The sequence below is a fragment of the Bradyrhizobium sp. SZCCT0231 genome (assembly GCF_018130245.1).
GTDB lineage: Bacteria > Pseudomonadota > Alphaproteobacteria > Rhizobiales > Xanthobacteraceae > Bradyrhizobium > Bradyrhizobium japonicum_F.
Genome location: NZ_JAFCKP010000002.1, coordinates 341,181 through 397,669 on the forward strand (window position 1 = coordinate 341,181; position 56,489 = coordinate 397,669).

Genomic DNA, 56,489 nt, shown 5'->3' on the forward strand with positions numbered 1-56,489 from the left:
AACCCACCCTACGAAGTCTTACTCCGCGGCTTCCGCGTAATCGCTCACCGGCGGGCAGGAGCACACCAAATTGCGGTCGCCATAGACGTTGTCGACACGGCCGACCGGGCTCCAGTATTTGTCGGTGCGCGAGACGCCGTCGGGGAAGCAGCCTTCGCTGCGGGTGTAGGCGCGCTTCCAATCGTCATCGGCGATGTCGTGCACGGTGTGCGGGGCGTGACGCAGCGGCGAGGCTTCGATCTTGAAGCGGCCGGCCTCGACCTCGCCGATCTCCTTGCGGATCGCGATCATGGCATCGCAAAAACGATCCAGCTCCGCCTTCGATTCGGACTCGGTCGGCTCGATCATCAGCGTGCCCGGCACCGGGAAGCTCATGGTCGGCGCGTGGAAGCCGTAATCGATCAGGCGTTTGGCGATGTCGTCGACGGTGACGCCGCTCGTCGTCTTCAGCGGACGGGGATCGACGATGCACTCATGCGCGACGCGGCCCCTGGCGTTCTTGTAGAGCACCGGGAAATGCGGATCGAGGCGCGCTGCGATGTAGTTGGCGTTGAGGATCGCGATCTCGGTGGCGCGCTTCAATCCTTCACCGCCCATCATCAAAATGTAGATGTAGGAGATGGTGAGGATCGAGGCCGAGCCGAAAGGCGCGGCGGAGACCGGTCCGACCGGTGCATCCGCTTGTGTTGCGGGATGACCCGGCAGGAACGGCGCCAAATGCGCCTTGACGCCGATCGGGCCCATGCCGGGGCCGCCGCCGCCATGCGGGATGCAGAAGGTCTTGTGCAGGTTGAGATGGCTGACGTCGGCGCCGTAATCGCCGGGCCTGCTAAGGCCGACCTGCGCATTGAGGTTGGCGCCGTCGAGATACACCTGGCCGCCATGGCCGTGCACGATGTCGCAGATCTCGCTGATGTGCTCCTCGAACACGCCGTGGGTCGAGGGATAGGTGATCATGACCGCGGCGAGATCGTTCGAATGCTTCTCCGCCTTGGCGCGGAGATCATTGACGTCGACGTCGCCGTTCTTCTCGCAGGCGACCACCACCACCTCCATGCCGACCATCGCAGCCGAGGCCGGGTTGGTGCCGTGGGCGGAGGAGGGGATCAGGCAGATCTTGCGATGGCTTTCCCCACGCGCCGCGTGATAGCCGCGGATCGCGAGCAGGCCGGCATATTCTCCTTGCGCGCCGGAGTTCGGCTGCAGCGAGATGGCGTCGTAGCCGGTGATGTCGCACAGCCATTTTTCCAGCCGTGCGAACAGCGCGTGATAGCCCTTGGCCTGCTCGCGCGGGACGAAGGGATGCAGCGAGGCGAATTCCGGCCAGGTCAGCGGCATCATCTCGGTGGTCGCGTTCAGCTTCATGGTGCAGGAGCCCAGCGGGATCATGGCGCGGTCGAGCGCGAGGTCGCGGTCACTGAGCTTGCGCATGTAGCGCAGCATCTCGGTCTCCGAGCGATGCGCGTGGAACACGGGATGCGTCAGGAACGCAGTCGTGCGCTTCAAGCTATCCGGCAGCGCCTCGCGCGTCGCTGCATCGATCTCGGCATAGGCGAGCGTGCCGCCGAAGGCGCGCCAGACCGCTTCCACGGTCGCGGGCGTCGTGGTCTCGTCGAGCGCGATGCGCAAGGTGCCATCGCCAAGGCCGAGATTGATCTTCTCGGCGGTCGCGCGCGCGACGATCTCGTCGCGCTTGGCGCCGGCATCGACTGTCACCGTATCGAAGAAGCTGTCGGATTGCGGCGCAAAGCCGAGCTTGCGCAGGCCGGCCGCGAGCACCGCGGTGCGGCGATGCACGTTGCGCGCGATTTGCGCCAGGCCCTCGGGGCCGTGATAGACCGCGTACATCGAAGCGATCACGGCGAGCAGCACCTGCGCGGTGCAGATGTTGGAGGTCGCCTTCTCGCGGCGGATATGCTGCTCGCGGGTCTGCAGCGCGAGGCGATAGGCCGGCATCCCGCGCGAATCGACGGAGAGGCCGACGATGCGGCCGGGCAGCGAGCGCTTCAGCGCATCGCGCACCGCCATATAGGCCGCATGCGGTCCGCCATAGCCCATCGGCACGCCAAAGCGCTGCGCCGAGCCGATGGCGATGTCGGCACCGAGCTCGCCGGGCGAGGCGAGCAGCGTCAGCGCCAGCAGGTCGGCGGCAACGATCGCGAGCGCGCCCTTGGCCTTCAGCGCCGCAATCGCGGGCCTGAGGTCGCGCAACGCGCCGGAGGTTCCAGGATATTGCAGCAGCGCGCCGAGCACGTCTGATTTGTCGAGATCGGTGAGGGGATCGCCGACGACCAGAGTCCACCCCAGCGGCTCGGCGCGGGTGCGCATCACCGCCAGCGTCTGCGGATGCACCTCCTTGTCGACGAAGAAGGCTTTTGCCTTCACCTGCGAGTGCCGCTCGGCGAGCGCCATGGCTTCGGCCGCCGCGGTCGCCTCATCCAGCAGCGAGGCGTTGGCGACGTCGAGCCCGGTGAGGTCGCAGATCATGGTCTGGAAGTTGAACAGCGCTTCCAGCCGGCCCTGGCTGATCTCGGGCTGATAGGGCGTGTACGCCGTGTACCAGGCCGGGTTCTCCAAAATGTTGCGCTGGATCACCGCGGGCAGGATGGTGCCGGAATAGCCCTGTCCGATCAGCGACGTGAAGACCTGGTTCTGGGCTGCGAGCTCGGCCATATGCGCGATCGCCTCGGTCTCGCTGAGCGGCTTGCCGAGATCGGGCGGGGCGGCCTGCCGGATCGAAGCCGGCAGCGTCTCCGCCATCAGCGCGTCGACGCTTTTCGCGCCGACGGTCTCCAGCATTGCGGTGACGTCGCGCGCCGAGGGGCCGATGTGGCGGCGGAGGAAAGAGCTGGCGGTGTCGCTGTTGGACTTGCGGTGCGCGGTCATCATGGGTCCTCGCTTTAGATTTCGCTGTCATGCCCCGCGAAGGCGGGGCATCCAGTAAACGCAGGCGTTTCGGCTAGGGCCGATGGGCCGCGGCGTACTGGATCACCCGCCTTCGCGGGTGATGACACCGAGTATGGGGCGGCCGTTCTCGTCATCTCACGCCGTATGCGCCTTGTAGGCGGCTTCATCCATGAGGCCGCCGAGCTCGCTTCTGTCGGCCACCTTGATCTTGAAGAACCACGCCTTGCCCTGCGCATCCGAATTGACCAGCGCCGGCTCGGCGGTGAGCGCATCGTTCGCCTCGAGCACCTCGCCTGAAATTGGTGCGTAGACGTCGGAAGCGGCTTTCACCGATTCCACGACCGCTGCGGCTTCCGCCTTTTTCAAGCTGCGGCCGACCTTGGGCAATTCGACGAACACGACGTCGCCGAGCTGCTGCTGTGCGTAGTCGGTGATGCCGACCGTGGCGGTATCGCCGTCGATGGCGAGCCATTCATGGTCGGAAGTGTACAGCGTGGTGGTCATTGTCTTGTCCTCAGCGTTTGTAGGTGTTTTTCACGAAGGGCATGGCGGCGACCTGCACGGCTAAGCGCTGGCCGCGCACCTCTGCGAAGAGCTTTGTGCCGAGCGCGGCGAGGCTCACGGGTACGTAGCCCATCGCGACCGGCGCGCTCAGGCTCGGGCCGAAACCGCCCGAGGTGACCTTTCCGATCGGCTCGCCGCCCGCACTATCGGCAAACAGCAGTGCGCCCTCGCGCACCGGCGCGCGGCCTTCGGCGCGCAGGCCGACGCGGCGGCGGGATGCGCCGTTATCGAAATGAGCAAGGATCTTCCCGGCGCCGGGGAAACCGCCGGCACGGGCGCCGCCAGTACGGCGGCTTTTCTGCACCGACCATTCCAGCGCGGCCTCGACCGGCGTGGTGGCGGTGTCGATGTCGTGGCCGTACAGGCAAAGCCCGGCTTCCAGCCGCAGGCTGTCGCGGGCCCCTAAGCCGATCGGCAGCACGTCCGGATTGTCCAGCAGCATCCTGGCGAGGCGCTCGGCATCGCCAACCGGAACCGAGATCTCAAAGCCGTCCTCGCCGGTGTAGCCGGAGCGCGAGACGAAGCACTTGATGCCGGCGACCTCATGCGGGCCGGCGTCCATGAATGTCATGGCCGGCGCCTCTGCACAGAATTTCGCCAGCACCGCTTCGGCCTTCGGGCCCTGCAGCGCGATCAGCGCGCGGTCGGCGAGCTGCTCGATGATGCAGTCGTCGGATAGGTTCGCGCGCAGATGCGCCTCGTCCTGTTCCTTGCAGGCGGCGTTGACGACCAGGAACAGATGATCGCCGAAATTGGCGACCATCAGGTCGTCGAGAATGCCGCCGTCCGAATTGGTGAATTGGGCATAGCGCTGTCGCCCCTGGGCGATCGCCACGATATCCTGCGGCACCAGCCGTTCCAGCGCGCGGGCGGCGTCCTCGAGCTTGCCGGATTTCGGCCGAAGCGCGATCTGGCCCATATGGGAGACGTCGAACAGGCCGGCGGCGGCCCGGGTATGGAGGTGCTCCTTCAGGACGCCCGCGGGGTACTGCACGGGCATGTCATAGCCCGCGAACGGCACCATCTTGCCGCCCAGGGAGACATGGAGGCTGTGGAGGGGCGTGCGTTTCAGGGAGTCTTGGTCGTGCGCTAGCATCACAGGGGCCCTCGGCGGTTCCCCGGGGAGGATTCCCCGATGGACACCAGTCGAAGCCCCATCTGTCGCTGTGCCTGAGAGTATTATCCCGTCGGCGGACGCAGTCCGGGCCTTAAGCCCGTCGGCGCCTCTTTCCAGATGCTGTCAAAGCCACGCGGTCCTTTTGCCTGAGAGTTTCCGGGGCGGTTGCTCCTTCGGCGCCGGCTGCCTAAAGCCGGTCTCTCCCGACGTGGCCGTACGATACAGATGGGTAGAGACCACAGGGCGGCCAAGCCTGTCAACGCGACTTCTGTCGCTTTCAACGGGATTGCGCGCCTGCGGCAACCCTCTGATCTCTCTGCACAGTTTCTGGACAGCGAAGCTGGCCTTGTCTAAAAGCGCTTTGGCCCGCAGATATCAGCCTTAACGTCCGGTTTGGACGGCGAGAAGCGGGCCCAAGCATACCCGATTGGATGAACATGAGCGGCGTCAACGAGATCAGGTCGACCTTTCTGAACTTCTTTGCCGAGAACGGCCACGAGATCGTGCCGTCCTCGCCACTCGTGCCGCGCAACGATCCGACGTTGATGTTCACCAATGCCGGCATGGTGCAGTTCAAGAACGTCTTCACCGGGGTCGAGAAGCGGCCCTATCAGCGCGCCACCACCTCGCAGAAATGCGTGCGCGCCGGCGGCAAGCACAACGACCTCGACAATGTCGGCTACACCGCGCGCCATCTCACCTTCTTCGAGATGCTCGGCAATTTCTCGTTCGGCGATTACTTCAAGGAGCGCGCGATCGAGCTCGCCTGGAAGCTGATCACCAAAGAGTTCGGGCTGAAGAAGGACAAGCTGCTCGTCACCGTCTATCACACCGACGACGAGGCGGCGGGCCTGTGGAAGAAGATCGCGGGCTTCTCCGAGGACCGCATCATCCGCATCCCGACCTCGGACAATTTCTGGGCGATGGGCGACACCGGCCCGTGCGGCCCGTGCTCGGAGATCTTCATCGACCGCGGCGAGCACATCTGGGGCGGGCCTCCGGGCTCGCCGGAAGAGGACGGCGACCGCTTCCTCGAATTCTGGAATCTCGTGTTCATGCAATACGAGCAGGTGACGAAGGAGGAGCGCGTGGATCTGCCGCGTCCCTCGATCGACACCGGCATGGGCCTGGAGCGCATGGCCTGCATCCTCCAGGGCGTCGAGAGCGTGTTCGAGACCGACCTGTTCCGCAACCTGATCGACGCGACCGCCTCTGCACTCGGCACCGGGCCGAACGAGCAGACCGTGGCCTCGTTCCGCGTCATCGCCGACCATTTGCGTTCCTCGGCGTTCCTCGTCTCTGACGGCGTGCTGCCCTCGAACGAGGGCCGCGGCTACGTGCTGCGCCGGATCATGCGCCGCGCGATGCGCCACGCGCAGCTGCTCGGCGCCAAGGAGCCCTTGATGCACCGCCTGGTCTGGGCGCTGGTGCGCGAGATGGGCCAGGCCTACCCCGAGCTGATGCGCGCGGAGAAGCTGATCGAGGAGACGCTGCGGCTGGAAGAGACCCGCTTCCGCAAGACGCTGTCGCGCGGCTTGGCCATCCTCGACGAGAAGAGCGCGTCCTTGCAGAAGGGCGACATGTTCGACGGCGACGTCGCCTTCACGCTCTACGACACCTACGGCTTCCCGCTCGACCTGACGCAGGACGCGCTGAAGTCGCGCGGCATCGGCGTCGACCAGGCGGCGTTCACCGACGCGATGGAGCGCCAGAAGGCCAAGGCGCGCGAGTCCTGGAAGGGCTCTGGTGAGGCTGCTTCCGAGGCGATCTGGTTCCCGCTGCGTGAGAAGCTCGGGGCCACCGAATTCCTGGGCTACGAGACCGAGAGCGCCGAGGGCGTTGTCTCCGCGCTGGTGAGGGATGGCCAGGAAGTCGCCAGCCTCAAGGCCGGCGAGACGGGCGCGCTTCTGCTGAACCAGACGCCGTTCTATGCGGAGTCCGGCGGCCAGGTCGGCGACACCGGCGTGCTGACGGGTGAGGGCGGCATCAAGGTCCGCGTCACCGATACGCAGAAGAAGCTCGGCGATCTCTTCGTCCACATCGGCACGGTGGAGAGCGGGGAGCTGAAGCTCGGCGCTGCGCTGCAGCTCGAGGTCGATCATTCGCGCCGCTCCTCGATCCGCGCGCATCACTCGGCGACGCATCTGATCCACGAGGCGCTACGCCAGGTGCTCGGCGACCACATCGCCCAGCGCGGCTCGCTGGTCGCGCCCGACCGCCTGCGCTTCGACTTCGTGCATCCGAAGCCGATCACGGCCGAGGAACTCGCCCGCGTCGAGGACATCGCCAACGACGTGGTGCTGGAGAACGACGAGGTCACGACGCGTATCATGGGCGTCGACGAGGCCCGTGAGGCGGGGGCGCGCGCGCTGTTCGGCGAGAAATATGGCGACGAGGTCCGCGTCGTCTCGATGGGCAGGACCGCGCGCGAGCGCGGCGCCAACACGCTCGGCTGGTCGGTCGAGCTCTGCGGCGGCACCCATGTGAGGCGCACCGGCGATATCGGCCTGATCACGTTGACGAGCGAGAGCGCGGTCGCCTCCGGCGTGCGCCGCATCGAGGCGCTGACCGGCAACTATGCGCGCAAGCACGCCAACGAGACCATGGCGCTGGCGAAGACCGCGGCGAACGAGCTGCGCACCTCGATCGACGACGTCCCGGCGCGGATCGCCGCGCTGATGGAGGAGCGCAAGAAGCTCGAGCGCGAAGTCTCCGACGCGCGCAAGAAGCTGGCGATGGGCGGCGGCGCGGCTGCCGGCAGCAATGGTGCAGCGAGCGCGGTGCGCGAGGTCGGCGACGTCAAGCTGATGGCGCGTGCCGTGGAAGGTATCGAGATGAAGGATCTCAAGAGCCTCGCCGACGACGGCAAGAAGCAGATCGGCTCGGGCGTCGTCGCCATCGTCGGCGTCACCGAGGACGGCAAGGCGGGTGTCGTGGTCGGCGTGACGCAGGACCTCACCGCGCGCTTCAACGCCGTGAACCTCGTGCGCATCGCCTCCGAGGCGCTCGGCGGCAAGGGCGGCGGCGGCCGGCCCGACATGGCCCAGGCCGGCGGCCCTGACGGCGCCAAGGCGGCGGCGGCGCTGTCGGCGATCGAAAAAGCGATGGCAGGCGCTTAGCGATCATGTGCCCCGTTCGGCGAGGACGTGGGCTTCGCGATCCCGAGCTGAGGGATCGCCTGTACGAATTGCTGGAGCACGATCCGCTGGCCTATTCGGCCGGGTCGCGCTTCATCCAGATCATCATCGGCGTCATCGTGCTCAACGTGGCCGCGATGATCCTCGCCTCGGTGCCGGAGCTCGACGCGCAGTTCGGCACGCTGTTCGCAGGCATCTCCATCCTGTCCGTGATCGTATTCGCGCTGGAATATGCCGCGCGGCTATGGACCGTGGCGGGGCACACCCAGCGCAAAGGATCGGCGCTGTCCGACCGGCTGGGCTATGCCTTCTCGGCGCTCGGCATCATCGATCTCATGGCGTTCCTGCCCGCGGCCATAGTGCTCGCCACCGGCCGGCACGCGACGCTGGCAGCGCTCGGCGTGCTGCCGTTCTTCAAGCTGATCCGCTATTCGCCGGCGATGCGCTCGCTGCTCGCCGCCGTGCATGCCGAGCGGCGCGCCCTGATCGGCTGCATCGTCATCCTGATCGGCGTGGTCCTCACCTTCGCCTCGCTGCTCTATGCCATCGAGCGCGACGTGCAGCCGGACAAGCTCGGCACCATTCCACAGGCGATGTGGTGGGCGATCGTCACGCTCGGCACCGTGGGCTATGGCGACGTCGTGCCGGTGACGCCGCTCGGCAAGTTCGTCTCCACCTTCGCCATTGTCGCCGGCTTTGCCATGATCGCGCTGCCGGTCGCGATCATCTCGACCGCGTTTGCGGAAGAGGTGAGGCGGCGCGATTTCGTCGTCACCTGGGGCATGCTGGCGCGGGTGCCGCTGTTCTCGCATCTGTCCGCGTCCGAGATCGCCGACATCATGCGCCTCCTGCGGGCCCGCACCGTCGAGCAGGGCGAGATCCTGGTGCGACGGGGCGATGCCGCCTCGTCGATGTATTTCATCACTGCCGGTGAGGTCGAGATCGCGCTACCGAGCCAGCATGTGCGCCTTGCCGACGGCACCTTCTTCGGCGAGATCGCGCTGCTGCACAAGACCAAGCGCAGCGGCACGGTGACGGCGACCCGAAAAACGCGGCTGCTCGTGCTCGACGCCCAGGATTTCCACGCCCTGATCGCGCGCATGCCGACACTCGCCGAGCACGTCCATACGACAGCGAAGGCGCGGCTCGCCGACAGCGGCGATCTCGCGCTCGCCGAGCTGGCGCAGGCGGAGAAGGAAGGCGGAGCGGGCTGAGTGGCCTGAAAAGTAAACGGGCCGCGCTTTGAGCACGGCCCGTGATGATGTCTGGCCCAGTCGGGGCGAGATATCGGAGGCTTACGCCGCCAGTTCCTTGGTCAGGTTCTCGGCGACCTTGTCGAGGAATCCGGTGGTCGAGAGCCAGCGCTGGTCGGCGCCGACCAGGAGCGCGAGGTCCTTGGTCATGTAGCCGGCCTCGACGGTGTCGACGCAGACCTTCTCCAGCGTATTCGCGAACTTGGCGAGCTCGGCATTGTTGTCGAGCTTGGCGCGGTGGGCGAGGCCACGGGTCCAGGCGAAGATCGACGCGATCGAGTTGGTCGAGGTCTCCTTGCCCTTCTGGTGCTCGCGGTAGTGGCGGGTCACCGTGCCGTGGGCAGCTTCGGCCTCGACGGTCTTGCCGTCGGGGGTGAGCAGCACCGAGGTCATCAGGCCGAGCGAGCCGTAGCCCTGCGCGACCGTGTCGGACTGCACGTCGCCGTCGTAGTTCTTGCAGGCCCAGACATAGCCGCCGGACCATTTCAGCGCCGAGGCCACCATGTCGTCGATCAGGCGGTGCTCGTAGGTCAGGCCCTTGGCGTCGAATTCCTTCTTGAACTCCTTGTCGAAGATCTCCTGGAAGATGTCCTTGAAGCGGCCGTCATAGACCTTGAGGATGGTGTTCTTGGTCGACAGGTAGACCGGGTAGTTGCGCAGCAGACCGTAGTTGAAGGAGGCGCGGGCGAAATCGATGATGGAGTCGTCGAGATTGTACATCTCCATGGCGACGCCGGCGCCGGGGGCCTTGAACACTTCCTTCTCGATCACGGTGCCGTCCTCGCCGACGAACTTCAGCGAGAGGGTGCCCTTGCCCGGGAACTTGATGTCGGTGGCGCGGTACTGGTCGCCATAGGCGTGGCGGCCGATGATGATCGGCTTGGTCCAGCCGGGAACAAGGCGCGGCACGTTCTTGCAGATGATCGGCTCGCGGAAGATGCAGCCGCCGAGGATGTTGCGGATGGTGCCGTTCGGCGACTTCCACATCTGCTTGAGGTTGAACTCCTTCACCCGGGCTTCATCGGGGGTGATGGTGGCGCACTTGACGCCGACGCCGACCTTCTTGATCGCCTCGGCGGCGTCGATGGTGACCTGATCGTTGGTGTGGTCGCGGTACTCCATGCCCAGGTCGAAATACATCAGCTCGACATCCAGGAACGGGTTGATCAGCTTGTCCTTGATGTACTGCCAGATGATCCGGGTCATCTCGTCGCCATCGAGCTCGACGACGGGATTGGATACCTTGATTTTTGCCATGATCGGGGAAGCCTCTTGGGAACGGCGCTGATGGTGCGCCACGGGAATATCCGCCGCCTCTTAGCACCTGATAGCAGCGGGCGAAAGCCAAGGGATTATGCACTTTTAGCTCATCCAGCTTCCCCAGATGGGGAGCGGCGCCCGGGGGCTGGGGTGAGGCTTCAGAAGAGATTCAAAAGTCGAATCCAACCCGTTATTTCCCTTGAGAATTTCGTCAGGACAGGCAAACGACAGGCGGGCGGGGCCGGCCGGCCCAGGACCCACTCGAAAAGGCCGGCTTGAATCAATTCCTAAGGCGGCCTTGCCAAGGCCTTGAGAGACAGTGTGAAAGCGAAGCGAGATGTCGGGGACTGACAAGAGCAAGACGGGCCTTTCCCTCGACGGTCCCATCGTCATCCTGGTCGAGCCGCAGCTGGGCGAGAACATCGGCATGGCCGCGCGCGCCATGGGCAATTTCGCGCTTGACGCCTTGCGCATCGTCAACCCCCGGGACGGCTGGCCCAACATCGCGGCCCAGCGGGCCGCCGCCGGCGCCGACCATATTCTGGAAAAGGTCGAATTGTTTGGCACGGTGGAAGAGGCGGTCGCCGACCTCGACCTGCTGTTCGCCGCCACCGCTCGCCCCCACGACCAGGCCAAGCCCGTGGTCGGGCCGGAGGCCGCAGTTAGCGAGATCGCCGGGCACGTCGCCACCGGCGGCAGGTGCGGCATCCTGTTCGGCCGCGAGCGCTGGGGCCTGACCAACGAGGAGGTCGGGCTCTCCAACCGCATCATCACCTTCCCGGTCAATCCGGGCTTCGCCTCGCTCAACCTTGCCCAGGCCGTGCTGCTGATCGGCTATGAATGGTTCAAGCTGGCGACCTCAGGCGCGCTGCCGCACGCCATGCCGGAGCGCTCCGAGCGCGCCTCGCAGCATCAGATGCAGGCCTTCTTCGACAACCTCGTGCGCGAGCTCGACAAGGTCGAATTCCTGCGCCCGGCCGAGAAGCGCGACACCATGCTGGTCAACCTGCGCAACATCTTCAGCCGGATGGAGCCGACCAAGCAGGACATGCACACCCTGCACGGGGTGATCATGGCGATCGCGGAAGGGCGCAAGGGCCCGGCCAAGGGCGGCGTGCTCGACGGCGAGCAGGCGACACGCCTGCGCGCGCTGCTGGCCGAGCACGGCCAGGGCGGCGGCGTGCCCGACAGCGGCTCCACGGTGCGCGGCCTCGCCCGCCTGCTCCGCCGCAACCCGACCGACGCCGAGCGCCTGCTTTGGCAGGCGCTGACCCGCGACCGCCGCTTTGCCGGCCAGTTCAAGCGCCAGACCCCGGTCGGCCGCCACATCCCCGACTTCGTCTCGTTCCCGCACCGGATCGCGATCGAGCTGGTCAACCCGGGCGAGGGGGAAGCGATTGCGGCAGACCGCGCCTCGCGTCGGGCGTGGCTGGAGGCGCGGGATTATCGGGTGCTCGACATTCGCGCGGCGGATGTGGAGCGCGATCTCGAGGCGGAGCTGGTGCGGCTGCAGGGGATGATGGCGCAGGGCGCGTAGGTCTCGTGGGGCGCAGCTCTCGTAGGGTGGGTTAGCCGCGCGAAGCGCAGTCCGCAAGGCGTGACCCACCGCTTTCGTATCCGCGGAAACAGAAGTGGTGGGTTAGCCCCGCGGTTTGCGCTTCGCGCAATCCGCGGGGCTAACCCACCCTACAAATTCCGCATCAGGCCACGCCTGCGATCGGGCCTTTCGGGCCGTTCTGTTGCAGCCGGCGCAAGGCCGCGAGGTTGGTTTCGACCGAGGCGAGGCAGCAGCGCGATTTGCCGCCCGACTTCGCCTCGTAGAGCGCGGCATCGGCGACGGCGAGCAATTCGGCGACGTCGGCACCGTGATCCGGCGACATCGCAATGCCGACACTGGCGCCAACGCTGGCGCGCAGCTCGCCGCCGAGCTCGTAGGAGGCGGCGACCTCGGCGATGAGGCGGTGTCCCATCTCCTGCGCCGTCTCAGGAGTGACGCCGTCGAGCAGCACGACGAATTCGTCGCCGCCCATCCGCGCAACCACCGTGCCGTCGGGGAACACCCGGCGCACGCGCGCGGCCACCGCTTTCAGCACGTCGTCGCCCGCCGCGTGTCCGAACGTGTCGTTGATCGGCTTGAAATTGTCGAGATCGAAGAACATCACCGCGAACCGGCGATCGGCGGGCGCGGCAAGCCTCGTGCCCAGCGCCTCGACGAAGCCGGCGCGATTGAGCAGGCCCGTGAGCGCGTCGTGATGGGCGCGATGGCTGTTTTCGCGCTCGGCGCGCATGGTGGCGATCAGCATCCGGTTGAGGCGGAAGGCCGCGGCCGTCATCGCGGCGAGATACATCGGCACCTGCAGAAACACGACGTAGAGCATCGGCTCGTGCGCGAGGGCCACGCCGGGAACGATGGGGCCGAGGCTGCAGAGGATCATGGTCCCGGCAAGCCGCGGGGCGCCAAAATTGCGGAAACAGATGCCGCCAACCATTGCGGCTGCCGACAGGCACGCCAGCATCGCAACGACCCAGTCGCCGCTGACGATGCTCGCGACCGCGCCAAAGCCGACGCTGCAGCTCCAGGCGACGGCCAGCACGAGGTGCAGGTCAGTCGGAGTCTTGCGATGGGCGCGGGCCGCACGGTGCGCGATGATCAGCACGACAAGGCGGGCTGTGCAGATCGCGAGTTCGGCGATGAGCCAGGCGACGAACAACGCCGTCGGCTGTCGCAACGCGATCACCGTGGCCACCGCAATGGTGTTGACGGCGCCGGCGGCAAATACCGGCAAGGATCCGTGGAGCTGGGCAATCAGCGCGGCACGGATGTCGTCGGGCGCGCCCGGCCCGGCATCGGCCAGCCAGCGCGTCAGGCGCCAGGTCGGCTGGCTGTAGACTTCCGTCCCCGGTTGCATGTGCGGAGCATCCCCTTCGGGACAGTTAAAAGGCGACCGCACCTAACGGGCTGTTAAAAGGAGCAACGACCACCGATCGTGCTTGCTGCAAGGTGAATTGGCGGGTCCAGGGTCGTACGGAAGAATGCTTGCGAGGGCGGGCAGCCGGGGACCCGAACGGATGGATACCGCTGGAGGCGAGGCCTCGATCGCTCCAGGCGTCGTCAGTCGTCGGGTGGGCAAAGCGGCTTGTCCGCCGTAGCTCGAAGAGAAGGCGGAAGCGTGCCCACCATGTCGTTCATCAAGAGCTGAGGCAGAAGTGGTGGGCACGGCGCTTTGCGCCTTTGCCCACCCTACGAAATCTTCGTAGATCCGGATGGAGCGGAGCGTAGTCCGGGACAGTGTCCCCGCATTTCGCTTCGCTGCATGCGGGCTACGAGACCGGCGCGGTCACACCGCCTCCAGCTGATCCGCAGCGCGCTTCTTCTTTGCCTTCGTCTGACCGAGCAGGGGGCCGGCGGTGAGCGCGGCCGTATCGGCCACGCCCGGATCGCGCGAGATCATCGCGGCGACGATGGCGCCGTCGATGATGAGGCCGAGCTGGTGCGCCAGCACTGCGGGCTCGGCGGAGCCGAGCTCGCCGGCGAGCTTCTCGATATGGCCGAGCACGATCTTCTTGTGCTTCAGCGCGATGTTGCGGAACTGCTTTGCGTCCTTGTCGTGCTCGCCGACGGCGTTGATGAAGGGGCAGCCGTAGAAGCGCTCCTCGGCGAACCAGCTTTTCAGTGCAGGGAAGATGCGCGTGAGTTTGGCCTGCGCATCGCCGCCGCCTGCCTCCATGGCGCCGATGAACCATTCGCGCCACTGCCTGCCTTCGCTCTCCAGCACGGCGTTGACGAGATTGGTCTTGGAGCCGAACAATTTGTACAGCGTGGTCTTGGCGGTGCCGGCTTCCTCGATGATCGCATCGATGCCGGTGGCGTTGATGCCGTTCTTGCAGAACAGATGCGTCGCGGCACTGAGCAGGCGCCCGCGCGCGGATTCGTCGTCGCCGGCACCGGCGTGCGGTGAACTTGAATTCTTCTTCGATGACGTCTTTGCCATGAGCGCCAACTTAATCGCAGCCGCGCCACATCAGCAAGACGCATCTGTTCCGCGCTGAAAAGATTCGCATCCGCTCACGCATCTGCTCCGCCTTTGAGCAGGAAAGGGTTGATCAATCCGCAGGCAGCCGGCTTAAGCGGCTCCAATGCTTCGCATTTCGTTTTTGGCCTGGACTGGCACGCTCCATGCAAGGAAACAGACCGTTCGGTATCCTACCGATTTCCACTTCTGCCAGGGAGAAGACTGATGACTGCCGTCGTTCAAAAGACAGTGCTGACGGGGTGCCTCGCGCCCATCGACAAGAATGGCCTCGAGCAACTGATCGCGAGCGGCAAGGCCAATCCGAAGGTCGTCAAGACCTTGAAGTGCAAGACGGTCGCGGAAGGAAAGTTCCGTCACGCCAACTACATCCGCAACCTGCCACCCTACATCGTCGACGAGCCGCCCGGACTGCTGGGTGACGACACCGCGCCCAATCCGTCGGAAGCCTCGCTTGCCGCGCTCGGCTCGTGCCTTGCGGTCGGCCTGCACGCCAATGCCGTGCACCGCGGCTGGATCGTCAACAAGCTCGAGCTGGAGCTCGAAGGCGATCTCAACATCACCGCGGTCTGGGGCACCGGCGATGTCTCCGACAAGCCGGTCGGCTTCACCGATGTCCGCGTCAAGGTCGACATGGAATGCGAGGGCATCTCGCCGGACGAGATCGACGCGCTGGTCGCCCATGTGAAGAAGTGGTCGCCGGTAGCCAACACCTTCACCCGCCCGGTCAATCTCGAGGTCGGTATCTAGCAGACGGCAATCAGGACAAGGTGCGGGAGACGATCATGGGTTCACTGGCTTTATCGCGGGCCGAAGTTCTGGATCAGCCCGCACCGTCCATTGCGGGCGAGGTGGCGCGGATCGCGCGCGAGCAGCTCGCGCCGCTTGCCGCCGGCATCGATGACGGATCGGTCTATCCGGCCGAGGTGCTGCGCAAGCTCGGTGCGGTCGGGGCGTGGGGCAGTCACGTGCCTCACGAAGGCCCGGCCGATCTGCGCTGCGCGATCCAGGCGACGGCGGCGATTGGGGAGGTCTGCGGGGGGACGGCCTTCATGGCCTGGTGCCAGAACACGCTGGTCTGGTACGCGGCGAACTCGACCAATCTGAAGCTGGCCAAACGCTTCGGCGATGCCTTCTCGACGGGGCGCGTGCTCGGCGGCACCGGTCTCTCCAATCCCATGAAGAGCTTCTTCGGCATCGAGAAGCTGAAGCTGAAGGGGCGCAAGGTCGAGGGCGGCTATATCGTGCGCGGCGCGCTGCCCTGGGTCTCGAATCTCGGCCCCGACCATTATTTCGGCACCATTTTCGAGCGTGAGGACGAGCCGGGCACTGTCATGTTCCTGGCCGATTGCTCGGACCCGGCGATCACGCTGACGCCGTGCAAGCCGTTCCTCGCCATGGACGGCACCGGCACCTATGGCGTGCAGTTCCGCAACGCCTTTATCCCTGACGAGCTGATCCTCGCCGATCCCGCCGGGCCCTTCGTCAAGAAGATCCGCGCCGGCTTCATCCTGCTCCAGGCCGGCATGGCGCTCGGCCTGATCAAGGACTGCATCAGCATCATGGACGAGGTCGACAATCCGCTCGGGCACATCAACCGCTATCTGCCGCAGCAGCCGGTGCATTTCCGCGACCTCGCCGCCGAGCTCGAGACGGAGACCATGGCGCTGGCGCGCGATCCCTACAACGAGGAGGAAACTTACTGGCGCAAGGTGATCGCGCTGCGGCTGCGCGCCGGCGAAGCCAGCGTCGCGGCGGCGCATGCAGCGATGCTGCATTGTGGCGCGCGCGGCTACCTCAAAAGCCACCGCGCGCAGCGGCGTCTGCGCGAGGCCTATTTCGTCGCGATCGTCACGCCGGCCACCAAGCAGCTGCGCAAGATGCTCGCCGATGCCTGAGTTCTACGAGTCCACCCCAAGACGACGACCCTAGAGACCCCCAACCTCAACGGAGAGGCTGCCATGACTGACGTTCTGATCACTGCCGTCGAACTCGCCGATCTCTTGAAGACTGAGCCGTGTGTCGTCATCGACACCCGCAATCCCGACGCCTACGCCGCCGGCCATCTGCCCAATGCCGTCAACGTGCACGAGATTTTCACGTTCCTGGCGACCTCCACGCCCGAGGGCATGGCCGAGCTGAAGACGAAGTTCGCCGATGCGTTCGGCGGCGCCGGTCTTTCCGGCAAGGAAACGGCTGTCATCTACGAGCAGTCGATGAATTCCGGCTTCGGCCAGTCCTGCCGCGGCTACTATCTCCTCACCATGCTCGGCTATCCCAAGGTGAAGGTGCTGCATGGCGGTTTCGATGCCTGGTCGGCCGCGGGTTTTCCGGTGACGAAGGATGTTCCGGCGCCGGCGAAGGCGTCGTTCGGAATCGTGCCCGAGGCGGGCGAGATCCTGATCGATGCCAAGACCATGCTCGCCGCCGTCGGCAAGCCCGGCATCGCGATCCTCGACGTGCGCGACGTCGACGAGTGGATCGGCGACAGCTCGTCCCCGTACGGCAAGGATTTCTGCCCGCGCAAGGGCCGCATCCCCGGCGCGGTGTGGCTGGAATGGTATCGGATGATGAAGCCGACCGCCGAGGGCCCGCGCTTCAAGTCCAAGGACGAGATTCTTGCGGAATGCGCCACCGTCGGCATCTCGCAGACCACGCCGGTCTATCTCTACTGCTTCAAGGGCGCGCGGGCCTCGAACACCTTCCTGGCGCTGAAGAACGCCGGCGTGAAGGACGTGCGGATGTATTTCGGCTCCTGGAACGAATGGTCGCGCGATCCCTCGCTGCCGATCGAGCAGGGCCTGCCGATCGCAGCGGGTGTCACGACCAAGGCGGCGTGAGCGCGCGCTAACCGAGGGCCCGCGGACGAGGCGCAATTCCCAGCGCCTTGATCCGCGAGGCCAGCGTGGTCGGCTTGATGTCGAGTATCTCGGCCGCCCCGCCGGGGCCGAAGACTTTTCCGGCGCAGACTTCGAGCGCGGCGAGAATGTTGGCGCGCTCGTGGTCGCGCATTTCGGATGACGTCATGATCGCAGGCCGCGCGTCGACCTTCTGGCGGGCGGCACCGCTAGGCGCTTGCGCGCCGGAGGCGTCAGGCAGATCGATGCGCAGGCGGCCGTTCTGGGACAGGATCGCGGCGCGCTCGATCACGTTCTGCAGTTCGCGGACATTGCCGGGCCAGTCGTAGCGGGTCAGCCGTCGCGCATCGCCCTCCGACAGGCGCAAATTCGATTTCAGCGCCTTGCTCTCGCGCGTCAAAAAATGCTGGGCGAGCAGCGGGATGTCCTCGCGCCGCTCGCGCAGGGGCACCGTCTCGATCGGAAACACGTTGAGGCGGAAATAGAGGTCCTCGCGGAAACGTCCGCGCTGGACCTCCTGCTTGAGATCGCGATTGGTCGCGGCGATGACGCGGACATCGACCGCGCGCGTGCGTTCTTGTCCCACGCGCTCGAAATGACCCTCCTGCAACACGCGCAGCAGCTTGCCTTGCAGTTCGAGCGGAATCTCGCCGACCTCGTCGAGGAACAGCGTGCCGCCGTCGGCGAGCTCGAAACGGCCGATACGGTCGCGGGTTGCCCCGGTGAAGGCGCCGCGGACATGGCCGAAGAACTCGCTCTCGAACAATTCGCGCGGGATCGCGGCGCAGTTGACGCGGATCAGCGGCCGGTCGCTGCGGGTGGAGTCCTCGTGGATGGCGCGCGCGATCAGCTCCTTGCCGGTGCCGGATTCGCCGTTGATCATCACCGCCGCCGTCGTCGGCGCCACCAGCTTGACCTGCCGCAGCGTCTTCTGGATCGCCTCGCTCTGGCCGATGATGCCGCGCGGATTGGTCTCGATGCGGATTTCCTCCTGGAGATAGGCGTTCTCCAGCTCCAGCCGCTCGCGCAGGCGATCGACCTCGGCAAGCGCCGCATGCAGCTTCTCGTCGGCCTCGCGGCGCTGGCTGACGTCGCGAAACACCACGACGGCGCCGACCACGACGCCGCGATCGCGGATCGGGGTCGAGGTGTATTCGACCCAGGCGGGCGAGCCGTCCTTGCGCCAGAACACCTCTCCATCCACCTGGTGCACGGCGCCGTCGCGGAACGCCGCATAGATCGGGCAGTCGTGGTTGTGGTAGTGCCGGCCGTCGTGATGGGTGTGGTGGACGATCGGGTGGATCTCCTTGCCGACCAGCTCTTCGGCGGTCCAGCCGAGCATCCGCTCCGCCGCGGGATTGACGAAGGTGGTCTTGCCTTCCGCATTCACGCCATAGATGCCTTCGCCGGCGGCGCGCAGGATCAGCTGGTTCTCGCGCTCGATGTCCTGGAACACGCGCTCGACCCGCTGCCAGGTCGAGATGCCGCCGCGCATGTGGTCTTCGGCGGCGGCATCGACATTGCGCCGGCGGCGCGCTTCGAGATCGGTCAGCGTCAGCAGCAGCAGCGTGCGGCCGTCATGCGGCAGCAGGCAGCCGGCATATTCGAGCTGGAGATTTTGCCCCGTCGCATGGCGGGGATTGAGCGCCGTGGTCCAGTAGGCGCCCTTGTGCAGCACGGCCTGGGTGAAGACGGTGAGGGCGGCAAGCTCGCCGGCGTGGAGCGTGCTGGCCCGGGTCTGCCGCAGCAGGGCGCGGTCGTAGCCGAGCAGAGCACAGGCGGCGGGATTGGCATCGACGATCTGGTCGCCATAGGGATCGACCAGAAGCGTCGCCTCGACGGAGGATTCGAACGCCGCGATACGCGGGTCGATGGCGGGAGCCACATCATCGTGGATGGACATTGGCGTCGATGCCATTGCGAAATCTCGTAATTGAACTACGAAAATTCGTTTATCACGAGTTTTCGTAGCGGCCAAGCGCGGGCGAAAGTGCTGCGTCATCAAGGCTCTGCCCGCTCGGGACGCGGTGGCATGCTCCTTGCGTAATTGCTCCTAGCAATGACGCGCAGGAGGGCTGATGTCCACGTTCGACAATCCGTTTGATCCCGATCGCAACCTTCGAGCCGGCTGTGCCTGCGGCCAGCATCGTTCTGTGGCGGAGCACGAGCAGGCCGCGGCGCTGCGTTGCGAGCCGGTCGAAAGCGAAGAGAAGCGCTACGAGGGCGTGGTTGCCTCCGCGGTGATGCGCGCGATGTTTCCGCAGGATGTGGCGCGGCGCGCATTCCTGAAGTCGGTCGGTGCATCCACCGCACTGGCCGCGCTCTCGCAGTTCTTTCCGCTCAAGACGGCGACCGAAGTGTTCGCGCAGACCGGCGCGCCCGAGAAGAAGGACCTCAAGGTCGGCTTCATTCCGATCACCTGCGCCACGCCGATCATCATGGCGGCGCCGATGGGCTTCTATGCCAAGCACGGCCTCAATGTCGAAGTGGTGAAGACCGCCGGCTGGGCCGTGATCCGCGACAAGACCATCAACAAGGAATACGACGCAGCCCACATGCTGGCGCCGATGCCGATCGCGATCTCGCTCGGCCTCGGTGCCAATGCCATTCCGTTCGCGGTGCCCGCGATCGAGAACATCAACGGGCAGGGCATCGTGCTGGCGACCAAGCACAAGGACAAGCGCGATCCGAAGGACTGGAAGGGCCTGAAATTCGCCATTCCCTTCGACTATTCCATGCACAATTACCTGCTGCGCTATTATCTCGCGGAAGCCGGCCTCGACCCCGACACCGACGTGCAGCTGCGCTCGGTGCCGCCGCCGGAGATGGTCGCCAATCTGCGCGCCGACAACATCGACGGCTTCCTTGCGCCCGACAATATCTGCCAGCGCGCGATCTATGACGGCGTCGGCTTCATGCATCTGCTGTCGAAGGAGATCTGGGACGGCCATCCCTGCTGCAGCTTTGCTGCGAGCAAGGAGTTCATCACATCAGCGCCGAACAGCTTCGCGGCCCTGACGCGGGCGATCGTCGATGCCACCGCCTACGCGTCGAAGGCCGAGAACCGTAAGCAGATCGCAGAAGCCATCGCGCCGGCGAACTACATCAACGCGCCGGTCACGGTGCTGGAGCAGGTCCTGACCGGCACCTATGCCGACGGCCTCGGCGGGGTGAAGACCGATGCCAAGCGCGTCGACTTCGATCCGTTCCCCTGGCAGTCCTTCGCGGTGTGGATGCTGACGCAGATGAAGCGCTGGGGCCAGATCAAGGGCGACGTCGACTACAAGGCGGTTGCCGAGCAGGTCTATCTCGCCACCGACACCAAGAAGCTGATGACCGAGATGGGCCTGTCGCCGCCGGCGAGCGCTTACAAATCATTCGCGGTGATGGGCAAGACGTTCGACCCGGCCAAGCCGGAGGATTATTTGGCGAGCTTCAAGATCAGGAAGGCGTCGTGAAGAGGTGCGCTCTTGTGTCCCGGACGCGATGCAGCACTCCCGGCGATGCGAAGCATCGTCCGGCGTGCTGCTTCGCAGAGCCGGGACCCAGTCGTGCCGCATGGGTCCCGGTTCTTCGTCGCATCGCACCGGACGATGCTTCGCATCGCCGGGAGCGCTGCGCCGGGCCCGGGACACGATACCGGGGATATGCAAGATGAACACCTCCCTCCGTCTCCGCGCCGGCCTCGTCTCGATCGCGCTGCTGGCCGCCTTCCTCGGCATCTGGCATCTCGCCACGCGCTCCACTGCGCCGGTGACGACGATGAGCCCGGAATACGCCAAGCTGATGGGCCTGACTGCGACGCAGGGCAAATCGGCGATGCCCGGGCCGCTCGATGTCGGCGCAAAACTCTGGGAGCATCTGAAGCGTCCGTTCTACGACAATGGGCCGAACGACAAGGGGCTCGGCATCCAGCTCGGTTATTCCATTGCGCGCGTCGGCACTGGCTATCTGCTGGCCGTGCTGGTCGCGATCCCGCTCGGCTTTCTGATCGGCATGTCGCCGCTGCTGAGCAAGGCGCTCGATCCCTTCATCCAGGTCTTGAAGCCGATCTCGCCGCTGGCCTGGATGCCGCTGGCGCTCTACACCATCAAGGATTCCTCGATCTCGGCGATCTTCGTCATCTTCATCTGCTCGATCTGGCCGATGCTGCTCAATACGGTGTTCGGCGTTGCCAGCGTGCGCAAGGAGTGGGTCAACGTGGCGCGCACGCTGGAGGTCGGCACCGTCAGGCGCGCCTTCACCGTGATCCTGCCGGCAGCGGCGCCGACGATCTTGACCGGCATGCGCATCTCGATCGGCATCGCCTGGCTCGTGATCGTCGCGGCCGAAATGCTCGTCGGCGGCACCGGCATCGGCTATTTCGTCTGGAACGAGTGGAATAATCTGTCGATCACCAACGTCATCATCGCGATCCTGCTGATCGGGGTCGTCGGCATGCTGCTCGACCAGATCCTCGCGCGCTTCACGCGCATGGTCACGTTTCCGGAGTAGGGGCCATGACGGACAAGTTCATCTCCATCGAAGCCATCGCCAAGCGCTATCCCGGCGCCGGCGGCGCGACGACCACCGTGTTCGAGAACCTCTGGCTCTCGATGAAGCGCGGCGAGTTCGCTTGCGTGATCGGCCATTCCGGCTGCGGCAAGACCACGGTGCTCAACATCCTCGCCGGCCTCGATGCGCCGAGCGAGGGCGCCGTCATCGTCGACGGGCAGGCGATCTCGGGGACCAGCCTCGACCGCGCGGTGATCTTCCAGAGCCACGCGCTCTTGCCCTGGCGCACCGTGCTCGGCAACGTCGCCTATGCCGTGAGCTCGAAATGGCGCAGCTGGGATCGCGCCAAGGTGAGGGCGCATGCGCAGACCTTCATCGATCTCGTTGGTCTCTCCGGCTCCGAGCACAAGCGTCCGTCGGAGCTGTCGGGTGGCATGAAGCAGCGCGTCGGCATCGCGCGGGCGCTGTCGATCACGCCGAAGATGATGTTGATGGACGAGCCGTTCTCGGCGCTTGATGCGCTGACGCGCGGCACGCTGCAGGACGAGGTGCGGCGCATCTGCCTCGAGACCGGGCAGACCGCGTTCATGATCACCCATGACGTCGACGAGGCGATCTATCTCGCCGACAAGATTTTCCTGATGACCAACGGTCCCGGCGCGGTGCTGGCGGAGGTGGTCGAGAACCCGCTGCCGCGAGATCGTGGCCGCACCGATCTGCACCGCCATCCGCTGTACTACGCGCTGCGCAACCACATCATCGATTTCCTGGTGACGCGCAGCAAGACCTTCACCACTGAAAAGCCGGATCACGATCCGCGCAACGTACCCGTCGTGCATATCGGCAAGCCCGGCCTCTCGATCGCATCAAACGGCGAAGAGCCACGACAGACCTGGATGCCGGGGACAAATCCCGGATTGAGTGCCTAACAAGGAGACGCCAACATGAAGCGCGAAGACCTCACCGAAAAACTGCTCGACATCAAGCGCGAGAAGGGCTGGAGCTGGAAACATATCTGCGAAAAGATCGGCGGCTATTCCGAAGTGCTGATCGTCGGCGCGATCATGGGCCAGATGAAATTGACCAAGCCGCAGGCCGCCAATGCCGGCGAGCTGTTCGGCCTGTCGAAGGCCGAAGTTGCGATGCTCAACGAGGTGCCGATGCGCGGGACCGGCACGCCGATGCCGCCGACTGATCCCCTGATCTATCGTTTCTACGAGATGGTGATGGTGAACGGCCCGGCCTGGAAAGCGCTGATCGAGGAAGAGTTCGGCGACGGCATCATGTCGGCGATCGATTTCGACATGGCGCTCGAACGTGTTGCCAACCCCAAGGGCGACCGCGTCAAGATCACCATGAGCGGCAAGTTCCTGCCGTACAAATATTACGGCGCCAGCGGCAACGTGCCGGAATACGGCTTCAAGGAGGGCTGACCGACGCGAAGGCGTCGCGCAACTCCTTGATCGGTGCCATCTCGCGAACATAGGTGAAGGATCCCTTGTCCTTCATCTCGCGTGCGCAATTCAGGAACGCGGCGAGCGCGTAGCGCGACATGGCCCCGCCGACGCTGATGCGCTTGACGCCGGCGGCGGACAATTGCCCGACCGTCAGCGTCGGGTCGGCAAAGCCCATCACGTGGTTGAAGGGCTTGCCGAGCGAGGCGACGACCGTCCGGATCGTGGCGAGATCGTACAGGCCGGGCGCATACAGGACATCGGCACCCGCGGCCTCGAAGGCCTGCAGGCGGCGGATCGTGTCGTCGAGGTCCTTGCGGCCGTGCAGGAAGTTCTCGGCCCGCGCCGTCAGCGTGAACGGAATTGGCAGCGCGCGCGCCACTTCGACGGCGGCCTGGACGCGCTCGACGGCATGGGAGAAGTCGTAGATCGGGCGATCGCGGTCGCCGCTGAAATCCTCGATCGAGCCCCCGACCGCGCCAACCTCGGCGGCACGCCGTATCGCTTCGGCGGCGCGCCTCGGCTCGTCTGCGCCGCAATTCTCGAGGTCCACGCTGACCGGCAGGTCGGTGGCTTCGACGATCGCGCGCGCGTTGGCGAGGATGACGTCGAGACCGACGCCGCTGCTGCCGAGCATGTTGGCCACCCCGAGGCTCGTGGTCGCCAGGGCCTCGAAGCCCATCGCCGCGAGCAGCTTGGCCGTACCGGCATCCCATGGATTGGGAATGATGAAGGCCCCCGGTCGCGCGTGCAGCGCGCGAAACGCCGTCGCCTTGTCCAACTGGCTCGTCATGGCTCACCTCTTTGTTGTCGCTCCAGGCAGCCTTAGGCGCATTCGCGTCATCCGCCAAATTTGTTATTCTTTCCAGCATCATCAGTTTTTTGCATGAGTTCGGGATGGACAGCGACGCCCTCAACACCTTTCTCACCATTCATCGCAGGGGCGGGATCTCGAATGCCGCGAAATTCCTGCACCGCTCGCAGCCGGCGATTTCGCGCCGCATCGCCCTGCTGGAGCAGGAGCTCGGCGTGCCGCTGTTCGAGCGGGTGGCAGGCCGCACGCGGCTCAGCGATGCCGGGCGTGTGCTGATCCCCTATGCCGAGCGCGCCGTCGCGGCGGCACAGGACGCCGAACAGGCGGTACGTGCGCTGACCAAGCAGAATGCGGGGCCGGTTTCGCTGGCCGTGACCGGCACGCTGGCCGACGGCCGCCTGTCGGGCATCATGAAGCGGTTTGCGAGGGAGAATCCGGCCGTCGCGCTGACCTTGCGGACCGCGACCAGCGCCGAGGTCAGCGATCTCATCCGGCGCGGCGAGGCCACGATCGGCCTGCGCTACAATACCGACCGCGCCGGCGACCTCGCCTGCGAGCTGGTGCTGCGCGAGGCGTTGCAGGTCGTCTGTGCGTCCGATCATCCCCTGGCCGGACGCCGCGTGAAGCGCCTCGCCGAGCTTCGCGGCGAACGCTGGATTGCATTCCCGGAGACTCGCGGGCGGCGCGAAATCGCCGCGGCTCACGTGTTCGCGCTGTTCCTGACGCAAGGGCTCGGCGACGTGGAATGGACGGCCGTGGACAGCCTCACCGCGCAGAAGCGGCTGGTGGAGGCCGGCTTCGGCCTTGCGGTATTGGCGCAGAGCCACGTGGTGGAGGAGCTGCGTGCAGGAGCGATCTCGACGATCACCGTCGGCGATCTTGCCGCAGACCAGCACATCGTCCTGGTGACTCGTCGCGGCGGCTTCCTGAGTGCCGCCGCTCAGCGCCTGCTTGAGACCATCCGCCGCGACTACGCCACGGCCGACGTCTCAAAGATCCGGGGTAGCCCAAAAAGATCGCCGGCGCGCAAGGTCGTTGCGCGCCGGCGTCGGGCCTGAACGTATTACTTCCCCGCCTTCACCTCGGCGGCGGCCACCGCGAGCAGCTCGCTCATCTTGGTGCGAATCGCCTGCTCGGTGACGGCGACGTTCTTGGCGGCGAAATCGGCCGTAATCTTGCGCAGGACGTCGGCATCGCCGGCCTCCTCGAAATCCGACGCGACCACCTCCTTGGCATAAGCGGTGGCGGCGTCGCCGGTGATGCCGAGCTTTTCGGCCGCCCACAGGCCGAGCAGCCGGTTGCGGCGGGCCTCCGCCTTGAACTTCTGCTCCTCGTCGAGGGCGAACTTCTTCTCAAAGCCTTCCTCGCGCTTGCTGATCTCGCTCATGCCTTGTTCCAAATCTCCTGCTGAATGGCGCGGGAGCCTTCCGTTGCGGCGACCCGGCTGCATGCCTACATAGATAGCACGAATCGGCAAAACAACGGGCCGTTAAGCCGCAGGCAAGACGGTATAAGTTGGCGCCGGACGGCCGGATCGATTGTGCTGGGACAGCCAATCGGATAGGTTGCCTAAAGGCTTGGTTCCTGTTCTGTTTCCTTGAGGTTTCCTTGGGTTATGGATGGGTTCCCAGCCGTTCACGGCAGCTCCGCTGTGGGTCGTAATCCTAGTCAACCCGGAGCACACCAATTTCATGGATTTCAACAAAACACGGTACATCCCCATGAGCCGTCGGCGTCGCATTTATGAAGGCAAGGCAAAGGTTCTTTACGAAGGCCCCGAGCCCGGTACCCTGATCCAGCACTTCAAGGACGACGCCACCGCGTTCAATGCGAAAAAGCATCAGGTGATTGAGGGCAAGGGTGTCCTCAACAACCGGATCTCGGAGTACCTGTTTCAGCATCTTAACGACATCGGGGTGCCGACCCATTTCATCCGCCGCCTCAACATGCGCGAGCAGTTGATTCGCGAGGTCGAGATCGTGCCGCTCGAGGTGGTGGTGCGGAACGTTGCCGCCGGCTCGCTGTCGCAGCGTCTCGGCATCGAGGAGGGCACGCAACTGCCCCGCTCGATCATCGAATTCTACTACAAGAACGACCAGCTCAACGACCCCATGGTGTCGGAAGAGCACATCACCGCCTTCGGCTGGGCGACGCCGCAGGAGATCGACGACATCATGGCGCTCGCCATCCGCGTCAACGACTTCCTCACCGGCCTCTTCCTCGGCATCGGCATCCGTCTCGTCGACTTCAAGATGGAGTGCGGCCGGCTGTTCGAGAACGAGATGATGCGGATCATCGTCGCCGACGAGATCTCGCCCGATAGCTGCCGCCTGTGGGACATCAAGTCGAACGAGAAGCTCGACAAGGACCGTTTCCGCAGGGACCTCGGCGGCCTGCTCGAGGCCTATACCGAAGTCGCAAAACGCCTCGGCATTCTCATGGAGAACGAGCGTCCGGCGGGCTCCGGCCCGGTGCTGGTGAAGAGCTAAAGGGGTTTTTGACGTGAAGGCACGTGTCACCGTTACCCTGAAGACGGGCATCCTCGATCCGCAAGGCAAGGCCATCGAAGGCGCGCTGAAGTCGCTCGGCGTCGACGGCGTCGCCAGCGTCCGCCAGGGCAAGGTGTTCGACATCGAGCTCGCCGGCGCCGACAAGGCCAAGGCGGAAGCCGCGCTGAAGGAAGCCGCCGACAAGCTGCTGGCGAACACCGTGATCGAGAATTATGCGATCGAGATGAAAGCATAAGGAACAGGCCAAATGCCCGACGTGACGGCCGAGCTCACGTTCGAGGTGTTGAAATCGATGCAGGCGCGACTGGCGCAGGTCGATGGCAAGATCGACGAGGTGAAGCAGGAAATTCTGGCGTTGCGAACGTCCCAAAATGCCGCTCGCCAGGATGTCACGAGTGTCTTTCAGGAGATCGCGGCGGTTCATGCCACTTTGGTGAGGCATGAGGGTCGGCTTGACCGTATCGAGCGCAGGCTTGAACTGAACGAGATGCCTGTCCGATAGGATCGAGCCAGCATCCTATAGCCACCCCACGCGCCGAAAACGCCAGTACAGTGCGCCGCATGCCGTCAGCATCATGCCGAGCAGCATGAAGTAGCCGTACTCCCATTCCAGCTCCGGCATGTGCTTGAAGTTCATGCCGTAGATGCCGGCGAGCGCGGTCGGGATCGCGATGATGGCGAGCCAGGACGCGAGCTTCTTGGACACCGCCGTCTCGTGGGCCTGGCCGACCAAGAGGCTCGCCTCGAAGGCGAAGGCCAGCACCTCGCGCATGGAATCGATGCGCTCCTGGATGTTGCGGACATGGTCGGTGACGTCGCGGAACAGGGGTTGCATCGTCGCGCGCACCATCGACAGCTCATCGTGCTCGAGCCGGCGGCAGACCTCCACCAGCGGCCCGATCGCATTGCGGAGCCGCAACAGGTCACGGCGCAGCATGTAGAGCCGCTCGATCTGCGTCTTGGTGATCGCGTGCGCGAGCACGTCGTCCTCGATCTCCTCGATCTCTTCGTGAATGCTTTCCAGCACGGGCGAGTAGTTGTCGACGATGAAATCGAGGATGGCATAGAGGATGTAGTCCTCGCCGCGCGCGAGCGCTCGCGGGCAGCTTTCGCAGCGCTCGCGCACCGGCGTGTAGGACGTCGAAGCGCCGTGGCGCACCGAGACAAGATAACCGTCGCCGACGAAAATGTGGGTCTCGCCGAAGGCGATCCGGCCCTCGATCAATTGCGCCGTGCGCGCGACGATGAACAGGGCCTCGCCATATTGCTCGATCTTCGGCCGCTGGTGGGCGTGGTTGGCGTCCTCGATGGCGAGCTCGTGCAGATCGAACTGCTTCTGCACCGCGCCGAGCAGCGCCATGTCGGGCTCGTGCAGCCCGATCCAGACCACGTGGCCGGGCTTGGCCCGCCAGCTCGAGGCCTCGCTGATGGCGATGTTGGCGACGCGGCGGCCGTCGACATAGGCGCCGGCAGCGACGACGCCCTCGATGGACACCGGTTCGGAAGGGGATGCGGGCAGCGACGGGACGTTCATGGCTTCAATCCCGGGCAAATCGAGCAGCCAAATGCGAGTGGCTATGGCCTGTGTACAAGGGCACTCCGCAACGCTAGCACTGGTAAATTCTGCGTCAAATGGTTATGTCTCTTCGCGAATTGGCCCGTTGGCCAGCCTCGATTCCCAGCCTCGTCGGAACCTCTGCCATGAAAGCCGCCATCCTCGTCTTTCCCGGAATCAACCGTGAGCGCGACATGGCGCGCGCATTGAGGCTGATCTCCGGCAGCGAGCCGGCGATGGTCTGGCACGCCGAGACGTCGCTGCCCGCTGGCACCGATCTCGTGGTCGTGCCCGGCGGCTTCTCCTACGGCGATTACCTGCGCTGCGGCGCAATCGCCGCGCGTGCGCCGGTGATGGATGCGGTGCGCGATTATGCGGGCAAGGGCGGGCTTGTGCTCGGCGTCTGCAACGGTTTTCAGATCCTCTGCGAGTCCGGCCTGCTGCCGGGCGTGCTGATGCGCAATGCGCGGCTGAAATTCATCTGCCGCGACGTGCATCTGCGCGTCGAGCGCTCCGATACCCCGTTCACCCGCGGCTACAATGCCGGTCAGGTGATCCGCGTGCCGGTCGCCCATGGCGAGGGCAATTACGAGGCGGACGAGGAGACCATCAAGCGGCTCGAAGGCGAGGGGCGGGTGCTCTATCGCTACTGCTCCGCCGACGGCGTGGTCGACGAGGCCGCCAATATCAACGGCGCGGCACATTCGATCGCCGGCATCGTCAACGACGGGGGCAACGTGCTCGGCATGATGCCCCATCCGGAAAACCACGTCGAAGACATCATGGGCTGCACCGACGGCCGCGGCCTGTTCGCCGGCCTCGTCCAGCATCTGGAAAAAGCCGCGTGATCTCGCTGGTGTTGAAGCGGACGTTCGCCGCGATTGCGGCGGTGTCGTTCGCGACCGCTGCGCTCGCACAGGATTTTCCAAAGCGTCCGATCACCATGATCGTGCCGTTCGCGGCCGGCGGCACCTCGGACGTGATCGCGCGCACGGTCGCCGAGCAGATGGGCATCGCGCTCGGCCAGACCATCGTGATCGAGAATGTGGCCGGTGCCGGCGGTTCGACCGCGCTGGCGCGCGCCTCCCGCGCCGAGCCCGACGGTTACACCATCGCGATCGGCAATGCCGGCACCAATGCCGCGACCTACACGATCTATCCAAAACTGCCGTTCACCCCTGAATCCTTCGTGCCGATCGCCATGGTGGCGAAGACGTTCGGCATCATCGCGCTGCGCAAGGACTTTCCGGCGAAGGACCTCAAGGAGTTCATCGCCTACGCCAAGGCCAATCCGGGCAAGATCAATCTCGGCCATGCCGGCGTCGGCTCCTCGAACTATCTGATCTGCAAGAGCTTCGTCACCGCGGCCGGGATCGACGCGACGCTGGTCGGCTATCGCGGCGCAGCCCCTGCGCTGACCGATGCGGTCGGCAGCCAGATCGACGGCGTCTGCGATGCGGCGGCTTCCGTCTCGCAGGCGATCAACGAGAAGCTGGTGAAGGGGCTGGTGGTCGGCTCGACCGTTCGGCTCGCCACGCTGCCGGATCTGCCGACATCGGCTGAGGCCGGCCTGCCTGAATTCGAGGCACAGGGCTGGAACGGCCTGTTCGCGCCCAAGGGCACGCCGCAGGCCGTGATCGCCAAGCTGAATGCCGCTGCGCGCACGGCTGTGGAGACTGATGCGGTGAAGAAGCGTTTCGCCGATCTGTCGACCGTTGCCCCCGATTCCGATGAGCACACGCCCGAGGTGCTGCAAAAGCTCGTGACGCGCGACGTCGAAAAATATCGGAAGATGCTGGCCGACGACGCCAAGTAGTCAGGCGCGCCCTGCTGACGGCCGGCGGAAGGCTTTACTGAAGCGCAGGAATGCGGGCGATGACCTTGATCTCGAAGTCGAAGCCGGCAAGCCAATTCACACCAACGGCCGTCCAGTTCGGATAGGGCGCTCCGCCGATCTCCGCGGCGCGAATGGCCATCACCGTCTCGATCTGGCTCGCCGGATCGGTGTGGAATGTGGTGACGTCGACGACATCGTCCAACGTGCATCCGCCGGCTTCGAGCACGGCGCGCAAATTGGCGAACGCGCGCCGGACCTGGTCCTCGAACACCGGCTCGGGTGAGCCGTCCTCGCGACTGCCGACCTGCCCCGAGACGAAGAGCAGGTCGCCGGAGCGGATCGCCGCGGAGTACCGATGCGCTTGATACAGCGCGTGGCGGTTCGCGGGAAAGATTGCCTCTCGCTGGGGCATGGCAGGAGCCTTTCAATCAAGCGATGGAGAGTGGCGGGACGTGGGGCCGCCAGTGGCGTCTCACGGGTTTTTCATATACGCCTCGTATGTGAGATATCACTCACATACGAGGCGTATGTCAATAGGGATCAGGCATGGCAAAGGGAAAGCGCGCCGCGGCCATGGCGGAAAATCGGGCCAAGCTCATCCGCGCCGCGCGCGAGGCATTTGCCACACAGGGCTATGCAGACGCGTCGATGGACGAGCTGACTGCCGCCGTCGGTCTGACGCGGGGCGCGCTGTATCACAACTTCGAAGACAAGAAGGGGCTGCTCTGGGCCGTCGTCGAGCAGATCGACGGCGAAATGGCGGAGCGGCTCCGCATCGTTCGCGAGCAAGCGCCCACCTTGTGGCAAGGCCTGCTCGCGGAGGGGAGCGCTTATATCGAAATGGCGCTCGAGCCCGAGATCCAGCGCATCATACTTCTCGATGGACCTGCCGTGCTCGGCGATCCCTCCAAATGGCCCGGCGAGAACGCCTGTCTCGACATTACCATGCGAACGATCCGCGCGCTGATCGAGGAAGGGGTCGTGAAGCCGGTCGACGTCGAAGCGGCGGGGCGGCTGCTGAACGGCGCTGCGCTCAGCGCCGCATTATGGGTCGCGGCAGCCGACGATCCCAAGAGCGTGCTGAACAAGGCCGTTGATGCGTTTCGAGAGCTGGCGAGTGGATTGCTGCGCAAGGCGGTTTGACCGTGCGTGATGGAGACGAGGCGCGTCAGCGCCGTCTCGAAGGACGAGGCGTGCGCGCAGGCCGCCGCAACAAGTCATATGCGATAGCCCTGCCCGCAAGCGGGAGAGGTGATCCGAGCTCTCGGCTCGCATCGATCCAACCAAATCTCGTTCCGCTCACCGTAGCTTCAACCGCTCCGCCGGCACCGTCATCGCCGCAACGCCGGCCATCACCAACAATAGCCCCAGCGCGAGGTTCGACGGCACGCTCTCGCCGAGCAGCAGCACTGACAGCCCGACGCCGATCGGGATGCGCAGATAGCCTTGCGCGTTGGTGGTCAGCGTGCCGAGCCGGCCGAGACACACGTAGAACAGCATCAGGCCTAGCGCGCTCGACACGATGCCCATGACGATGGTGGCGGTGATGGCCTGATACGTCGGGTGCAGCGTCCAGGGCTGGTCGATGATCAGCGCCGGCGGCAGCAGCACGAGGCCGCCGAACAAGAGTGAGCCGGCTGCCACCACCATCGGATCGTATTCGGACAGGCGGAGGCCGAAGATGGTCGCGCAGGCAAAAGAGATGGTGGCGAGCAGGATCGCGATCTCCGCGATGATCTCGCTGCCGAGGCCGCGCAGCGCATCGAGGCCGACGATGAGAATCGTGCCGGCAAGGCCGAGGATCGCGCCGGCCAGCTTGAGCAGCGTCGCCGGCTCGTGCCGGGTGATCAGCGAGGTGATCAGGAAGGCGAAGATCGGCGTGGTCGAGGCCAGCACCACCGTGTTCGAGGCCGGCACATATTGCTGCGACCAGGTGATGATCAGGAACGGGAAGGTCGAGTTGATCAATTGCTGGGTCGCGAACAGCTTCCAGGCTTTCGCGTCGGTGGGGATCCTGGTGCCGCGCATCCACAGGATCGCGAACAGAAAGGCGGCCGCGATCAGCGAGCGCGCCGAGATGAAGGTGATGGGCGGGATCGTATCCAGCGCGAGTTTTGCGAGCGGATAGGTCGAGCTCCAGCAGCAGGCCAGCGCGAGCAGTAGCGCATAGTCGCGCCAGTTGCGTGCACCTTTGGCGGCCATGGACGGCAACGGCGTTGATGCGGCCGCCGTCGCGCGACCCGCCTCGGATGTGCTCTGCGGCACCTTGTTCTGCTCCCCGGCGCACAAGCGCTTGCCGGGAAGTCTGGGCGAGGGGACCCGAAAAGGGAAGGCGCCGAGCTATGCGTTTGGCTGAGGTAGCGCCTTCCGCTTCATCCGCTTGATCGTGCCGGAAAAAGTGAGCAGCAGCCGCTCGCCGGACATCATCTTGCCGCGCAGGAAGATCAGCGAACCGCCGGCGCGGCTGACCTCGCCGGTGCATTCGATCAGCTCGCCCTCGCGTGCCGCATCGAGGAATTCGCAGGCGAAATTGGTCGTCACCGCCCGGCTGTCCAGGACATGGGTGGCGATCGCAAACAGGGAGTAGTCGGCAAAGGCCATGTAGCAGCCGCCATGGACGTTGCCGGAGCCGTTGAGGTGCTTTTTCTCGACCCGGAAGGCGCTGCGGACGCTGCCATCCGCCTCGATCCGGTGCCAGAAGGGGCCGACATGGGACTCAAAACTGTCGCGAATCCAGGTCCGCCAGCCCGTGAATTCCCCCTCTGTCGCGACATGGAGGTCGGGGCGGCGCGGCGGGGGCGCTTTGGTCAATTCGTGCAAGGAAATAGGCCTTCAATTGCGGGTCTTTAGTCCTTAAATCCGATCCGTTCGCGCCGTGCAATTCCTGTTCCTGCGGGCGCAAAACGTGGGACAGCGGGAAAATGCGCCATAAAGGGCTTTTCGAAGCCGTCCGATGTTCCTAAGAACGGCCAACCGCCGCCGAAAGCCTCGAATCCATGAAGAATGAACCCAAGATCACCCCCGAACTGGTTGCCGCCCACGGGCTCAAGCCCGACGAGTATGAGCGCATCCTGAAGCTGATCGGGCGGGAGCCGACCTTCACCGAGCTCGGCATCTTCTCGGCGATGTGGAACGAGCATTGCTCGTACAAGTCCTCGCGCATCCATTTGCGCGGCCTGCCGACCAAGGCGCCCTGGGTGATCCAGGGCCCCGGCGAGAACGCCGGTGTGATCGACATCGGCGATGGCCAGGCCGTGGTCTTCAAGATGGAGAGCCACAACCACCCGAGCTATATCGAGCCGTATCAGGGCGCAACCACCGGCGTCGGCGGCATCTTGCGCGACGTCTTCACCATGGGCGCACGTCCCATCGCCTGCCTCAATGCGCTCAGCTTCGGCGCGCCCGAGCACCCGAAGACGCGGCATCTCGTCTCCGGCGTGGTGGCGGGCGTCGGCGGCTACGGCAATTCCTTCGGCGTGCCGACGGTGGGCGGGCAGGTGCGCTTCCACACCCGCTACGACGGCAACATCCTCGTCAATGCCATGGCGGTGGGCCTCGCCGACGCCGACAAGATTTTCTATGCGGCGGCCTCCGGTGTGAACATGCCGATCGTCTATCTCGGCTCCAAGACCGGCCGCGACGGCATCCACGGCGCTTCGATGGCCTCGGCCGAGTTCGACGACAAGTCCGAGGAGAAGCGCCCGACCGTGCAGGTCGGCGATCCCTTCGCCGAGAAGCTGCTGCTCGAGGCCTGTCTCGAGATCATGGAGAAGGGCTGCGTCATCGCGATCCAGGACATGGGCGCGGCCGGCCTGACCTGCTCGGCGGTCGAGATGGGCGCCAAGGGCGATCTCGGCGTGGACCTCGATCTCGATGCCGTGCCGACCCGCGAGACCGGCATGAGCGCCTACGAGATGATGCTCTCGGAGAGCCAGGAACGCATGCTCATGGTGCTCAAGCCGGAGAAGGAGAAGGAAGCCGAGGAGATCTTCACGAAGTGGGGGCTCGATTTCGCGATTGTCGGCTACACCACGCCGAGCAAGCGTTTCGTGGTCAAGCATGGCGGCGACGTCATGGCCGATTTGCCGATCAAGGAGCTCGGCGACGAGGCGCCGGTCTATGACCGCCCGCATGTCCCCTCCGCCGCGCTGCCGATCGTGCATGCCCGCGACGTGCCGGCGCCGATGGGCCTCGGGCCTGCGCTGGAGAAGCTGATCGGCACGCCGGACATGTGCTCCAAGCGCTGGGTCTGGGAGCAGTACGACCACGTCATCCTCGGCAACACCATGCAGCGTCCCGGCGGCGATGCGGCCGTGGTGCGCGTGCAGGACGGGCCGAAGGGCCTGGCGCTGACCGTCGACGTCACGCCGCGCTATTGCGAGGCCGATCCGTTCGAGGGCGGCAAGCAGGCGGTGGCGGAAGCCTGGCGCAACATCACCGCGGTCGGCGGCAAGCCGCTCGCGATCACCGACAATCTCAACTTCGGCAATCCTGAAAGGCCCGAGATCATGGGCCAGTTCGTCGGCTGCCTGAAGGGCATCTCGGAAGCCTGCCGCACGCTCGATTTCCCGGTCGTGTCGGGCAATGTCTCGCTCTACAACGAGACCAACGGCCGCGCGATCCTGCCGACGCCCTCGATCGGCGGCGTCGGTCTGCTCGACGATTTCACCAAATCCGCTTCGCTCGCCTTCAAGGCCGAGGGCGAGGCGATCCTGCTGGTCGGCGAGACCCATGGCTGGCTCGGCCAGTCCGTGTATTTGCGCGACATTTGCGGCCGCGAGGAGGGAGCGCCGCCGCCGGTCGATCTCGCTGCTGAGAAGCGCAACGGCGATTGCGTGCGCGGCATGATCCATGCGGGCACCGCAACGGCCGTGCACGACCTGTCCGACGGCGGTCTCCTGATCGCGCTCGCCGAGATGGCGATGGCAGGCGGCATCGGCGCTAAATTGCTCGCAGCGCCCACCGCGCTGGTGTCGCAGGCCTATTGGTTCGGCGAGGACCAGGCGCGCTATCTCGTCACCGTTCCGGAAGCGGAAGCCGGCCGCGTGCTCGCCAAGATGCGCGGCTGCGAGGTGCCCTGCGTGCGGATCGGCACCACCGGCGGCGATGCGATCGCGATCGCGGGCGAGGCGCCGGTTACGATCGACAGCTTGCGCAAATCGTTCGAGCGCTGGCTGCCGGAGTATATGGGCGGCAAGGCGGCGTAAGGCGCTCCCGCGAACCCAGACTCGTAGCCCGGATGGAACATAAGCGTAATCCGGGACCGCTATCACTTGTGGCAAGACCCCGGATTGCGCGGAGCCTGTCATCGGGCGGCGCTTCGCGCCGACCCGTTGGCTCCATCCGGGCTACGGATTTCACAGTGACGAGAGGCCTGGCCTCACAATACGCGCGAGGCGCCCGGGATCTGCCGCAACGCTCGCGTCAGCGCCCAGCTCGCCGCGACTGTCAGTACAAAGCCGATCGTGGCCTTGACGATCGCCGGCAGGTCATAGTCGAACAGCCAGTATTGCAGCCATAGTGCGAACGGATAGTGCACCAGGAACATGCCGTACGCGTCGCCCTGCATTGGATCGAGCAGCTTGGCTGAGCCTGATTGCTTGAACCTCTGGAAAAAGGCCAGGATCAGAAACATGACGGCCACGCTGAAGACAGTGAAGCAGATGGCATAGAGCGCTTCATACCAGTCCGGCAACGGCGACGGGTTGCCCAGTATTTCGCGCTTGATGAAGATCAGCACCCACAAGAGGCAATACGGAACGATCGCCAGCACCATCCAGTCCCAGCTGACCTTTGCCATGCGGCCGTCGACAGCGAGCAGCCCGCGATCCATTTGCGCAACGCCGATGCCGGCACCGAAAAAGAAGTAGGTCGCGTAGAGCATCACGCGCCCGTGCTGGACCGAGAACGGCCCGAACTCGAACCAACTGTTTGCTCCGAAGTGAACCCGCCCGGGAATGTAGAACGCCGCGGTGACGGCGAGCATGACCGCGAAGAACACGGCGGGCCGACGGCGACCGTGTAGCGAGAGGCGATTGATCGGATCGAGCAGATTGGGCGACAGCCGGTGCAGCAGGCAGGCAACCAGGTCGAAGGCGAACAAGACCCAAAGGAACCAAATCGGCCCGCTCGGCCACGGGCCCTTGGTGACCATATTCCACCAGAATTCCGAAAAGCCGATCTCGGGATGATGCCGCAGGGAGATCGCGTAGTAGGCGACCGGAATGACCGTAAAGGCGCAGATCGCGAAGGGTAAGCCAAGCCGAAGCAGGCGATCTGCCAAATAGCTCCGCGCTCCCTTCCGGGCGATGCCGGACCAGGCGAACAGTCCCGACAGGAAGAAGAACATCGCCATGAAGAAACTGTCGGTGGCGAGCACGATCATGTCGAAGCCGAGGAAGTACTTCGGATCGGTATGACCGAAATAAGTATAGGGGATCACCGCGTGATGCAGCAGCACCACCAGAGTCAGGAAGGTGCGGGCGCGATCGATCGCCAAATTGCGCGCCGTGCTCTTCGGCGCGGCATGCACCTCTGCGCCGATCGTCGCTGAATGTGACATCGTCATCGTACCGCCCCGATCGCGTTCCTGATCCCGGCTGGACTGTGCCGCCGGGAACTCGATTCAGCAAGGGCAGCTTATGCCATAGGTCAGCCCCGGCGCCATCAGGAACCAGTTCCGCGCAGCGAAGTCAGCGTTCGACAAAAAGGGCGTGAGGGCCGCGACAAGCCGCGGGCGGCCGTTCGGAGCCGGCGATGACAATCCTGAGATGGGCGCTGATCTTCCCACTTGTCTCGATCGTGGCCGGCGTGCTCGGCTTCACCGGCATTTCGGCCGCCTCCGCCGACATCGCCCGCTTCCTGTTCTACGTCTTCGTCGTGATCTTTCTGGTGCTGCTGGTCCTGGGCTCACGATCTTCAGGGCGTAGCCGGGCTTTCCGCAACAAGCTCAATCGTCATGCCCGGGCTTGACCCGGGCATCCACGCCTTTCCTATCCGTGGCAATCAAAGAACGTGGATGGCCGGGATAAACCCGGCCATGACGGAAGCGGCTTACCCCACTTCCTCGATCTTCACCTTGTCCGGGTAGAAGGCGAGATGGCCGGAAATCTCGCTCATCGCTGGGAAAGGCGTCTCGTAGGTCCAGATTGCGTTGTCCAGCGTCTTGCCGTCGGCCTTGACGCTGTAATAGTTCGCGTCCCCCTTGTACGGGCAGTGGGTGACACGGTCGGTGCGCTCCAGCAGGGCCATGTTGGTGTCCTCTCGTGGCACATATTGCACCGCCGGGTATTTGGCCTCCTTCAGGGTCAGCGCCTTGCCGGTCTCGGCGATCACGATGTCGCCTGCGGTCACACGGACGCGCCGGGGATTGGGGGTGATGGTGATGGGGTGGTCGGGCCCTGGAAGCTTCATGATTTCACGCCTTTTCGATCAATCTGCCGCGCGCGGCACTTTGTCGTGCCTTTATCCTGGTGGGATCACGGATATAGTGCCGGAAGACGTGACCTAGAAGGCCGTTCACGCTAAGTTTGAGCCTGCCGGTGAGGGGACCCCGGCCGCGATTCGAACGCTTGGACCAGAAAACGCTTGGACCAGAAGGAGCAAGACCCGAATGCCCATGGACGCCCACGATATCGAGGCGATGATCAAGGCAGCGATCCCCGATGCCGAGGTGACCATCCGTGACCTCGCCGGCGACGGCGACCACTATGCCGCGACCGTGATCTCGGAATCCTTCCGCGGCAAGTCGCGCGTCCAGCAGCACCAGATCGTCTATCAGTCCCTGCGCGGCCAGATGGGGGGCGTCCTGCACGCGCTGGCGCTGCAAACCGGCGTACCCGGTACCTGACCTGATCGCGCCAAGAGGACGATGATGGCTGCGGACAACCCGCGCGGCGCGATGTTTCGCGTCATCGTGCCGAACCAGCACAGCCGCGTCACCAATGCCGAGCTGTTCTTCGACCTCGTCTTCGTCTTTGCCGTCACGCAAATCTCGCACTCGCTGCTGCACCATTTCACGCCGCTCGGCGCGGTGCACGTCGCGGTGCTGTTTCTCGCGGTGTGGTGGGTGTGGGTCTACACCGCCTGGGTCACCAACTGGCTCAATCCCGAGCTGACGCCGGTCCGCCTCCTGCTGTTTTCGATGATGCTGGGCGGCCTCGTGCTGTCGACCACGATCCCGACGGCCTTCGAGGGGCGTGGCCTGTGGTTTGCAATTGCCTATGCGACCATGCAGGTCGGACGTACCGCGTTCTGGCTGTTCGCAACGCCGCGGCATCGAATGGCGGTGCGGCACAACGCGATCCGCATCCTGACCTGGCTGTCGATCTCCGCGGTGCTGTGGATCGCAGGCGGCTTGTGCGAGGGAGACACGCGGCTATGGCTCTGGATCGCGGCGGTGGCCTGGGAATACATCTCGCCGGCGGCACGCTTCTGGGTCCCGAAGCTCGGGTTTTCCTCGGTCGAGGCGTGGGCCGTCGAAGGCGGCCATATGGCCGAGCGCTGCGCGCTGTTCGTCATCATCGCGCTCGGCGAGGCCGTCGTCGTCAACGGCGCGACCTTCGCTGAACTGGAGTGGAGCGCGAGCAATATTCTCGCCTTCGTCTCGGCGCTGGTCGGCGCCATCGCGATGTGGTGGGTCTATTTCCACAAAGGCGCGGAGGCCGGCTCCGAGCGGATCTCCAAGTCAGCCGAATCCGGCCGTCTGGCGCGGCTCGCCTACACCTATCTGCACATGCCGATCGTCGCCGGCATCATCCTGACCGCGGTCTCGGACGAATTAGTGCTGAAGCATCCGACCGGCCATTCCGACATCCGCACGATCGTGAGCACGATCGGCGGCCCATTGGTGTTCCTGGTCGGCACCATCCTGTTCAAGCACGCGATCCGCGGCTTCCTCCAGCTCTCGCACGGCATCGGCATCATCCTGCTGCTGACGCTGAGCTGGTTCGCCGCCGATTTGTCACCGCTCTGGCTGTCGGTCGCAACCAGCGTGATCATGATCGTTGTGGCGGTGTGGGAGTCGGTGTCGCTGGGGGCGAAGGTGGAGGAGGTCGGGGAGCAATAACGCCCGAAGCGTCTACTCCGCCACCTCCAGCGCATGCACCGAGAACATCTTCGCTACGTCCGTCCAGCTCTCGCGCACGCGCCAGCCCGCGCCCTGCGCCAGCGCGGCGAAGCGGTCGAGGCTGTATTTGTAGCTGTTCTCGGTGTGAATGCTCTCGCCGGGGCGGAACGCGAAGCTGGTGCCGAGCAGGCGCACAGTCTGGCTCTTCCTGCTGATCAGGTGCATCTCGATGCGGTGGCGCTCGCGATTATAGATCGCGCGATGGGAGAAGGCGGACAGGTCGAAATTGCCGCCGAGCTCGCGGTTGATCCGCACCAGCACATTGAGGTTGAAGCGCGCAGTGACACCGGCGGAATCGTTGTAGGCATCAAACAGCACGCGCTCGTCCTTCTCGAGGTCGGCGCCGATGATCATCTGCGCGCCCCGGCCCAGGATTTCGCGGGCGCTCTTCAGGAAGGCTTGCGCTTCATGCGGCTCGAAATTGCCGATGGTCGAGCCCGGGAAGAATCCGACCTTGGGCATCGATGCCACCTGCTTGGGCAGCTCGAACGGCGTCGTGAAATCGGCGGCGACCGGATAGATGCCGAGCGAGGGGAAGTCGCGCTTCAGGCCGCTCGCCTGCGCCGCCAGGAAATCGCCGGAGATGTCGACGGGCACATAGGCGGCGAACTTGCAGTGGCCCAGCAGCAGGCGGACCTTGGTGGTCGCGCCGGCGCCGAACTCGACCAGCGCCGCATGCTCCGGAATGATCTTTGCGATCTCGCCCCCGCGTTCCCTCAGGATCGATAGCTCGGTGCGCGTCGGATAATATTCCGGCAGCTTCGTGATCGCCTCGAACAGCTCCGATCCCGTCGCATCATAAAAGTATTTCGGCGACAGCTTTTTCGGCTGCTGCGACAGGTCCTCGATGGCCTCGCGGGCAAAGGCAGTGGTCTGCTCGTCGGGAAGATGGGCCTCGGCCAAAGCGCTGGCGTGCACATTCATGATACTCTCCTGAACGCGCTGTCCGGCGCGCATCTGTCGTCGGAATTTTAATCGTAGTCGGCGAGCCGCAACCCCGTGAACTGCCAGCGGTGGTGCGGATAGAAGAAGTTGCGGTAGGTGATACGGCTGTGGCCTTGCGGAGTTGCAAGCGAGGAGCCGCGCAGCACGAGCTGGTTGACCATGAACTTGCCGTTGTACTCGCCGAGCGCGCCTTCGACGGCGCGATAGCCGGGGTAGGGCGAGTAAGAGCTGCGGGTCCATTGCCAGACGAGGCCGAAGGCGTCGTTGAGCTGGCCAGCGCGGGCCGCAACCTCCCATTCCATCTCGGTTGGGAGATGCTTGCCGGACCAGCGCGCGAAGGCGTCGGCCTCATAGTAGCTGATGTGGCAGACCGGCGCGTCCGGATCGACCGGCTTGAGGCCGGCCAGCGTCATCACCTGCCATGCGCCGTCGACCTCGCGCCAATAGCCCGGGGCCTGCCAGTCTTCCTTGCTGGCCGCGGCAAAGCCGTCCATCAGCCACAGCGTTGCCGTCCGGTAGCCGCCGTCACGCATGAAGGCGAGCCATTCGCCATTGGTGACGAGATTGCAGGCGATCCTGACCGGGCCGACGAGGGCGCGGTGCGCCGGCTCCTCGTTGTCGAAATGGAAGCCGTCGTCGACATGGCCGACGGTGTGGATGCCTTCGTTGAGTGTTAGCCAATCATCGCCGCTGCGCGTTGCGGCCGGGAAGCGCCAGTCCGGGTCATAGGACGGGTAGATCGGGTTCTGCGCAAAGGCATGCAGGATGTCGGTGAACATCAGCTCCTGATGCTGCTGCTCGTGGTTGAGCCCGACCTCGACCAGCGGCGCGATCTCGCGAAGCCTGTCCGCGCCAGCCTCACGGAAGAATTTGACGACGGCCGCATCGACGTATTTGCGATAGGCGCCGACCTCGTCGGCACTGGGACGGGTGATGTCGCCGCGATGATTGCGGGCATGTCGCGGGCCGGCGCTGACGTAGTAAGAATTGAACAGGAACGCGAAATCGGGGTGGAAGGGCCGGTAGCCCACAGCGTGTTCGCCGAGCAGGAATTGCTCCCAGAACCAGGTGGTATGGGCCCGGTGCCATTTGGTCGGGCTGGCATCGGGCATCGACTGGATCTGCTGGTCCTCTGGTGACAGCGGCGCTGCCCGCCGTTCGGTCTCGTTGCGGACGGCGAGAAACGCCGCTTCCAGCCGCTGGGCGCGGTCGTCCGGGAGGGAGGACGGTGACGAAAGCTGGGTGGCGGCCGTGGCTGAGGCTTGTTTCGTCACGTTTTTCTCCAGACAGGACAAGAGAACGTTGTTCGCGCGACCCGGTTCCATGAACAGGGTTCGTCCTAGATAGGGGCTCCGTTACGGTATGAAAGTCCTTTCCGACGATGATATTGATGTCATCAGCCTATGGACCTGTTGGGCCCGGCACGGCCGCCGAGGGGCCCGTCGCCGCCATTTTACTTTGGATGCACAACGGTTTGGGCTACATATATGGGCAGGTATCGGGTTAAATCGGCTGAGCCGGCCCGAAGCAATTGGTGAGGGCTCGGCCCCGGAAGGACATGGATATGAGCATCGCGGAATTCATCGACAACGAAGTGAAGTCGAACGACGTGGTTCTGTTTATGAAGGGTACGCCGCAATTTCCGCAGTGCGGTTTCTCCGGCCAGGTCGTCCAGATCCTGGACCATATCGGTGTCGGCTATAAGGGCCTCAACGTCCTCGAATCCGCCGAGCTGCGCAACGGGATCAAGGAATACTCGAACTGGCCGACCATCCCGCAGCTCTATGTGAAGGGCGAGTTCGTCGGTGGCTGCGACATCGTCCGCGAGATGTTCCAGGCCGGCGAATTGCAGCAGCTCTTCTCCGAAAAGGGCGTCGTCGTCGCAGCCTGACACGTGACCCTGCTGACGCGCCGGATTGGCGGCGCCGAGCTCGAGGTCATCGTTGCCGACATCACGACACTCGGCGTTGACGCCATCGTCAACGCGGCCAACACGTCGCTCCTTGGCGGGGGCGGCGTGGACGGTGCGATCCATCGGGCGGCGGGGCCCGAGCTCGTCGCTGAATGCCGCATGCTCCACGGCTGCAAGACGGGCGATGCGAAGATCACCGGGGGCTATCGGCTCAAGGCCGCACATGTGATCCACACCGTCGGGCCGGTCTGGAATGGCGGCACGCTCGGCGAGGACGATCTGCTCGCCTCCTGTTATCGCCGATCGATGGAGCTGTGTGGTAAGCACAGCTTGACCTCGGTGGCATTCCCCGCAATTTCGACCGGCATTTTCCGCTTTCCTGCCGATCGGGCAGCCGATATTGCCGTGCGCGCGACGGTCGATGGGCTCGCTGCTGCGCCGTCCGTTGCTCGCGTGGTGTTCTGCTGCTTCGCCGAGCCTGGCGCCGAACTCCATGCCGAGGCGCTTGCGCGACACGGCGGCCCCTGTGCCGATTGAGCTGATCAGTACACGCCGTGGGCGCCGCGCGTTCATCGCGGCGCTCGTTCTTCTCGTTGGGGTCGTCGGCGCGAAGGCCGGCTCCGAGGGACGCACTGCCCGCACACTCTCCGCGGAAGGGTTGGCGAAGGTTTCCGACTACATCCGGAATGAGGTCGCGACGGGCAAGATCCCCGGTGCCATCCTGCTGCTCCAGCAACACGGCAAGCCGGTCTATAACGAGAATTTCGGTGTTCGCGATGCCGCCACCGAGATGTCGATGAGCGCGGATACGATCTTTCGTCTCTATTCGATGTCGAAGCCGATCACATCGGTCGTGGCGATGATGCTGGTCGAAGAAGGCAGGCTTTCGCTCGACGATCCCGTTTCCAAACACATTCCGGCTTTCGCCGACATGAAGGTCGGCGTCGAGAGGAAAGCAGGGGACGGCAAGGCTTCGCTGACGTTGGAGCCGCAGGAACGTCCGGTCACGATCAAGGACCTCTTGCGCCACACCGCGGGGCTGCCTTACGGCTTCTACGGTGGTGGGCTGGTGCGCGAGCTCCATGCTGCGGCCGACCTCTTCAACAGCGATCTCTCCAACGCCGAGTTCGTCGCGAAGATCGCCACGCTGCCGCTCGTCGAGCAGCCGGGCACGGTGTGGGATTACGGCTTTGCCACCGATGTGCTCGGCCGCGTCGTCGAGGTGGTCTCGGGCAAGACGCTGCTGCAGTTCGAGAAGGAGCGGCTGCTCGATCCGCTCGGCATGACCGAGACCGCATTCTACGTCGCCGATCCCGCCAAGTTTCCGCGCATCGCCGAGCCGATGCCGGAAGACCGCAGCATCAGCCCGACGACTGAGGTCCGCGATATCAGGCGGCCCGTGACATGGGAATCAGGTGGCGCCGGCATGGTCGGCACGGTCGGCGACTACGCCCGCTTCGCGCAGATGCTGCTGAATGGCGGCACCTTTGAAGGCCGGCGCTATCTCAAAGCCGAAACGGTTGCGCTGATGGCGTCGGATCATATCGGCCCCGAGACTGCAATCGCACGCGACCAGTACTATTATCCGGGCGGCAATTCCGGCTTCGGCCTTGGCTTCGCCGTGCGCACCTCTGTGCCGACGGGCACCTCATGGCCGCTTGGCGAATATCGCTGGGACGGCGTCGGCGGCACGTTCTTCTTCATCGATCCCGAAGACGATCTGTTCGGGATCTTCATGGTGCAGACGCCCTCGCAGCGCGGCCGGATTCAACTCGAGCTGAAGACACTGATCTATCAGGCGATGGGGCGGTGAAGCGGTCGCCTCCGTAGATCCGGATGGAGCGCAGCGCAATCCGGGGTTCTCACCGATGAAAGATTGTCCCGGATTACGCTGCGCTCCATCCGGGCTACGGGACCTACGCTCCGCGCACGATCTCGCGCACGTATCCGATCGTCTCCTCGATCTGGCCCGCATTGACGTCGAGATGCGTGCAGGCGCGGATGCGGCCGTCCATCATCGCAAGTGTGACGCCGCGTTGGCGCAACGCGGTGACCATCTTGTCGCCGGGAATGCCGGCGCCGTCCGGCTTGAAGAACACGAGATTGGTCTCGGGCTCCTGCACCTCGATGCCTGCGATCTGCGACAGCCCGCGGGCGAGCGCCCGCGCATTGGTGTGGTCGTCGGCCAAGCGCTCGACGTGATGGTCGAGCGCGTAGATGCAGGCCGCCGCGCAGATCCCGGCCTGCCGCATCGAGCCGCCGAGGCGCTGCTTCCACTGCCACACCGCATCGATGAAGGCGCGCGAGCCCGCGAGCACGCCGCCGATCGGCGCACCGAGGCCCTTCGAGAAGTCGATCCAGGCCGAATCCCAGCCCGCGGTCATGTCGCGCGGCGAGATGCCGCTCGCCACGGTGGCGTTGAGCAGACGCGCGCCGTCCATATGGGTGACGAGGCCGTGTTGCCTGGCGATCGCGACGATCTCGTCGAGCACCGCCTTCTTCCAGATCGTGCCGCCACCGATATTGGCGGTCTGCTCGACGCTGACGACGGTCTGCGGCGGCTGGTAACGCGTGCGCGGGTGCAGCGCCTTGCGGAGAGTCTCCGGCGTGAACTGGCCATCGGGGCCCTTGAGCTGGGTGACCTGGAAGCCGCCGATCGCCGCATGCGCGCCGCATTCGCGCGCGATGATGTGCGCGGTCTCATGCGCGAGGATCTCGTCGCCGGCGCGGCAATGCACCAGCGTCGCGGTGACGTTGCACATCGTGCCCGAAGGCATGTAGACCGCCGCTTCCTTGCCGAGCAGATCCGCAACGCGCTCGCACAGCGCGTTCACGGTCGGGTCGTCGCCGACCTGCTCGTCACCGACCTCCGCCCGCGCCATCGCCTCGCGCATCGCCGCCGTCGGCCTGGTCTGCGTGTCCGAGAGCAGATTGATGCGCACCGGCGGCGCCTTGGGATCGACGGGGGGAGGGGTGTAGAGCATGGCGTGTCTCATTCTCTAGTCGAACAACTGCGACGTATTGCGTGCGTGTCCCGATGACCTGTCAGCCACGAGAACATTGAGCGACGCGCTGCCGAGCGGCGAGGAGGATCTCGCCTGGCGTGTCAGCTGTGAAGATATTGCAATCAGGCAGAGCGAACAGCCCCTGATATCGGCAGATCTGCTCGGCGCGGGAGAGGGCCTCCCACGCGCGAAGCGCCGCTTCAGTCGGCGCTGCCGAAGGCAGAGTGTTGACGAACTGGTCGGCCGCGCGAGACATCGATGGCATGCTACCAAACAAAAAGGCCCCGGAAAACCGGGGCCTTTGAACGTCGATCTGCCGAATGATCAGCGCGAATAGAATTCGACGACCAGATGCGGCTCCATCTGCACCGGGAACGGCACATCGGAGAGGCCGGGGATGCGGGTGTATTTCGCGGTCATCTTGCCGTGGTCGACTTCGAGATAGTCGGGGACCTCGCGCTCGGGGAGCTGGCTGGCTTCGAGCACGTGGGCGAGCTGCTTGGAGGCTTCCTTGACCTCGATCACGTCGCCGACCTTGAGCTGGTAGCTCGAGATGTTGACCTTGCGGCCGTTCACCTTGACGTGGCCGTGGTTGATGAACTGGCGGGCGGCGAAGATGGTGGAGACGAACTTGGCGCGGTACACGACCGCGTCGAGACGGCGCTCCAGGAGGCCGATCAGGTTCTCGCCGGTGTCGCCCTTGAGGCGGCTCGCCTCGACATAGATGCCGTGGAACTGACGCTCGCTGATGTTGGCGTAATAGCCCTTCAGCTTCTGCTTGGCGCGGAGCTGCACGCCGAAGTCGGAGAGCTTGCCCTTGCGGCGCTGGCCGTGCTGGCCGGGGCCGTACTCCCTGCGGTTCACGGGGCTCTTCGGGCGGCCCCAGATGTTCTGGCCCATACGGCGATCGATCTTGTACTTCGCCTCACTGCGCTTAGTCATCGCGTCCTCTTCGGTTGCATGGTTTGAGGAAACGCGCCCTCCTGTGTGACGGGATGATCCCGGCACCGACAGGTCCGATCCCCAAAGCTTAAGGGATTTGACCACGGGTCGCGAAACGCTTCGCGGGCCGAAATCGGCCCGCGAGCAGGCGGCTTTTAGGGGAGTTTGGGGCCGGCTGTCAATGCGAGTGGCCCCGGAATCAGCTCCTCACCGCGCGGACGGGCTTGGGAATGGCTTCCCGCAATTCGGCAGCGATTTCAGTGTTCAGGACCTGTTCCAGCCGGGTCAGGACCCTCGCGATCGGGGCGGCGTCGGTGACCCGGTGGTCCCAGCGGATCACGACATGGATCGTCTGATCCGGCCCGACGAGCCCATAGCTGACGACAAAGGGGCCCGGCGTGATGGGGTGGAGCTCGCCGCCGCCATAGGCGGCCACCGAGCTCACCGCGAAGCTGCCGAACCAGTTGCCGCGCTGGCGGCCGAAATTCAGGCCGATGGCCCAGGACAGGCGCCGCAGCGGTAGCGGCAGGCGGGTTGCCCGCATGATCTTGCGGAACATCGGGACGTCCTCAACCGGGGCCGTCTTGCCGAGCCGGATTTCCGCATCGATCGCTGCCAGCGAAAGGGTCTCAGGAGCGGCGATTCGCTGAGGCAGCACGCATTCCTCGCCATTCTCGACCCGGGCGATCGCGACCGTCGCCACGCTCTTCGGCAGCTCATAGAGGGCCGGCCACGGCCATTTGGCGTAGACGGTGCGAAGGATCGGCTCGTCTCGGGCAACCAGGGCGAACGCCTTGACGAACATCGCGGCCCAGCCGGCGGGGGCTGTCGCCGCCGTGCGGGCGTCCAGCAGGGGGCGGATATTGAGCGAACGGGAGAGCGAAACGAAGGGCACGCCCATCGAGGCATGCATGAGGTCGCAGATCAGACGGCGCCGCAGCGAAATGGTCTTGGGCGTCCCGCGCATTGTCTCCGTTTCCCAGGGATCAAAAGATCAAAATATGTGCAGCGAGCGGGGTGCTCGCCCGCTCGCTCTAGCACGAACCAACCCGTTTAGGGTCGGTCGGTTCGCCGCTTCGGGGCATCGCCAATTTGGTCCTGATATGGACGTAAAAATCAATTATTTTCAATGGCTTATCTCTTGAGTGGGCGATCGCGGCGGCGCCGCAGGTCCCGACAATGCGTCAATCGGCTTGTTCAGCGCCTGACCCCCTCGAACGCCGCCATGATTCCGCGCTGGAACAGCGACCAGTCGAAACCGAGCGCGATCGCGCGGTAGCCGCGGTCGATCAGGGCGTTGGCCTGGTCGGCGGTGCGCGCCACGCCGCCGATCGGCACGCCGCTTCGGAGGATGCCGGCCTCGGCGCGCGCGATCAGTTCGAGCAGCTCCGGATCGTCCATCTGGCCGCGCTTGTTGATGGAGGTGGCGAGATCGCCGGGGCCGATCACGGCGACGTCGATGCCTGATGTCGCCATGATCTCGTCGATGCGATTGACGGCATCGACATGCTCGATGGTGATCATGCAGATCATCTCGTCGTCGGCGCTGGCCATGTAGTCCGGCATCGACTGCCCCCAGCGGAACGGCGCGTGGAACGGGCCCCAGAGCCGGTCGCCGCGCGGCGGGTAGCGCACGCTGCGCACTGCTTTTTCGGCGTCGGCGCGGCTCGTGATCATCGGGAAGTTGATGCCGAAGGCGCCGATGTCCATTGGGGCCTTCGCGAGCCACGGCTCGTTCGCGGCGATCCGCACCAAGGGGGTGCAGGGCGTGCCGGTCGTGGCGGCGATCATCGCATGTGCTTCGGTCAAACCAATCGGACCATGTTCGAGATCGACGATGATCCAGTCGAGCGAGCGCGCCATGATCTGCACCATCTGCACGCTCGGGATGGTCGCGATCGCGCCGAAGGCGGGGCGGCCCTCGCGCCACAATTGGCGGAGGCGGTTGAGCGGCTGAGTCGGGACCGACATGGAAAACCTGCGGGACGATGGCGACGGCAAAGCCTAGCAGCGCGCCGTCGAGGCGCAAGTCAGGCCACAGCGCGCCCGCCGAAGAACGGCGTCAGCGTGGCCGAAAGGCCATGTACGCGCTTTGATGTAAAAATCATCTCGGCGCCGGACTGCGCGATGCCGCAACCAGGCGCACCGAGCAGATCCGAGACGCGGCGGGCGATCGCGGGCGCCGGATCGATCCAGTCGACCGGCCAGGGTGCGAGCTTCTTCAGCCGGTCGAGCAGCAGCGGATAGTGCGTGCAGGCGAGCACCACGGTGTCGGTGCGCGCGCTCGCGTCCGCGGCATCGCCGACGAAGCAGGGGGCGAGCTCGGCGAGGATGGCGCCGTCGCTGATGGGGGTGCCGCCTAGCGCGGCCTCGGCGAGCGAGGCGAGCTCCGGCGAGCCGACCAGCGTCACCTCGCATCCTTGCGCGAAATTGCGGATCAGCGCCTTGGTGTATTCGCGCTTCACCGTGCCCTTGGTGCCGAGCACCGAGACGCGGCGGGTCCTGGACTGAGCGCAGGCCGGCTTGATCGCCGGCACCGTCCCGACGAAGGGCAGGGAATAGGCTGCGCGCAAGTGCGACAGGACCAGGGTGGACGCCGTGTTGCAGGCGATGACGACGAGGTCGGGATCATGGGTGCCGATCAGCTCCCCCATCAGCGGCACGACGCGGGCGATGATCTCGTCCTCGCTGTGGTGGCCGTAGGGGAAGAAGGCATCGTCGGCGACATAGACATAATGCGCGTCCGGGCGCGCAGTCACGACCTCACGCAGCACCGTGAGCCCGCCAAGGCCGGAATCGAACACCAGGATCGTCGGAGAATTGGTCACGCCATTACCCTAACCCCTCATGGTTACCATTCGGTTTTTGGGGCGATTTTGCGGCGGATCCCGACCCGGAGGGCCGAAGTCTCGTGTCCCGGACGCGCTGCAACGCTTCTTAGCGTTGCCGCGCAGAGCCGGGACCCATGCCGCACGGTTGCTCTTGGAGGCATGGGCCCCGGCTCTGCAGCGCACCGCGAAAGCGCTGCGCTGCGTCCGGGGCACGAGAGCAAGATATGGGCGCGCGCCTTCTCCACATCACGTCGTGATGTGCGATCTCACGTGGGACGCGCGCAGCGCTCACGCGATCCTGTTCGTGGCGGCCGCGCGCTCCGTTGCCAGTTGCTTCTGCAAGCGATCGATGTTTTGCAGGAGGCGCTGGCTGGTCAGCACCAGGAAATAATAGCCGAACTGCGGATCCTGGAAGTAGATCTCGAGCAGCCGGTCATAGGTGATCGTCAGCACCTGGCCGTCCTCGATGCATTCGATCGTTCCGGTGCGGCGGTTGTCCGGCGTCAGGAAGCCGAGCTCGCCCATCAGCGCGCCCGGCAGGATCTCGACGTTGATCTCCTTGACCAGGAATTTGCCGGTGACCGTGAGCAGCATCTCCTTGGCGGGGTCGCCCAGCTTGAACAGCGTGTCGCCGCGGCGATATTTGCGCTCGGTCATGAACGGCTTGAGCCATTCAATCGACATGTCGCCTTCGGTCGCATGCCGCGCCTTCTTGACCAGCTTGAGCATCTGCCGCAGGCGCAGGGCGTTGATCGGAAGCATCAGGAGATAGAGCAGGAACGTCGCGACGTTGGCGGTGAGCGCGCCGAAGAGAGCAAAGAACGCGCAGCCGATCATGTTGGCGACGCGCAGCGGCACCATCGTCCGCATCAAGAGGGTGGCGACGAAGAAGACCGCCCCGACCACGGCAAACAGATTGGCGAGCGTGATGTTGTGGACGAATATCTCCAAGAGCCGATTGAAGATCGCGTCGTAGGTGACGTTGTCGGGGTCGAGGCCCATCTGCACCAGGATTTTCGCGATCCTGAGGTTATCCGTGGCCGCGTCGAGAATGCGGTCGAGGATCGACGAAATGTCTGCGCTGCCGGACGGCATGGTACTAACCCCACGTAAGGCATTCAGTCCTGGTCGGCACTCGTATAGCCGAAATCGAATGACGACCGCTTGAATGACGCTTCCGGCCGTCATGCCGCAAGAGGCAAATTCTAGCCTGATCGGGCGTTTCGGCAATTGCCCGTTGGTTGCGCGTCTCGCCGCGGCGCGGCCGTGATTCGGGGCAGCCGTGCGGGCTTCGGCGTCGCGGACCCGGCCTGGACGACCGACGCGGCGGGGGCGGCCGTCGCTTACGGCTTGGTGGCGGGCTGCACGACCTGCTGTTCGACCAGGCCAAGGCGTCCCGGCAGCGAGCCGGCGCGCATCAGCATGGCGACACTGTTGGCCTCTTCCAGGGTGAAGTTGCCGGAAATCTGCCCTGAGCCGCCGGTGATGGGCTCGCGGATCACGGGAGCGGAGATCACCTTGTCGTCGAGCACGATGGCAAAGGGCTTTCCGACGTTCTCTGCAGTGATGTGGGCAAAGCGCCGCGTGCCGCGGCCGTTGAAGCGGAACGAGGCAATCGGCTCCTTGGTGCCTGCGCTGAATCCCGGGCCGGCATGGCTGATGTCGGAGCCCTCGAGCGCGCTGTCCTTGGCGACGAGATAAGGAAGCTTGTCCTTGAAGCCGAGCAGGACTTCCGTGCCCGCCGGCGGCGTGCCCGATTGCGCCTGCTCCGCGGACATCGAGAGGTCGATCAGGTGGAAGCCGACCTTGACCTTCTTGGCGAAGATCGCGGTGACATGCTCGGGCTCCGTCACGCCGGGCAGGAAGATGCGGATGCGGTCGGTCCCCTCAGGCTGGACGCTGGCAAGCTTGACGCCGGCGTCCTTGAGGCGCTGCTCGATCATGGCGATGGAATCTTCGACGAGATCGTGCAGCCGCGCGGCGGATGCGGCATCGGTCGGCGCGAGCCTGAGCAGCCCGTCGCCGGCGTCGGTCACCGTGAGCGCGTGTGTGGGTAACCCCTCCGCCGCCGAGGCGAGCTTGCGCGTGAGCTGCTCGCGACCTTTGGCGTCCGCGATCTTCACGTCGACGCCGCCGTCGCGGATCGCGAGTCCGGAGAACGCGATCCGGCCCTCACGCAGGATCTTGTAGACGTCGTCGCGCAGATCCGTCGTGACCGCCTCCCGCAAGGCGTCGGTGTCCACCTTGTAGACGATGCGCGATCCGCCCAGCTTCTCCATCTTGTCGGCGATGAAGGCCGCGACCTTGACGCGGACCTTGTCGAGCTGGCTGTCGGCAAGCGCGGCACCGGGCAGGGCGATCGCGGATACCATCGCGAACGCAGCGATCAGCCGTGTGATCCGGTTCCGCAGGGGCGTCGTCATGATGACCTCGAGTCTTGCGGCAGGGCGCTGGCAAGCGAATTCAATGGCTGTTCTTGGTCACCGGATCAGGCGCAGAGGTTCAAGAGCCACTGCGGCTAGGCGATGGACGAAACCGAAATCATCCATCATTCTGGTCCGGGTCGGCCGGCCATCGGCCGAGGCCTCGCCGAACCAAAATGTCAAAAGATATGGGGCGGGGGACATGCATCTGAGGGAGGACGGAACTTCATGGCGGGTATCCACGCGCTCGATCGGTTGATCGGCAACGACTATCCGGATCTTTTGACGGACGAGGAGGTCCGGGCGTTCGAGCAGGTCCCCTACGCCGACCGCGTCGCGGCTGCGAGCACCTATGACGCCATCAGGCTTGGTGCTGGGCGCAACCCCGACGGGGCGGCGATCCAGTTCCTGCAAAATGCTGATCCCGCCGACACGCCGCTGGTCGTCACGTATCGCGATTTCATCGCGCGCGTCACGCAGGTCGCCAACATGTTTCACGCGCTCGGCGCCGAGAAGGGCGACGTCATCAGCTTCATGCTGCCGCTGGTGCCGGATGCCTTCGTCACTCTGTTCGGTGCGGAAGCCGCCGGCATCGCCAATCCCGTCAATCCGCTGCTCGAGCCGCACCAGATCGCTGAGATCCTTCAGGCCGCCAACACCAAGATCCTGGTGGCGCTCGGACCGATGCCGGGCACCGACATCTGGCAGAAGGTCGAGCAGATCCGCCCGCAGCTCAAGCACCTGAAGGCCATCGTGCAGGTATTCGGCGGCGGCGATCCGGCCAATGGCATCTTTGCCTTCAGCGACCTGATCAAGCAGCAGCCCTCGGACCGGCTCGTCAGCGGACGCCAGATTCGCGGCGGCGACATCGCCGCCTATTTCCACACCGGCGGCACCACCGGCACGCCGAAGCTGGTGCGGCACACCCACGCCAACCAAGTCTATCAGGCCTGGGCGCTCAATCTGCTGTTGAAGGGCAAGCGCGGCGCCAATCTGCTGTTTGGCATGCCGCTGTTTCACGTCGGTGGATCGCTGACACAGGTGCTGACGACGCTGTCGAGCGGCGGCTCGCTGGTCGTGCTGTCGCCGAGCGGCTGGCGCAACCCGAATGCGGTGAAGAACATCTGGCAGCTCGTCGAGCGGTTCAAGCCCGAAGCGCTGTCGAGCGTGCCGACGGTGCTCGCCGCGACCCTCGCGGTGCCGCCGGGCAACGCGGATATCTCGAGCCTGAAATATGCGGCAGGTGGCGGCTCGGCGATTCCGGTCGCGGTCGGCTCGGCGATTCAGGAGAAACTGAAGCTACCGGTGGTCGAGGTCTACGGCATGACCGAGACCTCGAGCGTGCACACGCTCGCTTATCCCGGCCGGCCGATCCGGCTCGGCTCGGTCGGCCTTCCCATGCCTTATGCGCGCGTGCGCATCGTGCAGCTCGATGCCGAGGGACGCCTGATCCGCGACTGTAAGCCGGACGAGATCGGGGTCGTCATCATGGCCGGGCCCGGCGTGTTCGGCGGCTATCTCAACGACGAGCACAACAAAGGCGCCTTCGTCGACGAGGTCTGGGTCAACTCCGGCGATCTCGGCCGGCTCGATGCCGACGGCTATCTCTGGATCACCGGCCGCGCCAAGGATCTCGTGATCCGCGGCGGCCACAACATCGATCCGGCGCCGATCGAGGAGATCATGTTCAGACATCCCGCCGTCGGCTTCGCCGCGGTGGTCGGCCAGCCGGACGCCTATGCCGGCGAATTGCCGGTGGGGTACGTGCAGCTGAAGCCCGGCACAAAGGTGGAGCCGGGCGAGCTGGAAGCGTGGGTGCGCGAGCGCACGCCGGAGCGCGCCGCCGTTCCGGTGCAGGTCATTCCAATCGATCCGATGCCGGTGACGGGCGTCGGCAAGGTGTTCAAGCCGCAGCTGCGCTGGGACGCGGCCGAGCGCGTGTTCACCAAGGTGCTGGCGCCGCTGGTCGGGCGCGGCATCGATTGCAGGGTGAAGGTCGGTCCGCACGGCAGCCACGGCTCGATCGCGACTGTCACGCTTGCCGGCCTGCCGTCGGACCAGCGCGAGCAGGTTGCGAGCGAGGTGCATGCACTGCTTGCACCGTTCGTGATGCGCCACGAGGTGGTGCAGGTGTAAGAAGGGCAGTGATCTCGTAGGGTGGGTTAGCCCTGCAGATGCGCAAAGCGCAGCTGCTCGGTGTAACCCACCTCTTTCGTCTCCGCGGCAACAGAAGTGGTGGGTTACGCTAGCGGACTGTGCTTCGCACAGCCGCGCGCTAACCCACCCTACGAAGCCTCTAACCCGCCGGCATCCGCGTCTCGACCAGACGAGCCCAGAACGAGGCGCCGTGGCCTAGGATGTTGTCGTTGAAGACATAGGCCGGGTGGTGGCACTCGTTGCCGTCGCCCATGCCGACCAGCACCATCGCGCCGGGGCGTGCTTCCAGCATGAAGGAGAAATCCTCGGCGCCCATCATCGGGACGAACTTGTCGTTGACGCGATCGGTGCCGACGATGTCGCGGGCGACGTCGGCGGCAATGCCGGCCTCGCGCGCATGGTTCATCGTCACCGGATACATCCGCGTGTACTTCGTCTCGGCCGAACCGCCATAGGCGCGGGCGATGCTGTCGGCGACTTCGCCGATGCGGCGCTCGACGAGATCGCGCACTTCGGGGTCGAGCGTGCGCACGGTGCCGGCGAGCTCGGCGACCTCAGGGATGATGTTGAAGGCCGTGCCGGAATGGAATTGCGTGATCGAGATCACCGCTGACTTCAGCGGATCGACGTTGCGCGCGACGATCGACTGTAGCGCACCCACGATCTGCGAGCCGATCAGCACGCTGTCGACCGATTTGTGTGGACCTGCGCCGGCGTGGCCGCCCTTGCCGCGGACGGTGATCTGGATGTTGTCGGAGGAGGCGAGCATCGGGCCGGGCGTGGTGGCGAAATGGCCTTCGGGCAGGTTCGGCATGTTGTGCATGCCGTAGACCTCCTGGATGTTCCAGCGCGTCATCAGCCCGTCTTCGACCATGGCCTTGCCGCCGCCGCCGCCTTCCTCGGCGGGCTGGAAGATCATGACGGCGGTGCCGTCGAAATTGCGCGTCTCGGCGAGATATTTGGCCGCGCCCAGCAGCATCGCGGTGTGGCCGTCATGGCCGCAAGCGTGCATCTTGCCGGGGACCTTTGACGCATAGGGCACGCCCGAGGTTTCCATGATCGGCAGCGCGTCCATGTCGGCGCGCAGGCCGATGGTCTTGCCGGAGCCGGACTTGCGGCCGCGGATCACGCCGACCACGCCGGTGCGGCCGATGCCCGTCACCACCTCGTCGCAGCCGAACTCGCGCAAGCGATCGGCGACGATGGCGGCGGTGCGGTGGACTTCGTAGAGCAGCTCGGGGTTCTCGTGGAAGTCATGGCGCCAGGCGGCCATTTCGTCGGAGAGGGCGGCGACGCGATTGACGATGGGCATGAGGTGGGATCCGTTTTTTGTTGTCGTTCGTAGGGTGGGTTAGCCCTGCAGATGCGCATAGCGCATCTGCGCGGCGTAACCCACCACTGTTTGTCTCCGTGGACGCGAAAGAGGTGGGTTACGCCCAGCGGACTGCGCTTCGCGCAGCCGCAAGGCTAACCCACCCTACGATCCTACGACTCCCCGAACACGCGCTTGAAGATCGTGTCGACGTGCTTGAGGTGATAGCCGAGGTCGAACTGCTCCTCGATCTCGGCGTCGGTGAGATATTTCTTCACCTCGGTGTCCTTCTTGAGGAGCTGGAGGAAGTCGCCTTCGCCGCGCCAGACCGGCATGGCGTTGCGCTGCACCAGCTTGTAGGAATCCTCGCGGCTGGCGCCCTTCTGGGTCAGCGCCAGCAGCACGCGCTGCGAATGCACGAGGCCGCCGAGGCGGTCGAGGTTCTTCTGCATGTTGGCGGGGTACACCAGGAGCTTGTCGATCAGGCCGGCGAGGCGCACCAGCGCGAAGTCGAGCGTCACGGTCGCGTCAGGGCCCATCATGCGCTCGGCCGAGGAGTGCGAAATGTCGCGCTCGTGCCAGAGCACGACGTTCTCCAGCGCCGGCGTCACATAGGCGCGCACCATGCGGGAGAGGCCGGTGAGGTTCTCCGACAGCACCGGGTTGCGCTTGTGCGGCATCGCGGACGAGCCCTTCTGCCCTTCGGAAAAGAACTCTTCCGCCTCGAGCACCTCGGTGCGCTGCATGTGGCGGATTTCCACGGCGATGCGCTCGATCGAGGACGCTATCACGCCGAGCGTCGAGAAATACATCGCATGACGATCGCGCGGGATCACCTGCGTCGAGATCGGCTCCGGCACGAGGCCCATGGCCTTGGCGACATGCTCTTCGACGCGCGGGTCGATCTGCGCGAAGGTGCCGACGGCGCCGGAGATGGCGCAGGTCGCAACCTCCTTGCGCGCCGCGATCAGGCGCTCCTTGGCGCGGGTGAACTCGGCATAGGCATAAGCGAGCTTGAGGCCGAAGGTGACGGGCTCGGCGTGGATGCCGTGGCTGCGGCCGATGGTCGGCGTCATCTTGTGCTCGAAGGCGCGCTTCTTCAGCGCGGCCAGCACCTTGTCGAGGTCGGCAAGCAAGAGGTCGGCGGCGCGGGTGAGCTGGACGTTGAGGCAGGTGTCGAGCACGTCGGAGGAGGTCATGCCCTGGTGCACGAAGCGCGCCTCGGGGCCGACGATCTCGGCGAGGTGGGTGAGGAAAGCGATGACGTCGTGCTTGGTCTCGCGCTCGATTTCGTCGATCCGGGCGACGTCGAAAATGGCGTCCTTGGCCTTGGCCCAGACCGTCCTGGCGGCCTCCTTGGGGATGGTCCCGAGCTCGGCGAGCGCGTCCGCCGCATGCGCCTCGATCTCGAACCAGATCTTGAACCGGGTCTGCGGCTCCCAGATCGAGGCCATTTCCGGGCGGGTGTAGCGGGGGATCATCTGACGGCTCCAGCAAGGTAGGCGGGCGGCCCAAGGGGGCGGTGCCAGCCAAAATGTTTTTTACGCCGTGATTTAGCAGAGCGGGGAGAGCGAAACAAACGGCGGGGGCAAGGTAGCGGGGGATGATTGGACCGAACAGGCAGCTAGCGCCCAGGCCGGCTGGGGGCGGGTCGCCTCCGGGGCTTGGCCGGGGAGCCGCAGAAATCAGCGGTCAATCACGGATCATTGACTGACAGATATTGAAATCTGTCAGCGAGACGTGTATATCCGTTTCCGGACGCTCCGATTGGGCGTCCCGCGACGGCCCCGGGGAGCCCGACATCCGAACAAGCTCGGATCGGAGGGCGGATTGAAGAACGGGGACCGCGGAGAATGGAGACTTAAGACAATGACGACCGAAATCCTCAATTTCACCGGCGTGATTGGGCATTGGCTCAATTTGCTGGTGGCGCGCCAGATCGCGGCGCAGGCTGCAAAACTGCCTCATTAAGGCATAGGCTTTCCGAACGACCGGCGAGGGCGCTTCGGAAGCAGCCCTACTGCCGGGTAACTGAGCCCCAAAC

The 56,489-nt window shown here is 65.1% G+C and carries 51 protein-coding genes, 1 pseudogene and 1 riboswitch; of the genes and pseudogenes, 26 read left to right on the plus strand and 26 right to left on the minus strand.

From position 1 onward, the window contains the following. Positions 1-18 precede the first annotated feature (18 nt). The 3 genes from gcvP to gcvT all read right to left on the minus strand — a co-directional run bounded on the left by gcvP (position 19) and on the right by gcvT (position 4,567). On the minus strand, positions 19-2,886 hold the full coding sequence (gene gcvP / locus JQ566_RS08980) for an aminomethyl-transferring glycine dehydrogenase (protein ID WP_212372134.1): 2,868 nt from the start codon (positions 2,884-2,886) through the stop codon (positions 19-21). 156 nt (positions 2,887-3,042) lie between these two features. Continuing rightward, positions 3,043-3,411 (minus strand): glycine cleavage system protein GcvH, encoded by a 369-nt coding sequence (gcvH, locus tag JQ566_RS08985; protein ID WP_212371884.1) that lies wholly within the window; start codon positions 3,409-3,411, stop codon positions 3,043-3,045. A 10-nt stretch (positions 3,412-3,421) separates the two neighbouring features. After that, positions 3,422-4,567 carry a glycine cleavage system aminomethyltransferase GcvT gene (gene gcvT, locus JQ566_RS08990; RefSeq protein ID WP_212372135.1) on the minus strand — a complete coding sequence of 382 codons (1,146 nt, stop codon included), beginning with the start codon at positions 4,565-4,567 and terminating at the stop codon, positions 3,422-3,424. Positions 4,568-4,713: 146 nt separating this feature from the next. Then, positions 4,714-4,804, minus strand: a riboswitch (glycine riboswitch). Positions 4,805-5,025: 221 nt separating this feature from the next. On the opposite strand from gcvT, the gene alaS reads away from it, so the two are divergent. Together alaS and JQ566_RS09000 are read left to right on the plus strand one after the other, a co-directional pair. Continuing rightward, complete coding sequence (gene alaS / locus JQ566_RS08995; RefSeq protein WP_212371885.1) at positions 5,026-7,707, plus strand: alanine--tRNA ligase; 2,682 nt, start codon at positions 5,026-5,028, stop codon at positions 7,705-7,707. Between the two features lie 5 nt (positions 7,708-7,712). Further along, on the plus strand, positions 7,713-8,939 hold the full coding sequence (locus JQ566_RS09000; RefSeq protein WP_212371886.1) for a cyclic nucleotide-gated ion channel: 1,227 nt from the start codon (positions 7,713-7,715) through the stop codon (positions 8,937-8,939). A gap of 81 nt (positions 8,940-9,020) precedes the next feature. Here JQ566_RS09000 and JQ566_RS09005 read toward each other — a convergent pair whose 3' ends face one another. Further along, on the minus strand, positions 9,021-10,235 hold the full coding sequence (locus tag JQ566_RS09005; RefSeq protein ID WP_212371887.1) for an NADP-dependent isocitrate dehydrogenase: 1,215 nt from the start codon (positions 10,233-10,235) through the stop codon (positions 9,021-9,023). A 340-nt stretch (positions 10,236-10,575) separates the two neighbouring features. Here JQ566_RS09005 and JQ566_RS09010 point away from each other — a divergent pair, with 340 nt between their 5' ends. After that, the gene (locus tag JQ566_RS09010; RefSeq protein WP_212371888.1) at positions 10,576-11,775 is read left to right on the plus strand and encodes a TrmJ/YjtD family RNA methyltransferase; all 1,200 of its coding nucleotides are present in this window, start codon (positions 10,576-10,578) and stop codon (positions 11,773-11,775) included. A 163-nt stretch (positions 11,776-11,938) separates the two neighbouring features. On the opposite strand, the gene JQ566_RS09015 is transcribed toward JQ566_RS09010, so the two are convergent. Then, positions 11,939-13,147, minus strand: coding sequence for a GGDEF domain-containing protein (locus JQ566_RS09015; RefSeq protein ID WP_212371889.1), 1,209 nt, complete (start codon positions 13,145-13,147; stop codon positions 11,939-11,941). A gap of 429 nt (positions 13,148-13,576) precedes the next feature. Then, positions 13,577-14,230 (minus strand): TetR/AcrR family transcriptional regulator, encoded by a 654-nt coding sequence (locus tag JQ566_RS09020; protein WP_212371890.1) that lies wholly within the window; start codon positions 14,228-14,230, stop codon positions 13,577-13,579. A 246-nt stretch (positions 14,231-14,476) separates the two neighbouring features. Here JQ566_RS09020 and JQ566_RS09025 point away from each other — a divergent pair, with 246 nt between their 5' ends. The 3 genes from JQ566_RS09025 (at position 14,477) to JQ566_RS09035 (ending at position 17,109) form a co-directional block, all read left to right on the plus strand. Then, on the plus strand, positions 14,477-15,019 hold the full coding sequence (locus tag JQ566_RS09025) for an OsmC family protein (RefSeq protein WP_212371891.1): 543 nt from the start codon (positions 14,477-14,479) through the stop codon (positions 15,017-15,019). 35 nt (positions 15,020-15,054) lie between these two features. Continuing rightward, the gene (locus JQ566_RS09030; protein WP_212371892.1) at positions 15,055-16,167 is read left to right on the plus strand and encodes an acyl-CoA dehydrogenase family protein; all 1,113 of its coding nucleotides are present in this window, start codon (positions 15,055-15,057) and stop codon (positions 16,165-16,167) included. Positions 16,168-16,230: 63 nt separating this feature from the next. Next, complete coding sequence (locus JQ566_RS09035) at positions 16,231-17,109, plus strand: sulfurtransferase (protein WP_212371893.1); 879 nt, start codon at positions 16,231-16,233, stop codon at positions 17,107-17,109. 7 nt (positions 17,110-17,116) lie between these two features. Here the strand turns inward: JQ566_RS09035 and JQ566_RS09040 are convergent, their stop codons facing one another. Beyond that, complete coding sequence (locus tag JQ566_RS09040) at positions 17,117-19,045, minus strand: sigma 54-interacting transcriptional regulator (protein WP_212371894.1); 1,929 nt, start codon at positions 19,043-19,045, stop codon at positions 17,117-17,119. Between the two features lie 160 nt (positions 19,046-19,205). On the opposite strand from JQ566_RS09040, the gene JQ566_RS09045 reads away from it, so the two are divergent. The 4 genes from JQ566_RS09045 (at position 19,206) to cynS (ending at position 23,054) form a co-directional block, all read left to right on the plus strand. Beyond that, on the plus strand, positions 19,206-20,585 hold the full coding sequence (locus JQ566_RS09045; RefSeq protein ID WP_212371895.1) for a CmpA/NrtA family ABC transporter substrate-binding protein: 1,380 nt from the start codon (positions 19,206-19,208) through the stop codon (positions 20,583-20,585). A gap of 196 nt (positions 20,586-20,781) precedes the next feature. Beyond that, positions 20,782-21,621, plus strand: coding sequence for a nitrate ABC transporter permease (gene ntrB / locus JQ566_RS09050; RefSeq protein ID WP_212371896.1), 840 nt, complete (start codon positions 20,782-20,784; stop codon positions 21,619-21,621). A 5-nt stretch (positions 21,622-21,626) separates the two neighbouring features. After that, on the plus strand, positions 21,627-22,550 hold the full coding sequence (locus JQ566_RS09055; protein WP_212371897.1) for an ABC transporter ATP-binding protein: 924 nt from the start codon (positions 21,627-21,629) through the stop codon (positions 22,548-22,550). A 15-nt stretch (positions 22,551-22,565) separates the two neighbouring features. After that, the gene (gene cynS / locus JQ566_RS09060) at positions 22,566-23,054 is read left to right on the plus strand and encodes a cyanase (RefSeq protein ID WP_051380595.1); all 489 of its coding nucleotides are present in this window, start codon (positions 22,566-22,568) and stop codon (positions 23,052-23,054) included. On the opposite strand, the gene JQ566_RS09065 is transcribed toward cynS, so the two are convergent. Continuing rightward, a complete protein-coding gene (locus JQ566_RS09065; RefSeq protein WP_212371898.1) occupies positions 23,041-23,868 on the minus strand; it encodes an isocitrate lyase/PEP mutase family protein in 828 nt (275 codons plus the stop codon). The genes cynS and JQ566_RS09065 overlap by 14 nt on opposite strands. Positions 23,869-23,972: 104 nt before the next feature. Between JQ566_RS09065 and JQ566_RS09070 the strand changes: the two genes are divergently transcribed. After that, the gene (locus tag JQ566_RS09070; protein ID WP_212371899.1) at positions 23,973-24,947 is read left to right on the plus strand and encodes a LysR family transcriptional regulator; all 975 of its coding nucleotides are present in this window, start codon (positions 23,973-23,975) and stop codon (positions 24,945-24,947) included. 5 nt (positions 24,948-24,952) lie between these two features. Here JQ566_RS09070 and JQ566_RS09075 read toward each other — a convergent pair whose 3' ends face one another. Then, a complete protein-coding gene (locus JQ566_RS09075) occupies positions 24,953-25,276 on the minus strand; it encodes a DUF1476 domain-containing protein (protein ID WP_212371900.1) in 324 nt (107 codons plus the stop codon). Between the two features lie 334 nt (positions 25,277-25,610). Here JQ566_RS09075 and purC point away from each other — a divergent pair, with 334 nt between their 5' ends. From purC to JQ566_RS09090, 3 genes are read left to right on the plus strand one after another with little or no spacing between them, the layout of a single operon-like run. Next, entirely contained in the window at positions 25,611-26,378 is a 768-nt protein-coding gene (gene purC, locus JQ566_RS09080; protein ID WP_008974302.1) for a phosphoribosylaminoimidazolesuccinocarboxamide synthase, read from the plus strand. A 13-nt stretch (positions 26,379-26,391) separates the two neighbouring features. Beyond that, positions 26,392-26,634, plus strand: coding sequence for a phosphoribosylformylglycinamidine synthase subunit PurS (gene purS, locus JQ566_RS09085; RefSeq protein ID WP_036012950.1), 243 nt, complete (start codon positions 26,392-26,394; stop codon positions 26,632-26,634). 12 nt (positions 26,635-26,646) lie between these two features. Next, positions 26,647-26,901 (plus strand): hypothetical protein, encoded by a 255-nt coding sequence (locus JQ566_RS09090; RefSeq protein ID WP_212371901.1) that lies wholly within the window; start codon positions 26,647-26,649, stop codon positions 26,899-26,901. Between the two features lie 15 nt (positions 26,902-26,916). Here the strand turns inward: JQ566_RS09090 and JQ566_RS09095 are convergent, their stop codons facing one another. Continuing rightward, on the minus strand, positions 26,917-27,933 hold the full coding sequence (locus tag JQ566_RS09095; RefSeq protein ID WP_212371902.1) for a magnesium and cobalt transport protein CorA: 1,017 nt from the start codon (positions 27,931-27,933) through the stop codon (positions 26,917-26,919). Between the two features lie 167 nt (positions 27,934-28,100). On the opposite strand from JQ566_RS09095, the gene purQ reads away from it, so the two are divergent. Next, positions 28,101-28,802: a phosphoribosylformylglycinamidine synthase subunit PurQ gene (gene purQ / locus JQ566_RS09100; RefSeq protein ID WP_212371903.1), complete on the plus strand. Its 702-nt coding sequence runs from the start codon at positions 28,101-28,103 to the stop codon at positions 28,800-28,802. Further along, positions 28,799-29,770 (plus strand): tripartite tricarboxylate transporter substrate binding protein BugD, encoded by a 972-nt coding sequence (locus JQ566_RS09105; RefSeq protein WP_212371904.1) that lies wholly within the window; start codon positions 28,799-28,801, stop codon positions 29,768-29,770. Before purQ ends, JQ566_RS09105 begins: the two co-directional genes overlap by 4 nt. Before the next feature lie 34 nt (positions 29,771-29,804). Here JQ566_RS09105 and JQ566_RS09110 read toward each other — a convergent pair whose 3' ends face one another. Then, positions 29,805-30,203 carry a RidA family protein gene (locus JQ566_RS09110; RefSeq protein ID WP_212371905.1) on the minus strand — a complete coding sequence of 133 codons (399 nt, stop codon included), beginning with the start codon at positions 30,201-30,203 and terminating at the stop codon, positions 29,805-29,807. 134 nt (positions 30,204-30,337) lie between these two features. On the opposite strand from JQ566_RS09110, the gene JQ566_RS09115 reads away from it, so the two are divergent. Continuing rightward, on the plus strand, positions 30,338-30,934 hold the full coding sequence (locus tag JQ566_RS09115; RefSeq protein WP_212371906.1) for a TetR/AcrR family transcriptional regulator: 597 nt from the start codon (positions 30,338-30,340) through the stop codon (positions 30,932-30,934). Between the two features lie 156 nt (positions 30,935-31,090). Here the strand turns inward: JQ566_RS09115 and JQ566_RS09120 are convergent, their stop codons facing one another. Together JQ566_RS09120 and JQ566_RS09125 are read right to left on the minus strand one after the other, a co-directional pair. Beyond that, positions 31,091-32,056, minus strand: coding sequence for a DMT family transporter (locus JQ566_RS09120; RefSeq protein WP_212371907.1), 966 nt, complete (start codon positions 32,054-32,056; stop codon positions 31,091-31,093). Between the two features lie 75 nt (positions 32,057-32,131). Continuing rightward, positions 32,132-32,611, minus strand: coding sequence for a PaaI family thioesterase (locus tag JQ566_RS09125; protein ID WP_212371908.1), 480 nt, complete (start codon positions 32,609-32,611; stop codon positions 32,132-32,134). 176 nt (positions 32,612-32,787) lie between these two features. Here JQ566_RS09125 and purL point away from each other — a divergent pair, with 176 nt between their 5' ends. Further along, positions 32,788-34,998 carry a phosphoribosylformylglycinamidine synthase subunit PurL gene (gene purL, locus JQ566_RS09130; protein WP_212371909.1) on the plus strand — a complete coding sequence of 737 codons (2,211 nt, stop codon included), beginning with the start codon at positions 32,788-32,790 and terminating at the stop codon, positions 34,996-34,998. Between the two features lie 173 nt (positions 34,999-35,171). On the opposite strand, the gene JQ566_RS09135 is transcribed toward purL, so the two are convergent. Next, the gene (locus tag JQ566_RS09135; protein WP_212371910.1) at positions 35,172-36,359 is read right to left on the minus strand and encodes an acyltransferase family protein; all 1,188 of its coding nucleotides are present in this window, start codon (positions 36,357-36,359) and stop codon (positions 35,172-35,174) included. Positions 36,360-36,547: 188 nt separating this feature from the next. On the opposite strand from JQ566_RS09135, the pseudogene JQ566_RS09140 reads away from it, so the two are divergent. Continuing rightward, positions 36,548-36,720, plus strand: a pseudogene (locus JQ566_RS09140) (DUF1328 domain-containing protein). Between the two features lie 124 nt (positions 36,721-36,844). Here the strand turns inward: JQ566_RS09140 and JQ566_RS09145 are convergent. Beyond that, positions 36,845-37,204: a DUF427 domain-containing protein gene (locus tag JQ566_RS09145; RefSeq protein ID WP_212371911.1), complete on the minus strand. Its 360-nt coding sequence runs from the start codon at positions 37,202-37,204 to the stop codon at positions 36,845-36,847. 199 nt (positions 37,205-37,403) lie between these two features. Between JQ566_RS09145 and JQ566_RS09150 the strand changes: the two genes are divergently transcribed. Then, positions 37,404-37,640, plus strand: coding sequence for a BolA family protein (locus JQ566_RS09150; protein ID WP_011088461.1), 237 nt, complete (start codon positions 37,404-37,406; stop codon positions 37,638-37,640). A 24-nt stretch (positions 37,641-37,664) separates the two neighbouring features. Further along, positions 37,665-38,858, plus strand: a complete 1,194-nt coding sequence (locus JQ566_RS09155) for a low temperature requirement protein A (protein WP_212371912.1) — start codon at positions 37,665-37,667, stop codon at positions 38,856-38,858. A 12-nt stretch (positions 38,859-38,870) separates the two neighbouring features. Here the strand turns inward: JQ566_RS09155 and egtD are convergent, their stop codons facing one another. Both egtD and egtB read right to left on the minus strand, forming a co-directional pair. Next, complete coding sequence (egtD, locus tag JQ566_RS09160) at positions 38,871-39,842, minus strand: L-histidine N(alpha)-methyltransferase (RefSeq protein ID WP_212371913.1); 972 nt, start codon at positions 39,840-39,842, stop codon at positions 38,871-38,873. A gap of 47 nt (positions 39,843-39,889) precedes the next feature. Next, positions 39,890-41,188 carry an ergothioneine biosynthesis protein EgtB gene (gene egtB / locus JQ566_RS09165; RefSeq protein WP_212371914.1) on the minus strand — a complete coding sequence of 433 codons (1,299 nt, stop codon included), beginning with the start codon at positions 41,186-41,188 and terminating at the stop codon, positions 39,890-39,892. A gap of 239 nt (positions 41,189-41,427) precedes the next feature. Here egtB and grxD point away from each other — a divergent pair, with 239 nt between their 5' ends. Genes grxD through JQ566_RS09180 form a run of 3 tightly spaced genes read left to right on the plus strand, consistent with a single transcriptional unit; the run spans position 41,428 to position 43,588 of the window. Continuing rightward, entirely contained in the window at positions 41,428-41,754 is a 327-nt protein-coding gene (gene grxD / locus JQ566_RS09170) for a Grx4 family monothiol glutaredoxin (protein ID WP_080140390.1), read from the plus strand. Between the two features lie 3 nt (positions 41,755-41,757). Next, positions 41,758-42,312, plus strand: coding sequence for an O-acetyl-ADP-ribose deacetylase (locus JQ566_RS09175; protein ID WP_212371915.1), 555 nt, complete (start codon positions 41,758-41,760; stop codon positions 42,310-42,312). Beyond that, positions 42,269-43,588, plus strand: a complete 1,320-nt coding sequence (locus JQ566_RS09180; RefSeq protein WP_212371916.1) for a serine hydrolase domain-containing protein — start codon at positions 42,269-42,271, stop codon at positions 43,586-43,588. Before JQ566_RS09175 ends, JQ566_RS09180 begins: the two co-directional genes overlap by 44 nt. Before the next feature lie 103 nt (positions 43,589-43,691). Here the strand turns inward: JQ566_RS09180 and JQ566_RS09185 are convergent, their stop codons facing one another. Continuing rightward, a complete protein-coding gene (locus tag JQ566_RS09185; RefSeq protein WP_212371917.1) occupies positions 43,692-44,759 on the minus strand; it encodes a threonine aldolase family protein in 1,068 nt (355 codons plus the stop codon). A gap of 76 nt (positions 44,760-44,835) precedes the next feature. On the opposite strand from JQ566_RS09185, the gene JQ566_RS09190 reads away from it, so the two are divergent. After that, complete coding sequence (locus tag JQ566_RS09190) at positions 44,836-45,117, plus strand: hypothetical protein (RefSeq protein ID WP_212371918.1); 282 nt, start codon at positions 44,836-44,838, stop codon at positions 45,115-45,117. Here JQ566_RS09190 and rpsD read toward each other — a convergent pair. From rpsD to JQ566_RS09220, 6 genes are all read right to left on the minus strand, one after another. Next, the gene (rpsD, locus tag JQ566_RS09195; protein ID WP_061882948.1) at positions 45,105-45,722 is read right to left on the minus strand and encodes a 30S ribosomal protein S4; all 618 of its coding nucleotides are present in this window, start codon (positions 45,720-45,722) and stop codon (positions 45,105-45,107) included. The two genes, JQ566_RS09190 and rpsD, sit on opposite strands and share 13 nt — an antisense overlap. A 199-nt stretch (positions 45,723-45,921) precedes the next feature. Next, on the minus strand, positions 45,922-46,689 hold the full coding sequence (locus JQ566_RS09200; protein WP_212371919.1) for an acyltransferase: 768 nt from the start codon (positions 46,687-46,689) through the stop codon (positions 45,922-45,924). A gap of 230 nt (positions 46,690-46,919) precedes the next feature. Continuing rightward, a complete protein-coding gene (locus JQ566_RS09205) occupies positions 46,920-47,693 on the minus strand; it encodes an HpcH/HpaI aldolase family protein (RefSeq protein ID WP_212371920.1) in 774 nt (257 codons plus the stop codon). A gap of 59 nt (positions 47,694-47,752) precedes the next feature. After that, positions 47,753-48,550 (minus strand): glutamate racemase, encoded by a 798-nt coding sequence (gene murI / locus JQ566_RS09210; protein WP_212371921.1) that lies wholly within the window; start codon positions 48,548-48,550, stop codon positions 47,753-47,755. Between the two features lie 291 nt (positions 48,551-48,841). Continuing rightward, positions 48,842-49,648 carry a Crp/Fnr family transcriptional regulator gene (locus JQ566_RS09215; protein WP_212371922.1) on the minus strand — a complete coding sequence of 269 codons (807 nt, stop codon included), beginning with the start codon at positions 49,646-49,648 and terminating at the stop codon, positions 48,842-48,844. A 248-nt stretch (positions 49,649-49,896) separates the two neighbouring features. Beyond that, a complete protein-coding gene (locus JQ566_RS09220; protein WP_212371923.1) occupies positions 49,897-50,976 on the minus strand; it encodes a SecDF P1 head subdomain-containing protein in 1,080 nt (359 codons plus the stop codon). A 228-nt stretch (positions 50,977-51,204) separates the two neighbouring features. Here JQ566_RS09220 and JQ566_RS09225 point away from each other — a divergent pair, with 228 nt between their 5' ends. Further along, positions 51,205-53,112 (plus strand): acyl-CoA synthetase, encoded by a 1,908-nt coding sequence (locus JQ566_RS09225; protein WP_212371924.1) that lies wholly within the window; start codon positions 51,205-51,207, stop codon positions 53,110-53,112. 160 nt (positions 53,113-53,272) lie between these two features. Here the strand turns inward: JQ566_RS09225 and JQ566_RS09230 are convergent, their stop codons facing one another. Further along, a complete protein-coding gene (locus tag JQ566_RS09230; RefSeq protein ID WP_212371925.1) occupies positions 53,273-54,445 on the minus strand; it encodes a M20 aminoacylase family protein in 1,173 nt (390 codons plus the stop codon). A gap of 173 nt (positions 54,446-54,618) precedes the next feature. Further along, complete coding sequence (purB, locus tag JQ566_RS09235; RefSeq protein ID WP_212371926.1) at positions 54,619-55,926, minus strand: adenylosuccinate lyase; 1,308 nt, start codon at positions 55,924-55,926, stop codon at positions 54,619-54,621. Positions 55,927-56,489: the final 563 nt, after the last annotated feature.

Coding starts and splice junctions, on each gene's coding strand:
- JQ566_RS09025 (WP_212371891.1), top strand. CDS start 14,477: ATGACTGCCGTCGTTCAAAAGACAGTGCTGACGGGGTGCCTCGCGCCC.
- purC (WP_008974302.1), top strand. CDS start 25,611: ATGAGCCGTCGGCGTCGCATTTATGAAGGCAAGGCAAAGGTTCTTTAC.
- JQ566_RS09155 (WP_212371912.1), top strand. CDS start 37,665: ATGGCTGCGGACAACCCGCGCGGCGCGATGTTTCGCGTCATCGTGCCG.
- JQ566_RS09095 (WP_212371902.1), bottom strand. CDS start 27,933: ATGAACGTCCCGTCGCTGCCCGCATCCCCTTCCGAACCGGTGTCCATC.
- JQ566_RS09230 (WP_212371925.1), bottom strand. CDS start 54,445: ATGCCCATCGTCAATCGCGTCGCCGCCCTCTCCGACGAAATGGCCGCC.
- alaS (WP_212371885.1), top strand. CDS start 5,026: ATGAGCGGCGTCAACGAGATCAGGTCGACCTTTCTGAACTTCTTTGCC.
- JQ566_RS09020 (WP_212371890.1), bottom strand. CDS start 14,230: ATGGCAAAGACGTCATCGAAGAAGAATTCAAGTTCACCGCACGCCGGT.
- JQ566_RS09225 (WP_212371924.1), top strand. CDS start 51,205: ATGGCGGGTATCCACGCGCTCGATCGGTTGATCGGCAACGACTATCCG.
- JQ566_RS09220 (WP_212371923.1), bottom strand. CDS start 50,976: ATGACGACGCCCCTGCGGAACCGGATCACACGGCTGATCGCTGCGTTC.
- gcvP (WP_212372134.1), bottom strand. CDS start 2,886: ATGACCGCGCACCGCAAGTCCAACAGCGACACCGCCAGCTCTTTCCTC.
- JQ566_RS09010 (WP_212371888.1), top strand. CDS start 10,576: ATGTCGGGGACTGACAAGAGCAAGACGGGCCTTTCCCTCGACGGTCCC.
- egtB (WP_212371914.1), bottom strand. CDS start 41,188: ATGGAACCGGGTCGCGCGAACAACGTTCTCTTGTCCTGTCTGGAGAAA.
- JQ566_RS09030 (WP_212371892.1), top strand. CDS start 15,055: ATGGGTTCACTGGCTTTATCGCGGGCCGAAGTTCTGGATCAGCCCGCA.
- JQ566_RS09185 (WP_212371917.1), bottom strand. CDS start 44,759: ATGCTCTACACCCCTCCCCCCGTCGATCCCAAGGCGCCGCCGGTGCGC.
- JQ566_RS09045 (WP_212371895.1), top strand. CDS start 19,206: ATGTCCACGTTCGACAATCCGTTTGATCCCGATCGCAACCTTCGAGCC.
- JQ566_RS09150 (WP_011088461.1), top strand. CDS start 37,404: ATGCCCATGGACGCCCACGATATCGAGGCGATGATCAAGGCAGCGATC.
- gcvT (WP_212372135.1), bottom strand. CDS start 4,567: ATGCTAGCGCACGACCAAGACTCCCTGAAACGCACGCCCCTCCACAGC.
- JQ566_RS09040 (WP_212371894.1), bottom strand. CDS start 19,045: ATGGCATCGACGCCAATGTCCATCCACGATGATGTGGCTCCCGCCATC.
- ntrB (WP_212371896.1), top strand. CDS start 20,782: ATGAACACCTCCCTCCGTCTCCGCGCCGGCCTCGTCTCGATCGCGCTG.
- JQ566_RS09115 (WP_212371906.1), top strand. CDS start 30,338: ATGGCAAAGGGAAAGCGCGCCGCGGCCATGGCGGAAAATCGGGCCAAG.
- JQ566_RS09000 (WP_212371886.1), top strand. CDS start 7,713: ATGTGCCCCGTTCGGCGAGGACGTGGGCTTCGCGATCCCGAGCTGAGG.
- JQ566_RS09200 (WP_212371919.1), bottom strand. CDS start 46,689: ATGCGCGGGACGCCCAAGACCATTTCGCTGCGGCGCCGTCTGATCTGC.
- gcvH (WP_212371884.1), bottom strand. CDS start 3,411: ATGACCACCACGCTGTACACTTCCGACCATGAATGGCTCGCCATCGAC.
- cynS (WP_051380595.1), top strand. CDS start 22,566: ATGAAGCGCGAAGACCTCACCGAAAAACTGCTCGACATCAAGCGCGAG.
- JQ566_RS09055 (WP_212371897.1), top strand. CDS start 21,627: ATGACGGACAAGTTCATCTCCATCGAAGCCATCGCCAAGCGCTATCCC.
- JQ566_RS09215 (WP_212371922.1), bottom strand. CDS start 49,648: ATGCCGTCCGGCAGCGCAGACATTTCGTCGATCCTCGACCGCATTCTC.
- JQ566_RS09180 (WP_212371916.1), top strand. CDS start 42,269: ATGCCGAGGCGCTTGCGCGACACGGCGGCCCCTGTGCCGATTGAGCTG.
- egtD (WP_212371913.1), bottom strand. CDS start 39,842: ATGAATGTGCACGCCAGCGCTTTGGCCGAGGCCCATCTTCCCGACGAG.
- grxD (WP_080140390.1), top strand. CDS start 41,428: ATGAGCATCGCGGAATTCATCGACAACGAAGTGAAGTCGAACGACGTG.
- JQ566_RS09205 (WP_212371920.1), bottom strand. CDS start 47,693: ATGTCGGTCCCGACTCAGCCGCTCAACCGCCTCCGCCAATTGTGGCGC.
- purL (WP_212371909.1), top strand. CDS start 32,788: ATGAAGAATGAACCCAAGATCACCCCCGAACTGGTTGCCGCCCACGGG.
- JQ566_RS09005 (WP_212371887.1), bottom strand. CDS start 10,235: ATGGCAAAAATCAAGGTATCCAATCCCGTCGTCGAGCTCGATGGCGAC.
- JQ566_RS09110 (WP_212371905.1), bottom strand. CDS start 30,203: ATGCCCCAGCGAGAGGCAATCTTTCCCGCGAACCGCCACGCGCTGTAT.
- JQ566_RS09015 (WP_212371889.1), bottom strand. CDS start 13,147: ATGCAACCGGGGACGGAAGTCTACAGCCAGCCGACCTGGCGCCTGACG.
- purQ (WP_212371903.1), top strand. CDS start 28,101: ATGAAAGCCGCCATCCTCGTCTTTCCCGGAATCAACCGTGAGCGCGAC.
- JQ566_RS09065 (WP_212371898.1), bottom strand. CDS start 23,868: ATGACGAGCCAGTTGGACAAGGCGACGGCGTTTCGCGCGCTGCACGCG.
- purB (WP_212371926.1), bottom strand. CDS start 55,926: ATGATCCCCCGCTACACCCGCCCGGAAATGGCCTCGATCTGGGAGCCG.
- JQ566_RS09070 (WP_212371899.1), top strand. CDS start 23,973: ATGGACAGCGACGCCCTCAACACCTTTCTCACCATTCATCGCAGGGGC.
- JQ566_RS09135 (WP_212371910.1), bottom strand. CDS start 36,359: ATGACGATGTCACATTCAGCGACGATCGGCGCAGAGGTGCATGCCGCG.
- JQ566_RS09035 (WP_212371893.1), top strand. CDS start 16,231: ATGACTGACGTTCTGATCACTGCCGTCGAACTCGCCGATCTCTTGAAG.
- rpsD (WP_061882948.1), bottom strand. CDS start 45,722: ATGACTAAGCGCAGTGAGGCGAAGTACAAGATCGATCGCCGTATGGGC.
- JQ566_RS09090 (WP_212371901.1), top strand. CDS start 26,647: ATGCCCGACGTGACGGCCGAGCTCACGTTCGAGGTGTTGAAATCGATG.
- JQ566_RS09145 (WP_212371911.1), bottom strand. CDS start 37,204: ATGAAGCTTCCAGGGCCCGACCACCCCATCACCATCACCCCCAATCCC.
- JQ566_RS09075 (WP_212371900.1), bottom strand. CDS start 25,276: ATGAGCGAGATCAGCAAGCGCGAGGAAGGCTTTGAGAAGAAGTTCGCC.